This window comes from Pseudomonas sp. NUPR-002 (assembly GCF_056322725.1).
The window spans coordinates 846,478-904,148 of record NZ_CM150476.1; the positions used below are offsets into that span (position 1 = coordinate 846,478).

50 protein-coding genes and 2 tRNA genes (2 of these 52 only partly in view) are annotated in these 57,671 nt (G+C 59.4%); 31 read left to right on the forward strand and 21 right to left on the reverse strand.

Features of this window, described 5'->3' with window-relative positions:
• From dapB to ACVWSC_RS03980, 5 genes are all read left to right on the forward strand, one after another.
• On the forward strand, positions 1–223 hold the end of the coding sequence (gene dapB / locus ACVWSC_RS03960; RefSeq protein WP_442112143.1) for a 4-hydroxy-tetrahydrodipicolinate reductase. It extends 581 nt beyond the left edge of the window; 223 of the gene's 804 nt are visible here — the last part of the coding sequence; the start codon falls outside the window, past its left edge; the stop codon is at positions 221–223.
• Between the two features lie 297 nt (positions 224–520).
• Entirely contained in the window at positions 521–1,657 is a 1,137-nt protein-coding gene (carA, locus tag ACVWSC_RS03965) for a glutamine-hydrolyzing carbamoyl-phosphate synthase small subunit (RefSeq protein WP_442112144.1), read from the forward strand.
• Positions 1,658–1,761: 104 nt separating this feature from the next.
• On the forward strand, positions 1,762–4,983 hold the full coding sequence (gene carB, locus ACVWSC_RS03970; protein ID WP_442112145.1) for a carbamoyl-phosphate synthase large subunit: 3,222 nt from the start codon (positions 1,762–1,764) through the stop codon (positions 4,981–4,983).
• Positions 4,980–5,462 (forward strand): transcription elongation factor GreA, encoded by a 483-nt coding sequence (gene greA / locus ACVWSC_RS03975; RefSeq protein WP_442112146.1) that lies wholly within the window; start codon positions 4,980–4,982, stop codon positions 5,460–5,462. Before carB ends, greA begins: the two co-directional genes overlap by 4 nt.
• Positions 5,440–5,877, forward strand: a complete 438-nt coding sequence (locus ACVWSC_RS03980; RefSeq protein ID WP_442112147.1) for an MFS transporter — start codon at positions 5,440–5,442, stop codon at positions 5,875–5,877. Before greA ends, ACVWSC_RS03980 begins: the two co-directional genes overlap by 23 nt.
• Positions 5,878–5,901: 24 nt before the next feature.
• Here ACVWSC_RS03980 and yhbY read toward each other — a convergent pair whose 3' ends face one another.
• On the reverse strand, positions 5,902–6,210 hold the full coding sequence (gene yhbY, locus ACVWSC_RS03985) for a ribosome assembly RNA-binding protein YhbY (protein WP_442112148.1): 309 nt from the start codon (positions 6,208–6,210) through the stop codon (positions 5,902–5,904).
• Between the two features lie 100 nt (positions 6,211–6,310).
• Here yhbY and rlmE point away from each other — a divergent pair, with 100 nt between their 5' ends.
• The 16 genes from rlmE to ACVWSC_RS04065 all read left to right on the forward strand — a co-directional run bounded on the left by rlmE (position 6,311) and on the right by ACVWSC_RS04065 (position 22,257).
• A complete protein-coding gene (gene rlmE / locus ACVWSC_RS03990) occupies positions 6,311–6,934 on the forward strand; it encodes a 23S rRNA (uridine(2552)-2'-O)-methyltransferase RlmE (protein WP_133216223.1) in 624 nt (207 codons plus the stop codon).
• Between the two features lie 212 nt (positions 6,935–7,146).
• Positions 7,147–9,045, forward strand: a complete 1,899-nt coding sequence (gene ftsH / locus ACVWSC_RS03995; protein WP_442112149.1) for an ATP-dependent zinc metalloprotease FtsH — start codon at positions 7,147–7,149, stop codon at positions 9,043–9,045.
• 8 nt (positions 9,046–9,053) lie between these two features.
• Positions 9,054–9,905, forward strand: a complete 852-nt coding sequence (folP, locus tag ACVWSC_RS04000) for a dihydropteroate synthase (RefSeq protein WP_442112150.1) — start codon at positions 9,054–9,056, stop codon at positions 9,903–9,905.
• A 16-nt stretch (positions 9,906–9,921) separates the two neighbouring features.
• A complete protein-coding gene (gene glmM, locus ACVWSC_RS04005) occupies positions 9,922–11,262 on the forward strand; it encodes a phosphoglucosamine mutase (RefSeq protein ID WP_442112151.1) in 1,341 nt (446 codons plus the stop codon).
• 66 nt (positions 11,263–11,328) lie between these two features.
• A complete protein-coding gene (gene tpiA / locus ACVWSC_RS04010; RefSeq protein ID WP_442112152.1) occupies positions 11,329–12,084 on the forward strand; it encodes a triose-phosphate isomerase in 756 nt (251 codons plus the stop codon).
• Positions 12,085–12,087: 3 nt separating this feature from the next.
• Positions 12,088–12,474: a preprotein translocase subunit SecG gene (gene secG / locus ACVWSC_RS04015; RefSeq protein ID WP_442112153.1), complete on the forward strand. Its 387-nt coding sequence runs from the start codon at positions 12,088–12,090 to the stop codon at positions 12,472–12,474.
• A gap of 19 nt (positions 12,475–12,493) precedes the next feature.
• Positions 12,494–12,579: transfer RNA gene (locus ACVWSC_RS04020), tRNA-Leu, on the forward strand.
• Positions 12,580–12,676: 97 nt separating this feature from the next.
• Positions 12,677–12,753: transfer RNA gene (locus tag ACVWSC_RS04025), tRNA-Met, on the forward strand.
• A 129-nt stretch (positions 12,754–12,882) separates the two neighbouring features.
• Entirely contained in the window at positions 12,883–13,341 is a 459-nt protein-coding gene (gene rimP / locus ACVWSC_RS04030; protein WP_442114252.1) for a ribosome maturation factor RimP, read from the forward strand.
• Between the two features lie 59 nt (positions 13,342–13,400).
• Positions 13,401–14,882: a transcription termination factor NusA gene (gene nusA / locus ACVWSC_RS04035; protein WP_442112154.1), complete on the forward strand. Its 1,482-nt coding sequence runs from the start codon at positions 13,401–13,403 to the stop codon at positions 14,880–14,882.
• A 27-nt stretch (positions 14,883–14,909) separates the two neighbouring features.
• Positions 14,910–17,426: a translation initiation factor IF-2 gene (infB, locus tag ACVWSC_RS04040; RefSeq protein WP_442112155.1), complete on the forward strand. Its 2,517-nt coding sequence runs from the start codon at positions 14,910–14,912 to the stop codon at positions 17,424–17,426.
• Positions 17,427–17,547: 121 nt separating this feature from the next.
• Entirely contained in the window at positions 17,548–17,946 is a 399-nt protein-coding gene (gene rbfA / locus ACVWSC_RS04045; protein ID WP_442112156.1) for a 30S ribosome-binding factor RbfA, read from the forward strand.
• 3 nt (positions 17,947–17,949) lie between these two features.
• Positions 17,950–18,867 (forward strand): tRNA pseudouridine(55) synthase TruB, encoded by a 918-nt coding sequence (truB, locus tag ACVWSC_RS04050; protein ID WP_442112157.1) that lies wholly within the window; start codon positions 17,950–17,952, stop codon positions 18,865–18,867.
• Between the two features lie 153 nt (positions 18,868–19,020).
• Positions 19,021–19,290: a 30S ribosomal protein S15 gene (gene rpsO / locus ACVWSC_RS04055; RefSeq protein ID WP_009404303.1), complete on the forward strand. Its 270-nt coding sequence runs from the start codon at positions 19,021–19,023 to the stop codon at positions 19,288–19,290.
• Positions 19,291–19,539: 249 nt separating this feature from the next.
• Positions 19,540–21,645, forward strand: a complete 2,106-nt coding sequence (pnp, locus tag ACVWSC_RS04060; RefSeq protein ID WP_442112158.1) for a polyribonucleotide nucleotidyltransferase — start codon at positions 19,540–19,542, stop codon at positions 21,643–21,645.
• Positions 21,646–21,903: 258 nt separating this feature from the next.
• The gene (locus ACVWSC_RS04065; protein WP_442112159.1) at positions 21,904–22,257 is read left to right on the forward strand and encodes a BON domain-containing protein; all 354 of its coding nucleotides are present in this window, start codon (positions 21,904–21,906) and stop codon (positions 22,255–22,257) included.
• Positions 22,258–22,341: 84 nt separating this feature from the next.
• Here ACVWSC_RS04065 and ACVWSC_RS04070 read toward each other — a convergent pair whose 3' ends face one another.
• The 15 genes from ACVWSC_RS04070 to dksA all read right to left on the reverse strand — a co-directional run bounded on the left by ACVWSC_RS04070 (position 22,342) and on the right by dksA (position 43,275).
• Positions 22,342–25,326 (reverse strand): DUF748 domain-containing protein, encoded by a 2,985-nt coding sequence (locus ACVWSC_RS04070; protein ID WP_442112160.1) that lies wholly within the window; start codon positions 25,324–25,326, stop codon positions 22,342–22,344.
• A 46-nt stretch (positions 25,327–25,372) separates the two neighbouring features.
• A complete protein-coding gene (locus ACVWSC_RS04075; RefSeq protein WP_442112161.1) occupies positions 25,373–26,389 on the reverse strand; it encodes a class I SAM-dependent rRNA methyltransferase in 1,017 nt (338 codons plus the stop codon).
• 79 nt (positions 26,390–26,468) lie between these two features.
• Positions 26,469–27,647, reverse strand: coding sequence for an acetyl-CoA C-acetyltransferase (locus ACVWSC_RS04080; protein ID WP_442112162.1), 1,179 nt, complete (start codon positions 27,645–27,647; stop codon positions 26,469–26,471).
• Between the two features lie 233 nt (positions 27,648–27,880).
• On the reverse strand, positions 27,881–28,750 hold the full coding sequence (locus ACVWSC_RS04085; RefSeq protein WP_442112163.1) for an oxygenase MpaB family protein: 870 nt from the start codon (positions 28,748–28,750) through the stop codon (positions 27,881–27,883).
• Between the two features lie 39 nt (positions 28,751–28,789).
• Positions 28,790–30,724 (reverse strand): acetate--CoA ligase, encoded by a 1,935-nt coding sequence (gene acs, locus ACVWSC_RS04090; protein WP_442112164.1) that lies wholly within the window; start codon positions 30,722–30,724, stop codon positions 28,790–28,792.
• A gap of 88 nt (positions 30,725–30,812) precedes the next feature.
• Positions 30,813–32,477, reverse strand: coding sequence for a glucose-6-phosphate isomerase (gene pgi / locus ACVWSC_RS04095; RefSeq protein WP_442112165.1), 1,665 nt, complete (start codon positions 32,475–32,477; stop codon positions 30,813–30,815).
• A gap of 123 nt (positions 32,478–32,600) precedes the next feature.
• Positions 32,601–33,458, reverse strand: coding sequence for a pantoate--beta-alanine ligase (gene panC / locus ACVWSC_RS04100; RefSeq protein WP_442112166.1), 858 nt, complete (start codon positions 33,456–33,458; stop codon positions 32,601–32,603).
• Entirely contained in the window at positions 33,455–34,255 is an 801-nt protein-coding gene (gene panB, locus ACVWSC_RS04105; RefSeq protein WP_442112167.1) for a 3-methyl-2-oxobutanoate hydroxymethyltransferase, read from the reverse strand. Before panB ends, panC begins: the two co-directional genes overlap by 4 nt.
• A gap of 251 nt (positions 34,256–34,506) precedes the next feature.
• Entirely contained in the window at positions 34,507–34,983 is a 477-nt protein-coding gene (gene folK, locus ACVWSC_RS04110) for a 2-amino-4-hydroxy-6-hydroxymethyldihydropteridine diphosphokinase (RefSeq protein ID WP_442112168.1), read from the reverse strand.
• Positions 34,984–34,985: 2 nt separating this feature from the next.
• The gene (locus tag ACVWSC_RS04115) at positions 34,986–36,377 is read right to left on the reverse strand and encodes a polynucleotide adenylyltransferase PcnB (protein WP_442112169.1); all 1,392 of its coding nucleotides are present in this window, start codon (positions 36,375–36,377) and stop codon (positions 34,986–34,988) included.
• Between the two features lie 702 nt (positions 36,378–37,079).
• A complete protein-coding gene (locus tag ACVWSC_RS04120; protein WP_442112170.1) occupies positions 37,080–38,519 on the reverse strand; it encodes a sigma-54-dependent transcriptional regulator in 1,440 nt (479 codons plus the stop codon).
• Between the two features lie 22 nt (positions 38,520–38,541).
• Positions 38,542–41,496, reverse strand: coding sequence for a sensor histidine kinase (locus ACVWSC_RS04125; RefSeq protein WP_442112171.1), 2,955 nt, complete (start codon positions 41,494–41,496; stop codon positions 38,542–38,544).
• Positions 41,480–41,656 carry a hypothetical protein gene (locus tag ACVWSC_RS04130; RefSeq protein ID WP_003250005.1) on the reverse strand — a complete coding sequence of 59 codons (177 nt, stop codon included), beginning with the start codon at positions 41,654–41,656 and terminating at the stop codon, positions 41,480–41,482. Before ACVWSC_RS04130 ends, ACVWSC_RS04125 begins: the two co-directional genes overlap by 17 nt.
• Positions 41,657–41,867: 211 nt before the next feature.
• Complete coding sequence (gene gluQRS, locus ACVWSC_RS04135; protein ID WP_442112172.1) at positions 41,868–42,755, reverse strand: tRNA glutamyl-Q(34) synthetase GluQRS; 888 nt, start codon at positions 42,753–42,755, stop codon at positions 41,868–41,870.
• A gap of 73 nt (positions 42,756–42,828) precedes the next feature.
• Positions 42,829–43,275: an RNA polymerase-binding protein DksA gene (gene dksA, locus ACVWSC_RS04140; RefSeq protein ID WP_442112173.1), complete on the reverse strand. Its 447-nt coding sequence runs from the start codon at positions 43,273–43,275 to the stop codon at positions 42,829–42,831.
• A gap of 210 nt (positions 43,276–43,485) precedes the next feature.
• On the opposite strand from dksA, the gene ACVWSC_RS04145 reads away from it, so the two are divergent.
• The gene (locus ACVWSC_RS04145) at positions 43,486–44,658 is read left to right on the forward strand and encodes a pyridoxal phosphate-dependent aminotransferase (RefSeq protein ID WP_442112174.1); all 1,173 of its coding nucleotides are present in this window, start codon (positions 43,486–43,488) and stop codon (positions 44,656–44,658) included.
• Positions 44,658–45,371, forward strand: a complete 714-nt coding sequence (gene sfsA / locus ACVWSC_RS04150) for a DNA/RNA nuclease SfsA (protein WP_442112175.1) — start codon at positions 44,658–44,660, stop codon at positions 45,369–45,371. The genes ACVWSC_RS04145 and sfsA overlap by 1 nt, the downstream gene beginning before the upstream one ends.
• Here the strand turns inward: sfsA and ACVWSC_RS04155 are convergent.
• The 4 genes from ACVWSC_RS04155 to ACVWSC_RS04170 all read right to left on the reverse strand — a co-directional run bounded on the left by ACVWSC_RS04155 (position 45,361) and on the right by ACVWSC_RS04170 (position 48,412).
• Entirely contained in the window at positions 45,361–45,678 is a 318-nt protein-coding gene (locus ACVWSC_RS04155) for a Rieske (2Fe-2S) protein (protein ID WP_442112176.1), read from the reverse strand. The two genes, sfsA and ACVWSC_RS04155, sit on opposite strands and share 11 nt — an antisense overlap.
• Before the next feature lie 283 nt (positions 45,679–45,961).
• Positions 45,962–46,234, reverse strand: a complete 273-nt coding sequence (locus tag ACVWSC_RS04160) for a TfoX/Sxy family protein (RefSeq protein ID WP_442112177.1) — start codon at positions 46,232–46,234, stop codon at positions 45,962–45,964.
• A gap of 167 nt (positions 46,235–46,401) precedes the next feature.
• Entirely contained in the window at positions 46,402–46,746 is a 345-nt protein-coding gene (locus tag ACVWSC_RS04165; RefSeq protein ID WP_442112178.1) for a pentapeptide repeat-containing protein, read from the reverse strand.
• A gap of 103 nt (positions 46,747–46,849) precedes the next feature.
• Entirely contained in the window at positions 46,850–48,412 is a 1,563-nt protein-coding gene (locus ACVWSC_RS04170; protein WP_442112179.1) for a bifunctional aminoglycoside phosphotransferase/ATP-binding protein, read from the reverse strand.
• A 118-nt stretch (positions 48,413–48,530) separates the two neighbouring features.
• Here ACVWSC_RS04170 and mrcB point away from each other — a divergent pair, with 118 nt between their 5' ends.
• Genes mrcB through ACVWSC_RS04185 form a run of 3 tightly spaced genes read left to right on the forward strand, consistent with a single transcriptional unit; the run spans position 48,531 to position 51,958 of the window.
• The gene (gene mrcB / locus ACVWSC_RS04175; protein WP_442112180.1) at positions 48,531–50,852 is read left to right on the forward strand and encodes a penicillin-binding protein 1B; all 2,322 of its coding nucleotides are present in this window, start codon (positions 48,531–48,533) and stop codon (positions 50,850–50,852) included.
• Between the two features lie 21 nt (positions 50,853–50,873).
• Positions 50,874–51,629, forward strand: coding sequence for a tetratricopeptide repeat protein (locus ACVWSC_RS04180; RefSeq protein ID WP_442112181.1), 756 nt, complete (start codon positions 50,874–50,876; stop codon positions 51,627–51,629).
• A complete protein-coding gene (locus ACVWSC_RS04185; RefSeq protein WP_442112182.1) occupies positions 51,629–51,958 on the forward strand; it encodes a YqcC family protein in 330 nt (109 codons plus the stop codon). The genes ACVWSC_RS04180 and ACVWSC_RS04185 overlap by 1 nt, the downstream gene beginning before the upstream one ends.
• Here the strand turns inward: ACVWSC_RS04185 and ACVWSC_RS04190 are convergent.
• Positions 51,934–52,179 (reverse strand): hypothetical protein, encoded by a 246-nt coding sequence (locus ACVWSC_RS04190; protein ID WP_442112183.1) that lies wholly within the window; start codon positions 52,177–52,179, stop codon positions 51,934–51,936. The two genes, ACVWSC_RS04185 and ACVWSC_RS04190, sit on opposite strands and share 25 nt — an antisense overlap.
• A 201-nt stretch (positions 52,180–52,380) precedes the next feature.
• Here ACVWSC_RS04190 and ACVWSC_RS04195 point away from each other — a divergent pair, with 201 nt between their 5' ends.
• From ACVWSC_RS04195 to msrP, 5 genes are all read left to right on the forward strand, one after another.
• Complete coding sequence (locus ACVWSC_RS04195) at positions 52,381–54,105, forward strand: acetolactate synthase 3 large subunit (protein WP_442112184.1); 1,725 nt, start codon at positions 52,381–52,383, stop codon at positions 54,103–54,105.
• A 2-nt stretch (positions 54,106–54,107) separates the two neighbouring features.
• The gene (gene ilvN, locus ACVWSC_RS04200; RefSeq protein ID WP_010223016.1) at positions 54,108–54,599 is read left to right on the forward strand and encodes an acetolactate synthase small subunit; all 492 of its coding nucleotides are present in this window, start codon (positions 54,108–54,110) and stop codon (positions 54,597–54,599) included.
• Between the two features lie 51 nt (positions 54,600–54,650).
• The gene (gene ilvC / locus ACVWSC_RS04205; protein ID WP_038616234.1) at positions 54,651–55,667 is read left to right on the forward strand and encodes a ketol-acid reductoisomerase; all 1,017 of its coding nucleotides are present in this window, start codon (positions 54,651–54,653) and stop codon (positions 55,665–55,667) included.
• A 146-nt stretch (positions 55,668–55,813) separates the two neighbouring features.
• Positions 55,814–56,671, forward strand: coding sequence for a CDP-diacylglycerol--serine O-phosphatidyltransferase (gene pssA, locus ACVWSC_RS04210; protein ID WP_442112185.1), 858 nt, complete (start codon positions 55,814–55,816; stop codon positions 56,669–56,671).
• A gap of 63 nt (positions 56,672–56,734) precedes the next feature.
• Positions 56,735–57,671 carry the 5' portion of a protein-methionine-sulfoxide reductase catalytic subunit MsrP gene (gene msrP / locus ACVWSC_RS04215; RefSeq protein ID WP_442112186.1) on the forward strand. The gene runs 77 nt beyond the window's last position, so only the first 937 of its 1,014 coding nucleotides appear in the window; the start codon lies at positions 56,735–56,737; the stop codon falls past the right edge of the window.

Here is a 57,671-nt window from a genome sequence, read left to right on the forward strand (position 1 = left end):
CGGTGCTCGTGATCGCAAGACCATTGGCTTTGCCACGGTCCGTGCCGGTGACGTGGTGGGCGACCACACCGTGCTATTCGCCGCTGAAGGTGAACGCCTGGAAATCACCCACAAGGCTTCCAGTCGCATGACCTTTGCCAAGGGTGCCGTCCGTGCTGCCTTGTGGCTGGACGGGCGCGAGCCTGGCCTGTACGACATGCAGGACGTCCTCGACCTACGTTGATCTGCTGTCCCTAGTGGGAGCGGGCTTGCCCCGCGATTGCGGCTTTTCTGTTTCACCGTAATCGCGGGTCAAGCCCGCTCCTACAGTGCTCTTGCGCTCCTGCTGTCGCATTTCTGCGCCTTTCAGACACATCAGTGGTAGACCAAAAAAGCGTTTTTCTGTAAGCTACAGCTTTAGTGTGTCCACTAAAAGCGCGCAGATAATTCGACGAAGAAAGCGGGGTGACGTGTCTATACGTCATTCCGCTTTTTTGCAACCTGCGATCGCCCCTTCAGGCTTTATTTTTGGGAGGTCTTCTTGACTAAGCCAGCCATACTCGCCCTTGCCGATGGCAGCATTTTTCGCGGTGAGGCCATTGGAGCCGACGGTCAAACCGTTGGAGAGGTGGTGTTTAACACCGCAATGACCGGCTATCAGGAAATCCTGACTGACCCTTCTTATTCTCAGCAAATCGTTACCCTGACCTACCCGCACATCGGCAACACCGGCACCACGCCGGAAGACGCCGAGTCCGACCGCGTCTGGTCGGCCGGTCTGGTGATTCGCGATCTGCCATTGATCGCGAGCAACTGGCGCAACAAGCAGTCGCTGCCTGATTACCTCAAAGCCAACAATGTTGTAGCGATCGCCGGTATCGATACGCGTCGCCTGACGCGCATCCTGCGTGAGAAGGGCGCGCAGAATGGCTGCATTCTGGCTGGCGACAACATCACTGAAGAAGCCGCAATCGCTGCCGCTCGCGGTTTCCCGGGCCTGAAGGGCATGGACCTGGCGAAAGTCGTCAGCACCAAGTCCAGCTACGAATGGCGCTCCAGCGTCTGGGAGCTGAAAACCGACAGCCACGCGACGATCGATGCCGCCGAGCTGCCGTACCACGTGGTCGCTTACGATTTCGGCGTCAAGCTGAACATCCTGCGCATGCTGGTTGCCCGTGGTTGCCGCCTGACCGTGGTGCCTGCGCAAACCCCGGCCAGCGAAGTCCTGGCACTCAACCCTGATGGTGTGTTCCTGTCCAACGGCCCTGGCGATCCGGAGCCTTGCGACTACGCAATCCAGGCGATCAAGGACATCCTCGAAACAGAAATTCCGGTGTTCGGTATCTGCCTGGGTCACCAGCTGCTGGCCCTGGCCTCTGGTGCCAAGACCGTGAAAATGGGTCATGGTCACCATGGCGCTAACCACCCGGTCCAGGATCTGGACACCGGCGTGGTCATGATCACCAGCCAGAACCACGGTTTCGCGGTCGACGAGGCCACCTTGCCGAGCAACGTGCGCGCCATTCACAAGTCGCTGTTCGACGGTACCCTGCAAGGTATCGAGCGCACCGACAAGAGCGCGTTCAGCTTCCAGGGTCACCCTGAGGCAAGCCCAGGCCCGACTGACGTCGCGCCACTGTTCGACCGTTTCATCGATGCCATGGCCAAGCGCCGCTGAGCATCTGGCGAGAAGGCCCTGAACCGGTGCAAGCCGCGTTCAGGTGCTGTCCCAAGATTGTTCAAAGCGGCTTGCCGACTGACCTGCGGAATTGAGTGATACCCATGCCAAAACGTACAGACATTAAAAGCATCCTGATTCTTGGCGCTGGCCCGATCGTTATCGGCCAGGCCTGCGAATTCGACTACTCCGGCGCCCAGGCCTGTAAAGCCCTGCGCGAGGAAGGTTTCCGCGTCATCCTGGTGAACTCCAACCCAGCGACCATCATGACCGACCCGGCCATGGCCGACGCCACCTACATCGAGCCGATCAAATGGCAATCGGTGGCCAAGATCATCGAAAAAGAGCGTCCTGACGCACTGCTGCCAACCATGGGTGGCCAGACTGCTCTGAACTGCGCACTGGACCTGGAGCGCGAAGGCGTTCTGGAAAAGTTCGGCGTAGAAATGATCGGCGCCAACGCCGACACCATCGACAAGGCTGAAGACCGTTCGCGCTTCGACAAGGCCATGAAGGCCATTGGCCTTGAGTGCCCGCGCTCCGGTATCGCCCACAGCATGGAAGAGGCCAACGCGGTCCTCGAGAAGCTGGGCTTCCCGTGCATCATTCGCCCGTCCTTCACCATGGGCGGCACTGGTGGCGGTATCGCTTACAACCGTGAAGAGTTCGAAGAAATCTGCGCCCGTGGTCTGGACCTGTCGCCAACCAAGGAACTGCTGATCGACGAATCGCTGATCGGCTGGAAAGAGTACGAGATGGAAGTGGTCCGCGACAAAAAGGACAACTGCATCATCGTCTGCTCGATCGAAAACTTCGATCCGATGGGCGTGCACACCGGTGACTCGATCACCGTTGCTCCGGCACAGACCCTGACCGACAAGGAATACCAGATCATGCGCAACGCCTCGCTGGCGGTGCTGCGTGAGATTGGCGTTGAAACCGGTGGTTCCAACGTTCAGTTCGGTATCTGCCCGAACACCGGCCGCATGGTCGTGATCGAGATGAACCCGCGCGTATCGCGTTCCTCGGCACTGGCTTCCAAGGCTACCGGCTTCCCGATCGCCAAGATCGCCGCCAAGCTGGCTGTTGGCTACACCCTCGACGAACTGCAGAACGACATCACTGGCGGCCGTACCCCAGCGTCCTTCGAGCCGTCGATCGACTACGTCGTGACCAAGCTGCCGCGCTTCGCCTTCGAAAAATTCCCGAAAGCCGACGCCCGCCTGACCACCCAGATGAAATCTGTGGGTGAAGTCATGGCCATCGGCCGTACTTTCCAGGAGTCGCTGCAAAAAGCGCTGCGCGGTCTGGAAGTCGGTGTCTGTGGTCTGGACCCGAAAGTCGACCTGGCCAGCCCTGAAGCTGCCAGCATCCTCAAGCGCGAGCTGACCGTGCCTGGCGCTGAGCGTATCTGGTACGTGGCTGACGCCATGCGCTCGGGCATGACCTGTGACGAAATCTTCGCCCTGACCGGCATCGATCACTGGTTCCTGGTGCAGATGGAAGACCTGATCAAAGAAGAAGAGAAGGTCAAGACCCTGGCGCTGTCGGCCATCGACAAAGACCTGATGCTGCGCCTGAAGCGTAAAGGCTTCTCCGACCAGCGTCTGGCCAAACTGTTGGGTATCACCGACAAGAACCTGCGCCGTCACCGCCACAAACTGGAAGTTTTCCCGGTTTACAAGCGCGTCGACACCTGCGCGGCCGAGTTCGCCACCGACACCGCTTACCTGTACTCGACCTACGAGGAAGAGTGCGAGTCCAACCCGTCGACCCGCGACAAGATCATGATTCTGGGTGGCGGTCCTAACCGTATCGGCCAGGGCATCGAGTTCGACTACTGCTGCGTACACGCGGCACTGGCCCTGCGCGAAGACGGTTACGAGACCATCATGGTCAACTGCAACCCGGAAACCGTCTCCACCGACTACGACACCTCCGACCGTCTGTACTTCGAGCCGCTGACGCTGGAAGACGTGCTGGAAGTGGTGCGGGTCGAGAAGCCAAAAGGCGTGATCGTCCACTACGGTGGCCAGACCCCGCTGAAACTGGCTCGCGCCCTGGAAGAAGCTGGCGTACCGATCATCGGCACCAGCCCTGACGCCATCGACCGCGCCGAAGACCGTGAGCGCTTCCAGCAGATGGTTCAGCGCCTGAACCTGCTGCAGCCGCCAAACGCCACCGTGCGCAGCGAAGACGAAGCCATTCGTGCCGCTGGCCAGATCGGTTACCCGCTGGTTGTGCGCCCGTCCTACGTACTGGGCGGCCGTGCCATGGAAATCGTCTACGAGCTGGACGAGCTCAAGCGCTACCTGCGTGAAGCGGTACAAGTGTCCAACGACAGCCCGGTGCTGCTTGACCACTTCCTCAACTGCGCCATCGAAATGGACGTGGATGCGGTGTGCGACGGTACCGACGTGGTGATCGGCGCAATCATGCAGCACATTGAACAAGCAGGTGTTCACTCCGGTGACTCGGCCTGTTCGCTGCCGCCGTACTCGCTGCCAGTTCATGTTCAGGACGAAGTCCGTGTTCAGGTCAAGAAAATGGCCCTGGAGCTGGGCGTTGTCGGCCTGATGAACGTGCAGCTGGCGCTGCAGGGTGACAAGATCTACGTGATTGAAGTCAACCCGCGTGCTTCGCGTACTGTACCTTTCGTGTCCAAGTGCATCGGCACCTCGCTGGCGATGATCGCTGCCCGCGTCATGGCTGGTAAATCGCTGAAAGAGCTGGGCTTCACCAAGGAAATCATTCCTAACTTCTACAGCGTCAAGGAAGCGGTGTTCCCGTTCGCCAAGTTCCCAGGGGTTGACCCGATCCTCGGCCCTGAGATGAAATCCACCGGTGAAGTCATGGGTGTTGGCGACAGCTTCGGTGAGGCCTTCGCAAAAGCCCAGATGGGCGCCAGCGAAGTGCTGCCGACCGGCGGTACTGCCTTCATCAGCGTGCGTGATGACGACAAGCCGCAGGTAGCAGGTGTTGCCCGTGACCTGATCGCGCTGGGCTTTGAAGTGGTTGCCACTGTTGGTACCGCCAAAGTTATCGAAGCGGCTGGCCTGAAAGTGCGTCGCGTGAACAAGGTGACCGAAGGTCGTCCGCACGTGGTCGACATGATCAAGAACGACGAAGTGTCGCTGATCATCAACACCACCGAAGGCCGCCAGTCGATCGCTGACTCCTACTCGATTCGTCGCAATGCGTTGCAGCACAAGATCTACTGCACCACTACCATTGCGGCCGGTGAAGCCATCTGTGAAGCGTTGAAGTTTGGTCCTGAGAAGACCGTTCGCCGCTTGCAGGATCTGCATGCAGGACTCAAAGCATGAGCATTACCAAATACCCGATGACCGTCCAGGGCGCTCGCGCCCTGGAGGAAGAGCACCTGTTCCTGAGCAAGACCGAGCGTCCGCGCTTGAGTCAGGCAATCGGTGAGGCGCGCGAGCTGGGCGACCTCAAGGAAAACGCCGAATACCATGCTGCCCGTGAAGAGCAGGGCATGGTCGAAGCGCGCATTCGCGATATCGAAGGCCGTCTGCAGAACTCGGTCGTGATCGACGTGACCACCATTGCCCACACCGGCAAGGTCATCTTCGGCACCACCGTAGATCTGGAAAACACCGAAACCGGCGATCAGGTGACTTACCAGATCGTTGGTGAAGACGAAGCTGACATCAAGAAAGGCAAGCTCTCGGCTGGTGCACCAATCGCCCGCGCCATCATCGGCAAGGAAGAAGGTGACATCGTCGTCGTCAAGACGCCAAGTGGCTCGGTCGAGTACGAGATTGTCGAAGTCAAGCACATCTGACCGGCGCCTGCGGGCGCCGACCCTCGAGGGTATCCTCTGGCAGCTGGCCCAGGTTTTCTGGGTTGGCGGCCTGTGGGTGTTCCACGTAGGGCTGGTGCCCGCGCTCAAAGTCAGTGGCCTGGCGCCGCTACTGGTGCAGGATGTTGCCGTGCAGATCGACCGTTGGTTGATCGGCGTAGCGGCAGTCGGCCTGCTGACTCAGTTGGCGGTGTTGGTGAGGTTGAGAGGGGTGGCAGCCTGGTGGCAAACATTCAGCGGCCAGATGCTGCTGGTGGGTTTTGCCGCCTGCGTCGGCTACTACACCTTGCGCTACGGTATTTCTGCCGGGGAGCGTTGGCAGATGTTCTGCTTCGTGATCCTTGGGATCAGCGGTATCGTGCTGGCAGCCCAGCCAGTCCCGACCAGGGCGCGCTAGCCGCGCCACTGATCGGAGCCACCATCATTTGTAACGGTGGATGTTGGACAGTTGCTTGTTCGGTTGCGGGTTTTTGCGGTACAGCAGCACCATCTTGCCGATGATCTGCACTTGTTCTGCGCGACTGACCTTGCTCAGCTCGTCCATTACGGCCTTGCGCTCTTCGCGATCTTCGAGCTTGACCTGGACCTTGATCAGTTCGTGATCAGTCAGGGCGCGCTCCAGTTCGGCGAGGACACCTTCGGTCAAACCATTGCCCGCCACGATCAGAACCGGCTTCAGGTCGTGACCAATGGATTTGTACTGTTTCTTCTGCTCGTTATTGAGCGGCATAATCTGACCCTTTGTCTGATTCTGTAAAAATGGCGGCCATTTTACCCGAGGGCCCGTGGATCCGCCCAACAAATCACGACCCTTATCATCGAGGCACCCCATGGCGCGTTCCAAGACAAGCAAAAAGTGGCTGGAAAGGCATGTCAGCGATCCCTATGTGAAACAGGCACAGAAGGATGGTTACCGCTCGCGTGCGAGCTACAAGCTTCTGGAAGTCCAGGAAAAATACAAGCTGATCCGTCCAGGCATGAGCGTCGTTGACCTCGGCGCGGCCCCAGGTGGCTGGTCGCAGGTGACCAGTCGTCTGATCGGCGGCCAGGGTCGCCTGATCGCCTCGGACATCCTGGAAATGGACAGCATTCCCGACGTTACCTTCATCCAGGGTGACTTTACCCAGGACGAAGTGCTGGCGCAGATCCTTGAGGCGGTAGGTAATTCGCACGTAGACCTTGTGATTTCCGATATGGCCCCCAATATGAGTGGAACGCCTGCTGTGGATATCCCCAAGGCCATGTTCCTGTGCGAACTGGCGCTCGATCTGGCCACCCGGGTACTCAAGCCGGGCGGTGATTTCCTGATCAAGATCTTCCAGGGCGAAGGGTTTGATGTTTACCTGAAGGACGCTCGTCAGAAATTCGATAAGGTCCAGATGTTCAAACCTGACTCTTCACGGGACAGTTCCCGCGAGCAGTACTTGCTGGCGCGGGGTTATCGCGGCGAGTAAGGCTTCAGGCCGGTGGCTTTCAGAGTATCCGATAGTTTTTTCCAATCGGCTGTTCTGCCTGACCTGGATGAACATCGTGTAGTCTAGGTTTCACAAAGGGTTACAGACGGCGCCTGCAGATGTGTAGGTTATGTAGTAAGTTAGGCCGGTGAATATCATGCGAGGCACGGCTGCGCCGTCAGCCGGCTTCAGAGGGTAGCTAATTGAACGATATGGCAAAGAACTTGATCCTGTGGTTGATCATCGCGGCTGTCCTGGTGACAGTGATGAACAACTTCTCCAGCCCGAATGAACCACAGACCCTCAACTATTCCGACTTCATTCAGCAGGTCAAGGATGGCAAGGTCGAGCGCGTAGCGGTCGACGGCTACGTCATCACCGGCAAACGTACCGATGGCGACAGCTTCAAGACCATCCGTCCGGCCATCCAGGACAACGGCCTGATCGGCGATCTGGTCGACAACCACGTCGTGGTCGAAGGCAAGCAGCCTGAGCAGCAGTCCATCTGGACCCAGTTGCTGGTAGCCAGCTTCCCGATCCTGGTGATCATTGCCGTGTTCATGTTCTTCATGCGCCAGATGCAAGGTGGTGCAGGGGGCAAGGGCGGGCCGATGAGCTTTGGTAAAAGCAAGGCGCGGCTGCTCTCCGAAGACCAGGTGAAAACCACGTTGGCCGACGTTGCAGGTTGCGACGAAGCCAAGGAAGAAGTGGGTGAGCTGGTCGAGTTCCTGCGCGATCCGGGCAAATTCCAGCGCCTGGGCGGTCGTATTCCGCGTGGCGTGTTGATGGTTGGCCCACCAGGTACCGGTAAAACCCTGCTGGCCAAGGCCATCGCGGGCGAAGCCAAGGTACCGTTCTTCACCATCTCCGGTTCCGACTTCGTCGAAATGTTCGTGGGTGTGGGTGCCAGTCGTGTCCGTGACATGTTCGAACAGGCCAAGAAGCACGCACCGTGCATCATTTTCATCGACGAGATCGATGCCGTTGGTCGCCACCGTGGCGCCGGCATGGGCGGCGGTCACGACGAGCGCGAGCAAACCCTCAACCAGTTGCTGGTAGAGATGGACGGCTTCGAAATGAATGACGGCATCATCGTCATTGCCGCCACCAACCGTCCTGACGTGCTTGACCCGGCGTTGCTGCGTCCTGGCCGTTTTGACCGTCAGGTTGTAGTTGGTCTGCCGGACATCCGCGGTCGTGAACAGATTCTCAAGGTCCACATGCGTAAAGTGCCGGTTGGCGAAAACGTCAACCCTGCGGTTATCGCGCGTGGCACTCCAGGCTTCTCCGGTGCCGACCTGGCCAACCTGGTCAACGAGGCTTCGCTGTTCGCTGCTCGTTCGAGCAAGCGCATCGTCGAAATGAAAGAGTTCGAACTGGCCAAAGACAAGATCATGATGGGCGCCGAGCGCAAAACCATGGTCATGTCCGAGAAAGAGAAGCGCAACACCGCTTACCACGAGGCCGGTCACGCCATTGTTGGTCGCGTGGTGCCTGAGCACGATCCGGTCTACAAGGTCTCGATCATTCCTCGTGGCCGTGCCCTGGGTGTCACCATGTTCCTCCCTGAAGAGGACCGTTACAGTCTGTCCAAGCGTGCGCTGATCAGCCAGATCTGCTCGCTGTACGGCGGCCGTATCGCCGAGGAAATGACCCTGGGCTTCGACGGCGTGACCACCGGCGCTTCCAACGACATCATGCGGGCCAGTCAGATCGCCCGGAACATGGTGACCAAGTGGGGGTTGTCGGAGAAGCTCGGGCCGCTGATGTATGCCGAAGAAGAGGGCGAGGTGTTCCTCGGTCGCAGCGCCGGCTCCCAGCACGCCAGTGTTTCCGGTGAAACTGCCAAACTGATCGACTCAGAAGTTCGCAGCATCATTGATCAGTGCTATGCCACTGCCAAGCAGATCCTCACGGACAATCGCGACAAGCTTGATGCGATGGCCGATGCGCTGATGAAGTACGAAACCATCGATGCCGAGCAGATCGACGACATCATGGCCGGTCGTACGCCACGCGAACCGCGTGACTGGGAAGATGGTTCGGGCACCCCTGCACCGCAGAGTGACCGTCCAGAATCGCCGATCGGCGGCCCAGCGGCGCAAATCTAAGGGCTCTTATGACGTCACAGCAGTACCCAACCCGGTTGCCTTGCGGCAACCGGGTTCTTGATTTGTCCCGTACCCATGTCATGGGTATTCTCAATATCACCCCCGATTCCTTCTCCGACGGCGGACGCTTCAATCAGCGTGATGCTGCCTTGCGTCATGCCGAAGCGATGGTCGCAGCGGGCGCAACCCTGATCGACATCGGTGGCGAGTCCACGCGCCCTGGTGCCCGGGCGGTTTCCGCGCTCGAGGAGTTGGAGCGTGTAGCGCCGATGGTTGAGGCGATCAATCGCGAGCTGGATGTGATCATCTCGGTCGATACCTCCACTCCGGCGGTCATTCGCGAGTCTGCCAGGCTCGGTGCCGGGCTGATCAACGATGTTCGCTCGCTCAGTCGCGACGGCGCCCTGGACGCGGCAGCTGCCACTGGCTTGCCGGTGTGCTTGATGCACATGCGTGGCGAGCCGGGCAACATGCAGGACAGCCCTCATTACGAAGATGTCACCGCTGAAGTAGCGAGCTATCTTGAACAACGGATGGCAGCGTGCGCAGCGGTGGGTATCGATGCTGAACGGATCATCCTCGATCCGGGATTTGGCTTTGCCAAGACCCTTGCGCACAACCTCAGTCTGTTCAAGCACATGGAGTCGCTGTATCGATTGGGGCGTCCATTGTTGGTGGGCGTTTCGCGCAAGAGCATGATCGGGCAGGCGCTGGATCGTCCGGTCGAACAACGACTCTACGGCAGCCTGGCCTTGGCTGCGTTGGCGATGACCAAAGGAGCGAGCATCCTGCGCGTTCATGATGTCGCCGAAACCGCCGATGTAGTGCGGATGATTGCCGCGGTTCAAGCCGCCGAATAAGTGTGATGGAGCATCTATGAGCAGAAAATACTTTGGTACCGACGGCATCCGTGGCCGTGTCGGCGAATACCCGATCACTCCTGACTTCATGCTCAAGCTCGGTTGGGCTGCTGGCATGGCCTTTCGAAAGCAGGGTGCCTGCCGGGTTCTGGTCGGTAAAGACACGCGAATCTCCGGTTACATGTTCGAGTCCGCCCTGGAGGCCGGCCTTTCCGCCGCAGGCGCGGATGTGATGCTGCTCGGGCCGATGCCGACCCCGGCCATTGCCTACCTGACGCGCACCTTTCACGCCGAAGCCGGCATCGTCATCAGTGCCTCGCACAATCCGCATGATGATAACGGCATCAAGTTCTTCTCCGGCCAGGGCACCAAGCTGCCTGACGAAGTCGAAAAAATGATCGAAGAGCTGCTCGATCAGCCGATGACCGTGGTCGAGTCGAGCAAGCTCGGCAAGGTCTCGCGTATCAACGATGCCGCTGGTCGCTATATCGAATTCTGCAAAAGCAGCGTGCCGACCAGCACCGATTTCGCCGGCCTCAAGCTGGTGGTCGATTGTGCCCATGGCGCTACGTACAAAGTGGCACCTAGCGTGTTCCGCGAGCTGGGCGCCAGCGTCACCGTGCTGTCGGCGCAGCCAGACGGTCTGAACATCAATGAAAATTGTGGTTCGACCCACATCGAGTCGCTGCAGGCAGCGGTACTGGTTGGTCATGCCGACCTGGGTATTGCCTTTGATGGTGACGGCGACCGGGTGCTGATGGTCGACCATACCGGTGCAATCGTCGATGGCGACGAGCTTCTTTACATCATTGCCCGCGACCTGCAAGAGCGCGGCAAGCTGCAGGGTGGGGTAGTTGGCACCCTGATGAGTAACCTGGGCCTGGAGCTGGCGCTCAAGGAGCTCGACATCCCGTTCGTTCGTGCCAAGGTCGGTGACCGCTACGTAATGGCCGAGCTGCTGGAGCGCGAGTGGGTGCTCGGTGGTGAGAACTCCGGGCATGTGGTGTGCTTCAACCATACCACCACTGGTGATGCGATCATTGCCGCGCTGCAGGTGCTGATGGCGCTCAAGCGACGCGAAGAGACCCTCGCGCATGCGCGTCAGGGGCTGCGCAAGTGTCCGCAAGTGCTGATCAATGTGCGCTTTGGTGCAAGCAAGGTCGATCCACTGGAGCATCCGGCTGTGAAAGAAGCCAGTGCCCGTGTCACCGAGGAAATGGCCGGGCGTGGCCGCGTGTTGTTGCGCAAGTCCGGAACAGAGCCTTTGGTGCGCGTTATGGTCGAGGGTGACGACGAAACTCAGGTTCGCGCCCACGCAGAAGCGCTGGCAAAACTGGTAAGTGAAGTTTGCGTTTGAAATACGCTTGCCAGCAGTGATCGGGTTGGGTAACATCTGCGCCCACTTTGACCGACGAGGTAAAGCATGCGTCGCCCTATGGTAGCTGGTAACTGGAAGATGCACGGTACCCGCGCCAGCGTCGCTGAGCTGATCAAGGATTTGAGTAATCAAGCCTTGCCTCGCGGTGTTGAGGTCGCGGTGTTTCCTCCCTTGCTGTACATCAACCAAGTGGTTGAAGGGTTGCAAGGAGAGTCGATCGCTGTTGGCGCTCAGAATTCTGCGGTACAGCCTGAGCAAGGCGCATTGACCGGTGAAGTTGCACCGAGTCAGTTGGTCGAGTCAGGTTGCGAGCTGGTACTGATTGGGCACTCGGAACGCCGCCAGATCATTGGCGAGAGTGATGAAGTGCTTAATCGCAAGTTCGCTGCGGCACAGGCTTGTGGTTTGAAGCCGGTGCTCTGTGTAGGGGAAACCCTCGAAGAGCGCGAAGCGGGTAAGACGCTAGAGATTGTCGGGCGTCAGCTGGACAGCATCATCGAAGCATTCGGTGTTGATGTCTTCGCCAATGCGGTGATTGCCTATGAGCCTGTATGGGCCATCGGTACAGGGCTGACAGCCACGCCACAGCAGGCTCAGGATGTGCACAAAGCCATTCGCGAGCAGCTGGCGGCAAAGAATCCTGAAGTCGCTCAAAATGTGCGGCTTCTATACGGCGGCAGCGTGAAGGCGGCCAATGCGGCTGAACTGTTCGGCATGCCGGATATCGATGGGGGCCTGATTGGTGGGGCTTCCCTGAACGCAGACGAATTCGGTGCAATTTGTCGCGCCGCAGGAAACTGAAAAATGCTGGAAACAGTGATCGTTGTGTTTCATCTGTTGGGCGCACTGGGTTTGGTAGTGCTGGTGTTGCTGCAACAGGGTAAAGGTGCGGAAGCGGGTGCATCTTTCGGCGCAGGTGCTTCAAATACTGTGTTCGGAAGCCAAGGTTCTGCTACCTTTCTGAGTAAGTTTACTGCTATACTAGCTGCCTCTTTCTTCTTAACTGCTCTTGGGTTAGGATACTTTGCTAAAGAGAAAGCTCATGAGCTGACTCAAGTAGGGTTGCCAGATCCAGCAGTATTGGAAGTGAAGCAGCAAAAACCGGCAACAGATGATGTACCGGTGCTCCAGGAGCAGAAGAGCGAAGCCACTAACACTGGCGATGTTCCTCCCGCTCAAGAGCAGAAGTAACGGGTTTCAAAGTAGTATTGCCGAGGTGGTGGAATTGGTAGACACGCAACCTTGAGGTGGTTGTGCCCATAGGGTGTAGGGGTTCGAGTCCCCTTCTCGGTACCAATTGAAACAAGACAGCCCGCTACAGCGGGCTTTCTTGTAGGTGGAGGTTAGATTGACCCTTATAGGGTTCGGTCGTATACTTTCGCCCCAGCTTTGTCGCGGGGTGGAGCAGTCTGGTAGCTCGTCGGGCTCATAACCCGAAGGTCGTTGGTTCAAATCCAGCCCCCGCAACCAGTTTCAGCGGAGCCCCTTTTTCAGGGGCTTTTTCTTGGCTGAACAGTCATAACGCCGGTATTCAACGGCGTATCAGGGATGGGCGCTTTGCCCATTTTTTATTTGCATAGCATGCACGAGGGGGTTCAGGTGTCGAGCAAGCTAGAACAGTTGCAGGCCTTGTTGGCCCCGGTGGTCGAGGCTCTTGGCTATCAATGCTGGGGGATCGAATTCATCTCTCAAGGCAAACATTCGGTCCTGCGTATCTATATCGATAAAGAGGAAGGCATTCTGGTTGATGACTGCGCAATCGTCAGTCACCAGGCCAGCGCTATCCTTGATGTAGAAGATCCAATTTCTTCCGAATATACCCTTGAAGTGTCCTCTCCTGGCATGGATCGCCCACTGTTCACTCTGGAACAGTACGCTTCGCATGCCGGCGAACAAGTGAAGATCAAGCTGCGCACGCCCTTTGAAGGTCGTCGTAACTTTCAGGGCCTTCTCCGCGGTGTGGAGGACCAGGATGTGGTTGTTCAGGTAGACAACCAAGAGTTCCTGTTGCCGATCGATTCGATCGACAAGGCCAACATTATTCCCAGTTTTGACTGAGACGTGCCGGATCTCGCGGACCGCGCGGATCCAATGGCTTGCGAAAGGCGAGGCGTACGATGAGCAAAGAAGTACTGCTGGTTGTTGAGTCGGTATCCAACGAAAAGGGCGTACCGGCCGGCGTAATTTTTGAAGCGCTGGAAGTGGCTCTGGCCACTGCAACCAAAAAACGTTTTGACGACGAAGTCGACCTGCGTGTGGAAATCAACCGCCACACCGGTAGCTATGAGACCTTCCGTCGCTGGACAGTCGTCGAAGAGAAAGACCTGGACGATCCAGCCATCGAAGTATGGCCGGCCAAAATCCAGGAGTCTCACCCTGAGGCGAAAGTCGGCGACGTGATCGAAGAGAAGATCGAGTCGATCGAGTTCGGTCGTATTGCCGCCCAGACCGCCAAGCAAGTCATTGTCCAGAAGGTCCGTGAAGCCGAGCGCGCTCAAGTGGTAGATGCCTACCGCGAGCGTCTGGGCGAGATCATCTCCGGTACCGTCAAGAAGGTCACGCGTGACAACGTCATCGTTGACCTGGGCAACAACGCCGAGGCGCTGCTTGCCCGTGAAGACATCATCTCTCGCGAAACCTTCCGGGTTGGTGTGCGTGTGCGCGCCCTGCTCAAGGAAATTCGCACCGAGAACCGTGGCCCGCAACTGATCCTGTCGCGTACCGCACCACAGATGCTGATCGAACTGTTCCGCATCGAAGTGCCGGAAATCGCCGAGGGCCTGATCGAAGTTATGGCCGCGTCCCGTGATCCGGGTTCGCGTGCCAAAATCGCCGTACGCTCCAAAGACAAGCGCATTGACCCGCAAGGTGCCTGCATTGGCATGCGCGGCTCGCGCGTCCAGGCAGTGTCCGGTGAACTGGGCGGCGAACGTGTGGATATCGTCCTGTGGGACGACAACCCGGCACAGTTCGTCATCAACGCAATGTCGCCGGCAGAAGTCGCGGCGATCATCGTCGATGAAGATGCCCACGCCATGGACATCGCTGTGGGAGCAGACAACCTGGCCCAGGCGATCGGTCGTGGTGGCCAGAACGTGCGTCTTGCCAGCCAGTTGACTGGCTGGACCCTGAACGTGATGACCGAATCGGACATCCAGGCCAAGCAGCAAGCTGAAACCGGTGACATCCTGCGCAACTTCATCGACGAGCTGGAAGTCGACGAAGAGCTGGCACAGGTGCTGGTCGATGAAGGCTTCACCAGCCTGGAAGAGATTGCCTACGTACCGTTGGAAGAAATGCTCAACATCGACGGCTTTGACGAAGAAATCGTCAATGAGCTTCGTGCTCGCGCCAAGGATCGCTTGTTGACCAAAGCCATCGCTACTGAGGAAAAGCTGGCAGACGCCCATCCGGCCGAAGACCTGCTCTCGCTTGAGGGTATGGACAAGGATCTGGCGGCGGAACTGGCGGTGCGCGGCGTAGTTACCCGCGAAGACCTGGCCGAGCAGTCGATTGATGACCTGCTCGACATCGACGGCATCGACGAAGAGCGTGCCGGCAAGTTGATCATGGCCGCCCGAGCCCACTGGTTCGAGTAATTAGGCGCGGCCTGAGGAGAGAAGTGCATGACGCAAGTCACGGTGAAAGAATTGGCCCAAGAGGTCGCTGCACCGGTAGAGCGCCTGCTGCAGCAGATGCGTGAGGCAGGTCTGCCGCACACCGACGCCGGTCAGGTAGTGACCGACAATGAGAAGCAAGCTCTGCTGGCTCATTTGAAGAGCAGCCACAAGGCGAAGGTGGAAGAACCGCGCAAGATTACCTTGCAGCGCAAAACCACCAGCACCCTGCGTGTCGCCGGTAGCAAAAGCATCAGCGTAGAAGTACGCAAGAAGAAAGTATTCGTTCAGCGCAGCCCGGAAGAAATCCAGGCCGAGCAGAAGCGCGAGCTGGAAGAACGCCGTGCAGCCGAAAACGCTGTACGTGAAAAAGCCGACGCTGAAGCACGTCAACGTGCCGATGAAGAGGCTCGTCGTCAGGCTGCGGCCGCGCCTGCAGCCCCGGCTGCACCTGCTGCCGCTGCTCCGGTTGCCCCGGCTCCTGCCCCGGTGATCGAGCCTGCTGACGTCGCTCCGGCGCCGGTTGCCGATCGCAAGAAAGACGACGTGCGCCGCAACGACAAGTCGCGTGACGACGATCGTCGTGGTGGTGAGCGCCGCAACGAAGCGCCGCGCGTGTCGGTCAAGGTCAAGGAAAAGGAAAAGGCGCCGACTCCGCGCGCCGCTCCGCGTACCACCGACGAAGAAAGCGATGGCTTCCGTCGTGGCGGTCGTGGCAAGGGCAAGCCGAAGAAGCGTAATGCTCACGGCTTCCAGAGCCCGACCGGTCCGGTTATTCGTGACGTACAGATCGGCGAGACCATCACGGTTTCCGATCTGGCGAACCAGATGTCCGTCAAGGGCGCTGAAGTCGTCAAGTTCATGTTCAAGCTGGGCACTCCGGTCACCATCAACCAGGTGCTCGATCAGGAGACCGCACAGCTGGTCGCCGAAGAGCTGGGCCACAAGGTCACCCTGATCAGCGACACCGCCCTGGAAGACTCCCTGGCTGAATCGCTGAAGTTTGAAGGTGAGACCGAGACCCGTGCACCGGTTGTGACCGTAATGGGTCACGTTGACCACGGTAAGACCTCGCTGCTCGACTACATCCGTCGTGCCAAGGTAGCTGCTGGCGAAGCCGGTGGTATCACCCAGCACATCGGTGCCTACCACGTAGAAACCGACCGCGGTATGGTCACGTTCCTCGACACTCCGGGCCACGCCGCGTTTACCGCGATGCGTGCACGTGGTGCCAAGGCCACCGACATCGTGATCCTCGTGGTCGCGGCGGACGATGGTGTGATGCCGCAAACCCGTGAAGCTGTTCAGCACGCCAAGGCGGCTGGTGTTCCACTGGTTGTTGCAGTGAACAAGATCGACAAGCCGGGTGCTGACCTCGATCGCATCCGCAACGAGCTGGCTGTCGAAGGCGTAACCTCCGAGGACTGGGGTGGAGACACGCCGTTCGTCAAGGTTTCGGCGAAGATGGGTACCGGTGTCGACGAACTGCTCGAAGCCGTTCTGTTGCAAGCCGAGATCCTCGAGCTCAAGGCCACGCCATCGGCTCCAGGTCGTGGTGTTGTCGTTGAATCGCGTCTGGACAAAGGCCGCGGCCCAGTGGCCACCGTGCTGGTTCAAGACGGTACCCTGCGTCAGGGCGACATGGTTCTGTGCGGTTCGAACTACGGCCGTGTACGTGCCATGCTCGACGAAAACGGCAAGCCTGTTAAAGAAGCCGGTCCAGCCATTCCAGTCGAAATCCTCGGCCTGGATGGTACGCCGGACGCTGGTGACGAGCTGTCGGTGGTTGCTGACGAGAAGAAGGCCCGTGAAGTCGCGCTGTTCCGTCAAGGCAAGTTCCGCGAAGTCAAACTGGCTCGTGCACACGCTGGCAAGCTCGAGAACATCTTCGAGAGCATGGGCCAGGAAGAGAAGAAGACCCTCAACATCGTTCTCAAGACCGATGTGCGCGGTACTCTCGAAGCCCTGCAGGGCTCCCTGGGCGGCCTGGGTAACGACGAAGTACAGGTTCGGGTGATTGGCGGCGGCGTCGGTGGTATCACCGAAAGCGACGCTAACCTGGCACTGGCTTCCAATGCAGTACTGTTCGGCTTCAACGTGCGTGCCGATGCCGGCGCCCGCAAGATCGTCGAGCAGGAAGGTCTGGATATGCGTTACTACAACGTGATCTACGACATCATTGAAGACGTCAAGAAGGCCCTGACCGGTATGCTCGGCAGCGATGTTCGCGAGAACATCCTCGGCGTTGCCGAAGTGCGTGACGTGTTCCGTTCGCCGAAGTTCGGCGCCATCGCTGGCTGTATGGTCATCGAGGGTACCGTGTACCGCAACCGTCCGATCCGCGTACTGCGCGAAGACGTGGTTATCTTCGAAGGCGAGCTGGAGTCGCTGCGTCGCTTCAAAGACGATGCCTCCGAAGTACGTGCCGGCATGGAATGCGGTATCGGCGTGAAGAGCTACAACGACGTCAAAGTCGGCGACAAGATCGAAGTCTTCGAGAAAGTCCAAGTGGCTCGTACGCTCTAAGCATCGAGCATGGGAAGTGCGAAACGCCCGTCACACGGCGGTCGTCAGCGCCTCTGAACGCAACGCCCGATCAGGCTTCTGCCTGGTCGGGCGTTTGCCGCTTTAGTTACAGGTAGCAAAAATGGCAAAAGAATATAGCCGTACCCAACGCATTGGCGACCAGATGCAGCGTGAGCTGGCACAACTGATTCGTCGTGAAGTGAAAGATCCACGCGTCGGCCTGGTGACGATCACCGCCGTCGACGTTAGTCGCGATGTTGGTCACGCCAAGGTGTACATCACCGTGATGGGCCAGGATAGCGCTGAAGACATCAAGCAAAGCCTCAAAGTGCTGAACTCCGCCGCCGGTTTCCTGCGTATGCAGTTGGGCAAGGAAATGAAATTGCGCAGCGTGCCGCAACTGCATTTCCACTACGACGAAAGCGTGAGCCGCGGTGCCCACCTGTCGGCCCTGATCGAGCGTGCAGTGGCCGAAGACAGCCAGCACCAGGACGCTGACACCCCGGACACCAAGGAGTAAGCGGTGGCCCAGGTCAAACGTATCCGTCGTAACGTCAGCGGTATCATTCTGCTCGACAAGCCATTGGGGTTTACCTCCAATGCCGCCTTGCAGAAGGTGCGCTGGCTTCTCAATGCCGAGAAGGCCGGTCACACCGGCAGTCTCGACCCGTTGGCCAGTGGCGTGCTGCCACTGTGCTTCGGTGAGGCCACCAAGTTCTCCCAGTACCTGCTCGATTCCGACAAGGGCTACGAGACGGTCATGCAGTTGGGTGAGACCACCACCACCGGCGACGCCGAAGGTGAAGTGCTGAAAACCCGTGACGTGACCGTTGGTCGCGCCGATATTGAAGCTGTTCTGCCACAATTTCGTGGTGAAATCAGTCAGATACCGCCGATGTACTCGGCCCTCAAGCGCGATGGCCAGCCGTTGTACAAACTGGCGCGTGCAGGGGAAGTAGTGGAGCGGGAAGCGCGTTCTGTTACTATTAACCGCTTGGAGCTGCTCGAGTGCGATGGCACCCGGGTTCGTCTCTCGGTCGGTTGCAGCAAAGGTACCTACATCCGCACCCTGGTCGAAGACATCGGCGAGGTTTTGGGCTGTGGCGCCTATGTTGCCGAACTGCGTCGCACGCACGCCGGGCCATTCGAGCTGGCACAGACAGTGACCCTCGAAGAACTCGAAGCGGTCCACGCCGAAGGCGGCAACGAAGCGGTCGATCGCTTCCTGATGCCTTCCGACAGCGGTCTGCAAGACTGGCCGTTGCTGCAGTTCTCCGAGCACAGCGCTTTCTACTGGCTGCATGGTCAGCCGGTCAGAGCTCCCGACGCGCCGAAATTCGGTATGGTACGGGTGCAAGATCACAACGGTCGCTTCATCGGTATCGGTGAAGTGAGCGAAGACGGACGCATTGCGCCACGTCGTTTGATTCGGTCGGAATGATCGAAACCTTCAGTACCAGGCTTCGGCCTGGCGCTGGTGGCAAAGAGGATGGCTGTTAATAGGCATGGTCATGCCTCACTTTATGAATACAGGGATTTGTCCCTGGCCTATTGGAAACCGTTTGTTCGGTTTCCCTTGATTTGGAGAAGCCAGATGGCACTCAGCGTTGAAGAAAAAGCTCAGATCGTTGCCGACTACCAGCAAGCTGCCGGTGACACCGGTAGCCCAGAAGTGCAAGTTGCACTGCTGACCGCCAACATCAACAAGCTGCAAGGCCACTTCAAGGCCAACGGCAAAGACCACCACTCCCGTCGTGGTCTGATCCGTATGGTTAACCAGCGTCGTAAGCTGCTGGACTACCTGAAGGGCAAAGACACCACTCGTTACAGCGCCCTGATCGGTCGTCTGGGTCTGCGTCGCTAATAGCGGCCTGGCCAGTGGTGTGCACGGCGTGCTGCATTCATCGCTTCCGGTGCCTGGCATCGGGAGCGATGAGCACGCCGCGCGTATCTATGAGGTTGGCTGTCTGTCTCGCCTGAGCGTTTTTCGCAAGGGCAGGGCAGGCTCCCAACCTCTAGTTTTATCTGGACTGCTGACAGGGCCGATTCCCTGGGCTGCCCAAGAATTCGCAAGAACCAGTTCCCCCAGAGCCACTGAAGAAGGTAGGAAACCGTGAACCCGGTAATCAAGAAATTCCAGTTCGGTCAATCGACCGTTACCCTCGAGACGGGCCGTATTGCTCGTCAAGCGTCCGGCGCCGTATTGGTCACCGTCGACAACGATGTCACCGTACTGGTGACCGTGGTCGGTGCCAAACAGGCCGATCCAGGCAAAGGCTTCTTCCCCCTGTCTGTTCACTACCAGGAAAAGACCTACGCTGCCGGCAAGATCCCTGGTGGTTTCTTCAAGCGTGAAGGCCGTCCTTCCGAGAAAGAAACCCTGACCTCGCGTCTGATCGACCGTCCGATCCGTCCGCTGTTCCCTGAAGGCTTCATGAACGAAGTGCAGGTTGTCTGCACCGTCGTTTCCACCAGCAAGAAGACCGATCCGGACATCGCTGCGATGATCGGTACCTCGGCTGCCCTGGCCATCTCCGGCATTCCGTTCGAAGGCCCGATCGGTGCCGCGCGCGTTGCTTTCCATGAAAGCACTGGCTACCTGCTGAACCCGACTTACGAGCAACTGGCCGCTTCGAGCCTGGACATGGTCGTTGCCGGTACTTCCGACGCCGTACTGATGGTTGAATCGGAAGCCAAAGAGCTGACCGAAGACCAGATGCTGGGCGCCGTACTGTTCGCCCACGATGAATTCCAGGCGGTGATCCAGGCAGTCAAAGAGCTGGCTGCTGAAGCTGCCAAGCCTACCTGGGACTGGAAACCTGCTGTTGCCAACACCGAACTGTTCAACGCCATCCGCGCTGAATTCGGCGAAGCCGTTTCCCAGGGTTACACCATCACCGTCAAGGCCGACCGCTACGCGCGTCTGGGCGAGCTGCGTGATCAGGCCATTGCCAAGTTCTCCGGCGAAGAAGGTCAGCCATCGGCTGGCGAAGTCAAAGAGATCTTCGGCGAAATCGAATACCGCACCGTTCGCGAAAACATCGTTAACGGCAAGCCACGTATCGACGGTCGCGACACCAAGACCGTTCGTCCGCTGAACATCGAAGTCGGCGTTCTGCCGAAGACTCACGGTTCGGCCCTGTTCACCCGTGGCGAAACCCAGGCCCTGGTCGTTGCGACCCTGGGTACTGCCCGTGACGCACAGCTGCTGGACACCCTCGAAGGCGAGAAAAAAGACCCCTTCATGCTGCACTACAACTTCCCGCCGTTCTCGGTGGGCGAGTGTGGTCGCATGGGCGGTGCTGGCCGTCGCGAAATCGGTCACGGCCGTCTGGCCCGCCGTTCGGTTCAGGCAATGCTGCCTGCTGCTGACGTGTTCCCGTACACCATCCGTGTGGTATCGGAAATCACCGAGTCCAACGGCTCCAGCTCCATGGCTTCGGTCTGTGGTGCTTCCCTGGCCCTGATGGACGCCGGTGTACCAATGAAAGCCCCGGTTGCCGGTATCGCCATGGGTCTGGTTAAAGAAGGCGAGAAGTTTGCCGTTCTGACCGACATCCTCGGTGACGAAGACCACCTGGGCGACATGGACTTCAAAGTAGCCGGTACCGCCAAAGGTGTTACCGCGCTGCAGATGGACATCAAGATCAACGGCATCACCGAAGAAATCATGGAAATCGCTCTGGGCCAAGCCCTGGAAGCGCGCCTGAACATCCTCGGCCAGATGAACCAGATCATCGGTCAGTCGCGTAGCGAGCTGTCGGAAAATGCTCCGACCATGATCGCCATGAAGATCGACACCGACAAGATCCGTGATGTTATCGGTAAAGGCGGCGCGACCATTCGTGCCATCTGCGAAGAAACCAAGGCTTCGATCGATATCGAAGACGACGGTTCGATCAAGATCTTCGGTGAAACCAAAGACGCCGCTGAAGCTGCTCGTCAGCGCGTTCTGAGCATCACTGCAGAAGCCGAAATCGGTAAGATCTACGTCGGTAAAGTCGAGCGCATCGTTGACTTCGGTGCCTTCGTCAACATCCTGCCGGGCAAAGATGGCCTGGTTCACATCTCCATGCTGAGCGATGCTCGCGTTGAGAAAGTGACCGACATTCTCAAAGAAGGTCAGGAAGTCGAAGTACTGGTACTGGACGTGGACAACCGCGGCCGTATCAAGCTGTCGATCAAAGACGTTGCTGCTGCCAAGGCATCGGGCGTCTAAGCTGACGCGGTAAAGAAAAGGACCCTTCGGGGTCCTTTTTTTATGTCCGCTACACTGGCTGGGTGGACTTGCATGTTGCATGCAAGATTTTCCCAAGGCTTGCAAAATGCACGATCACGGTTTTTTCGCTTATCTGTAAGCTATTGATTTAAAACGATTTAATTTAATTCAAAAGCTGGCACAGGCCCTGCAATGGTACTTGTACCCCTGCTGCCAGGACTTACGGCGCAGACTTTTCGAAAAACAGGAGTGTCTCGTATGAAGAAGTTCGCTATTGCTGCCGCTACTGCCACCGCCCTGACGCTGACGCTGGCCAATGCGGCATTCGCCCAACAGTCTGCCGCGCAGGCTCCGATGACCGTTGCCGCTGGTGAGATGGACAAAGCAACAGACGCGACCAAAGACACCTGGATCACGACCAAAGTCAAAGCTGACCTGATGACTGAAAAAGGCATTCCAGGCAGCGATATCACTGTCGAGACCAACAAAGGCGTGGTGTCCCTGTCTTCGGATGTCGCCTTGAGTTCTTCGCAGAAAGAAACTGCGATCACAATCACCAAGAAAATTGATGGTGTGAAGGCGGTATCGGCTGACGGTCTGAAAACCAACTAAACACGCGTATCAGATCGCGGGGCAAGCCCGCTCCCACCAGTAGAGATTCGGTGGGAGTGGGCTTGCCCCGCGATCGCTTTTACCTCACTCAGCATCCAGATGCAGCGGGGTAATCACCCGCCCATCGGCCTCGGCCTGTCCAAGGCTGGCATCAATGAAGTACACCCGATCGTCCTCAAGCTTGCCCTTGTCGACCAGGTAATCCTTGATACTGCTAGCCCGGGCCTGACCCAACTGGCGCAGCAGCAATGCACTTTCTCCCCACGACTTGAGCACCGCATCGCGCAATTGGTTGGTGCGTTGTTCGCGGTCCAGTTGCTCCCATTCTGCCGGTGGCTGCTTCTTCATGCGCGTGCGGTAGATGCCTTCAAGCATTGCCGGCTTATCGCCATCTGGTACCTGTAGGTCCGATGCCTGGGCAGGGACTTTGTCGCCACGGCGCTGGAGCATTTTGTAGTAAGTGCTCTGGTATTCACGCTCCAGACGCTGTTGGGCAATCAACGGCCCGTCGCTGCTCTGGGCGCTGGTGCCTTCGATTTCCAGGCGCAGGGCAGGGCGCTCCTTAAGCGCGGCTGCCAGTTTGTCGAGGGCGCTCTGGGCATCGGGTGCCAGATCGCTGGAACCGGCGGCAAAGGCAACGCTACCCAGGTCCTGGGCATCGCCACCGCTGATCAAACCACCGATGAACTTGAACGGCGCCTGTGCCGCCCGCAGCACCAGGTTACGCAGGGTTTGCCAGACGATCGGCATGACGCTGAACTGTGGGTCGTTCAAGTCACCGGTCACCGGCAGTTCGATGGAGATCTTGCCTTCAGTGTCCTTGAGCAAGGCCACTGCCAGGCGAATAGGCAGGTCCACGGCATCGGGGCTATCGACTTTCTCACCCAGTTGCAGTTGTTCGACCACTACTTTGTTGTCGGCTTTGAGCTTGCCCTGGGTAATGATGTAGTGCAGGTCGATGTTCAACCGGCCTTTGCGGATACGAAAGCCCGCGAATTTGCCCGAATAGGGTGTCAGGGTCGTCAGCTCGACGCGTTTGAAACTGGTAGCGATGTCGAGGCTGGCCATCGGGTCGAACGGGTTGAGCGCGCCTTTGATAGTCACAGGCGCATAGCGATCGACCTTGCCCTTGATATCGACTTTGGCCGGTTTCGGCTGACGGTTGTCGATCGTGCCAATCTGGCCATTGAGCTGCTGGATAGCCGTGGCGAAGTTGGGCGTCAGGCTGAAATCGGCGAAATTCGCCGAGCCATCGTTGATGTCGATTGCGCCGATACGAATACCCAGCGGCTTGTCGCTGCTGGCCGGGGCTTTGGCCTTGGCCGGGCTGCTGGCTGGCGCGCTGGTTGGCTGCGGGATCAGCAGGTCATCGACGTTGGTGGTGCGATCTTCGTTGATCATGAAGCGTGCATAGGGCTGCTTCAGGCTGACTTTGCCAATGCTCAGCGCATCACCATGACGGTAAGACACGCCATCCAGGTTCAACTGCTGCCATTTGACGAAGTCACGGTCCTTGATGGTGTCCAGGGTGTGCAGCTGGTTGACCTGCGCCTTGCCATCGATGGTGAAGGCCAGCGGCTCGGTGCTTTTCAGGTCGACCTTAAGGTCGCTGCCCAGCATGCCGCTACGCAGCTCCAGGCGGATGAACGGGGTGATGTAGGCCTGGGCGATGCGCAGGTCGATGTCCTGGGTGCTGACATTGAGTTTGGCAGTAACCGGGGCCAGATTGACCTCACCGGCAGCTTGCAGCTTGCCCTGTTTGCCCACACCGGTGTCGAGCTTGAGGGTGAACGGCGACTGGTTGAGGCTATCGAAGTTCTGCAGGTCGAGGTTCAGCGGCCCGACATCCAGGGCGACCGGCTCTTTCTGCGAGCGGTCGGCCAGATGCACCTGGTAATTGCGCAGCTGTACGTCCTTGAGCAACACCTGCCAGGGTTTGTCCGGTTCGGCAGCTTTTGCTTGGGCTTTGTCAGGTTCGGCTGCCGCAGGCTCGGCTTTCTCCTTGGGTGTGGCTTTGGCTGGTTGGCTGGCGAACAGCTTCTGCCAGTCGAGTTGGCCGTCGGCTTCCAGCGCTGCCCAGGTTTCGAGCTCCTCGCTGCGGATCTTGCCTACCGTAACCAGCTGTTTGGCCAGATCCACCGAGGTTTCACTGACATCCAGCTTGGCCAGACGCACCAACGGACGGCCATCAGGCGCCTTGATGGCGAACGGCGCAATGCTCACCGACGTCTTGTCGAGCAGCAGCTCGGTTTCTTTCGACAGGTTCAGCTTGTAGTGGGTATCGAGGCTGACCACGCCTTCCTCCAGCACCAGCGGCACGGCATCGCGCACATAGGGCCAGAAGGCTTTCATCTTGCCGTCAGTGACCTTCAAGGTGCCTTCAGAGGCAATCGGCACCAGGCTGAAGGTACCGCTCCAGTCGATACGGCCACCGTGTGGCCCGATGGCCACCAGGGTCATGTCGGAGCTGTCGTCGGGCAGAGTACTGAGGTTCTTCAGTTCCAGGTTCATCGAGTCGTAGAGGAACTCAATCGGCTCGCTAGGGCGTAGATCCTGAAAGTGCAGGTAGCCTTCGTTGAGCTTGATACTGCCGATACGGACCGGGAACGGGTCGCTGGGCGGCTCGTCCGGCTTCGGCTCGCTGGGCGGCAGCTTGAACAACTGGCTGAGGTTGAGGCTGCCGTCCTTGGCGAACAGCAGCTCGGTACGTGGCTTGTCCAGCTCGACGCCCACCAGGTGCACGGCGTCTGTCCACAGGCTGTCGAGCTCCAGGTTGGCATACAGCCGTTCGAAGCCGACTTGCTCCTTGCCCGGCTCGCCGATCTGCAGCCCCCACAGGGTCAGCTCGAGGCTGAACGGGTTGAGCTCGATCCGGTTCAAATGCGCAGGCACTGTGGCGTAGTTAGCCAATTGCTGGTTGGCGATACGCAGTGCCACACCTGGGAGAATCAGAAAACCAAGCAGGCTATACAGGGCCAAAGCGGCCAACATGGCGCCGAGGGCGCGTTTCAATCCTTTGTACATGTGCGGCGTCGTCTGTCTGGAACGGGAGTGCTTGGAGTATGGCACGTAAAAACGGTTCCGAAGATCGCTCGGAAATTAGCCGATTTTTGCTTTAGAGCTGCAGAATCAAGGTCTTCAGGGGCGGCTGGCCATCCTGCGACGGAAAGTCGCTGGCAGGTTTCAGGGCTTGCCAGTCGCGCACCGGCCGCCCGGCTTTCTCGGCGCAGCGCAGCACTTGTTCACGCCAATCATCGAAGTTGACCTTGGCCAGATTGTTACAGCAGATCAGCACACCGCCCTCGGCGGTACTGAGCAGTGCCGGTTTGAGCAGGCTCTGGTAGTCGCGCAGCAGATCGACAGTGCCAAAGGCGCTCTTGGCCCAGGCCGGCGGATCGAGAAACACCAGATCAAACTGACGCTGTTCCAAGCGCGGATAGGGCGGCAGTTTATGGCCGCGGCGCTGGCTGATCGGCAAACCGGCAAACTGGCGGATCGCCGGGAAGTAGTCGGACTGGATAAAGCTCATCGCCGGAATTTGCGGGTTGAGCGCGCCGTTCTCCTTGCCCACGGCCAAATTGCCTTCGGCGAAGTCCAGATTGCACACCTCCCGGGCGCCGCCTGCTGCCGCGCTGAGACCAACGCCACAGGTATAGGCAAACAGGTTAAGCACGCGTTTACCGGCACTGTGCTGTTTGACCCAGCCGCGGGCATTGCGCAGGTCGAGAAACAGTAAAGGGTCCTGCCCGGCATGACGGCCACGCACGCGGTAGTTCAGGCCCCATTCATGGCCGACGTGATCCGCCAAGGCGGCTTCGCTGGCCTGGAATATCGGGTCACGACGATCGATGCGGCTGTTACCTTGCGAGCGATCGTTGTAGACCAGCAATAGCTCAAGGCCCAGATGCGCTTCAACTTGAGCATGCAGCTCAAGCAGTGCACTGGTCTCTAGCGTCTGGTGAAAGCTCTGAACCAGCAACTGTGGGCCGTAGCGATCGACGGTCAGACCACTGGCGCCTTCCTGACTGCCATGAAACAGGCGATAGCAGTCGGTACCCTGGGTGTGGAGTTCGGCGATAAGGCCCTGGCGGGCATCGAGGGCGGCGCGCAGCGCCTGATTCAAGAGGGACATGCACGTGGCCTTGGTTTGCGGACGTGCAGTTTATCAGTTCGAGCCAGGGGAGGGGCCGTTGCAGCCCCTCCCGCTACCATTAGCGCTCGATAGCCAGGGCGACGCCTTGACCGCCGCCAATGCACAGTGTGGCCAGGCCTTTGCTGGCGTCACGCTTGATCATTTCGTGCAGCAGGGTCACCAGCACCCGGCAACCCGAGGCGCCGATCGGGTGGCCCAGGGCGATGGCGCCACCGTTGACGTTGACCTTGCTGGCGTCCCAGCCCAGCTCTTTGCCTACCGACAGGGCCTGGGCGGCGAAGGCTTCGTTGGCTTCGATCAGGTCGAGGTCGGCCAGCTCCCAGCCGGCCTTTTCCAGGCAGCGGCGGGTGGCGCTAACTGGGCCGATGCCCATGATTGCCGGGTCGACACCGGCATTGGCATAGGCTTTGATGCGTGCCAGTACTGGCAGGCCCAACTGCTGGGCCTTGGCCGCGCTCATCAGCATGACCGCAGCAGCGCCGTCGTTGAGCGACGAGGCGTTACCGGCGGTGACGGTGCCGTCTTTTTTGAAGGCGGGTTTGAGTTTGCTCAGCGATTCGGCAGTGGTGCCGGCGCGCGGTTGTTCGTCGGTGGCGAAGGCAATCGGCTCACCTTTGCGCTGGGGAATCAGGATTGGGGTGATTTCGTCGACGAAGCGCCGGGCTTCAATCGCGGCAGCGGCTTTTTGCTGGGAAGCGGCAGCGAAGGCATCCTGCTCTTCACGGCTGATTGCGTACTTTTCCACCAGGTTCTCGGCGGTGATGCCCATGTGGTAGTCGTTGAAGGCATCCCACAGGCCATCACTGATCATGCTGTCGATCAGGGTGCTGTGGCCCATGCGCAGACCGGTACGGGCGCCTGGCATCACGTAGTTGGCCAGGCTCATGTTCTCCTGACCACCGGCGATGATCACTTCGGCGTCACCGCAACGGATGGCCTGGGTCGCCAGGTGCAGGGCCTTCAGGCCGGAGCCACAGACTTTGTTCAACGTCATGGCAGGCACGGCGTGGGGCAGTCCGGCCTTGATCGCGGCCTGGCGCGCCGGGTTCTGTCCGGCGCCGGCGGTCAGCACCTGGCCAAGGATCACTTCATCGACCAACTCGGCATCGATGCCGGTCTGGGTCAATAGTTGGCGGATCACTGCAGCACCGAGGTCGACTGCGGGAATAGCGGCCAGCGCTCCTTGATAACTACCGACAGCGGTCCGGGTGGCGGCAACGATAACGACATCTTGCATGGCGCGGGTCCTCACTCTTATTCGATTTGGCGTCAGAACAGCACAAGCCCCAGCGGGGCCATGAGTAGAGGGCAATGGTGGCATAGATGTACTGACAACTTCCAACCCAACAACCTGCAGGTACAACTGCCTTGCTTCTCCTGTGGGAGCGGGCTTGCCCCGCGATACGGTGTGACAGCTAGACCGCAATCGCGGGGCAAGCCCGCTCCCACAGGACAGATGCTTGGTCGCGTTCAGTGAACGCCCATGCGCCGCCGCGCGCGATGTGCCGAGCCGTCGCGCATGGCCCAACGCAGCACAGGGGCCGTGGTGTGGATACCCAGACGGATCAGCCGCCGCTGTAACGCAGGCTGCTGCAGCGCCAGCATGTCGCTGGCCCACGTCGGCAGCAGATCGATACCCGCATGCAGCATCAGGCTCGCCACCGGTTTAGCCAGACGGCTAGGCGCAGGTGCCGCCAGCAGCACCTGCACAACCTCATGACTGCGCGCATCGCACTGCAGCGCCGGGCGCATCGCCTGCAGGTAATCGCTGACCTGCTGGCGCGAGCGGGGCACATCACGGGCGCCCAGGCGTTCAGCTATCAGCGCGATCTCGGCGTAGTAGGCGTCTTGCTCGGCGAGCGGCAGGTTCGGGTTACGGTAGCGCAGGTGGGCGGCGAGAAAGCTGCTGACCTCGGCGACATGCACCCAGGTCAACAGGTCGGGGTCGCTGGCGGCATAGGGACGCCCGTCAGCGGCAGTACCGACCACTTGCAGGTGAATGGTGCGGACCTTTTCGATCAGCCAGTTGGCATCGCCGGTGGCGCCGAAGGTGGTGCCAGAGATGAACTGACTGGTGCGGCGCAAGCGTCCGAGCAGGTCCTGGCGAAAGTTGGAGTGATCCCAGACGCCCGCCAGCGCCAACGGATGCAGCAATTGCAGGAGCAAGGCACTGATGCCACCGATCAGCATGCTCGGAAAGTCGCCGTGTACCTGCCAGCTGGCGCTGTCCGGGCCGAACAGCCCTGGGTCGCCCTTGGGGTTTTCCAGATCAAGCTGCCCCAGGGACAAGCCGGTCAGGCTCATCACCTGGGTTTCGATGCGGCGGCGAATCGCTTCCATGGTTACCTTGCGTGCGAGGCAGCCACAGAGCACTGCCGTTTAGGTGTTGAATCGGTTGTCGATCAGGCCCTGAACCACGCTGGGGTCGGCCAGGGTCGAGGTGTCGCCGAGGCTGTCGATCTCATTGCAGGCGATCTTGCGCAGTATGCGGCGCATGATCTTGCCGGAGCGGGTCTTGGGCAGCGCTGGTGCCCACTGGATCAGTTCCGGCTTGGCGAAACTGCCAATCTCCTTGCTGACCAGCGCCAACAGTTCCTGCTTGAGCGCGTCATCCGCGGTGACACCATTCATCGGTGTGACAAAGGCATAAATGCCTTGCCCCTTAAGATCGTGAGGGTACCCGACTACGGCGGCTTCGGCGATGCTGTCATGCAGTACCAGCGCACTTTCCACCTCGGCAGTGCCGATACGGTGGCCGGAGACGTTGATCACATCGTCGATGCGCCCGGTTATCCACAGGTCGCCATCGGCATCGCGGCGCGCGCCGTCGCCGGTGAAGTAGTAGCCGGGAAGGGGTTTGAAATAGGTGTCGATCATCCGTTGCGGGTCGCCATACACGCTGCGGATCTGCCCGGGCCAACTGGCCTTGATCGCCAGCATACCGCTACCGGGGCCCTCGATGAGTTTGCCCTTGTCATCGAGCAACACCGGCTGCACGCCAAACATCGGTTGCGTCGCACAGCCGGGCTTGATCCGACGGGTACCGACCAGCGGGCTGATCATGATGCCGCCGGTTTCGGTTTGCCACCAGGTATCGACGATAGGGCAGCGCTCTTCGCCCACGGCTTTGAAATACCACTCCCAGGCTTCCGGGTTGATCGGCTCGCCGACGCTGCCGAGCACGCGCAAGCTCTTGCGCGAGGTGTTCTTCAGCGGCCCTTCACCTTCGCGCATCAAGGCACGCAAGGCAGTGGGCGCGGTGTAGAAAATGTTCACCTGGTGTTTGTCGACCACTTGCCAGAATCGCGAGGCATCGGGGTAGTTGGGCACGCCTTCGAACATCAGGGTGATTGCCCCATTGGCCAGTGGGCCGTAGACGATGTAACTGTGCCCGGTGACCCAGCCGACATCGGCGGTGCACCAGAACACTTCGCCTTCACGGTAATCGAACACGGTCTTGAAGGTCAGCGCGGCTTGCAGCAGGTAGCCGGCGGTGGTGTGCAGCACGCCTTTGGGTTTGCCGGTGCTGCCGGAGGTGTAGAGGATGAACAGCGGGTCTTCGGCGTCCATCGGTTCGGGTGGACAGTCATCACTCACCAGGGTGATTGCCTCGTGGTACCAGAGGTCGCGATCCTTGAGCCAGTCGATCGAGCCGCCGGTACGTTTGATGACCACCACCGTGCTGACATTCGGGCAGTTGAGCAAGGCCTTGTCGACATTGTTTTTCAGGGCAACGGTTTTGCCGCCGCGCGTGCCTTCGTCGGCGGTGATCACGGTGCGGCAGTCGGCATCGAGGATGCGATCACGCAACGCATCGGGAGAAAAGCCACCGAACACCACCGAGTGAATCGCACCGATACGGCTACAGGCCAGCATGGCGTAGGCGGCTTCCGGGACCATGGGCATGTAAATGCACACCCGATCACCTTTCTTCACCCCGCGTTGTTTCAGCACATTGGCCAGGTGGCAGACATGGCTGTGCAGTTCACGGTAGGTGATGACGCTGGAGTCGTCAGGCTTGTCGCCTTCACGAATGATCGCTGGCTGGTCTCCCCGTGTGGCCAAGTGACGGTCGATGCAGTTGTAGCTGACGTTGAGCTGTGCGCCGGTGAACCAACTGGCCTGGCCGGTTTTCATGTCACTGCGCTGAACACTGCTCCAAGGCTTGATCCAGTCCAGGGCTTTGGCCTGCTCGCTCCAGAACGCATCAGGTGTTTCAATCGACTGGCGGTATAGACGCTGGTATTCAGCTTGGGTCAGTTGCGCCGATTTGCTTACGGCATCGGCGAGAGGGTGGGCGCTGAGATCGAACATGGTGGGGGGCCTGTCCTGACTGTTTTTGTCAGGACAGTGTAGCCGCTACCCCTGGCCGCGTTCGTTCAGCCAGGGGTAACGCGGGCGATCAACCGCGGTGACGGCTGCGGAAGAAGTTGATCAGGCCCTGGGTCGAGGCGTCTTCGGCAGCGTCTTCGATGCCGCCGATCAGGCGTTGGTACACACCCTTGCCAAGTTCTTTGCCCAGCTCCACGCCCCATTGGTCGAAGGCGTTGATACCCCAGATCACGCTTTGCACGAACACCTTGTGCTCATACATCGCCACCAGTGCGCCAAGACGGCGTGGACTGATGCGCTCGACCACCAAGGTGTTGCTCGGGCGGTTACCCGGGATCACTTTGTGCGGCGCCAGCTTGTTGATCTCGGCTTCGCTCAGGCCCTTGTCGCGCAGTTCAGCTTCCGCCTCGGCGCGGGTCTTGCCGAGCATCAGCGCCTGGCTCTGCGACAGGCAGTTGGCGTAGAGCCATTGATGGTGATCGGCAACCGGGTTGAAGCTGACCACCGGAACAATGAAGTCTGCCGGAATCAGTTGGGTGCCTTGGTGCAGCAACTGGTGGTACGCATGCTGACCGTTACAGCCGACCCCACCCCAGATCACCGGACCGGTGTCATGGTTGACCGGGGTGCCGTCCTGGCGAACGCTCTTGCCGTTGGATTCCATGTCCAGCTGTTGCAGGTGTTTGGTGATGTTACGCAGGTAGTGGTCGTACGGCAGGATGGCGTGGCTTTGCGCGCCCCAGAAGTTCCCGTACCAGACACCCAGCAGGGCCAGCAGCACTGGCATGTTCTGCTCGAACGGTGCGTTCTGGAAGTGCTGGTCCATGGTGTAGGCGCCCGACAGCAGCTCCTTGAAGTTGGCGGTGCCAATGGCCAGGGCAATCGGCAAACCAATCGCCGACCACAGCGAGTAACGACCGCCGACCCAGTCCCACATCGGGAAGATGTTTTCTTCGCGGATGCCAAAGGCCACTGCGGCGGCCTTGTTGCTCGACACGGCAATGAAGTGCTTGTACAGCTCGGCTTCCGAACCACCCTGGGCCAAGTACCAGCCACGGGCTGCCTGGGCGTTCTTCAAGGTTTCCAGGGTGTTGAACGACTTGGAGGAAACGATGAACAGGGTGGTTTCGGCGCGCAGATTGGCCGACAACTCATGGAATTCGCTGCCGTCGATATTGGCCAGGTAGTGGCAGCGTACGCCACGCTGGGCGTAGGGCAGCAGCGCCTCGGATACCAGCTCAGGGCCTAGGAACGAGCCGCCAATACCAATGTTGACCACGTCGGTGATTGGCTTTTCGCTGTAGCCGCGCCACAGGCCGTCATGTATGCGGCCAACCAGCTCAGTGACCTGATTGAGAACTTTGTGCACTTCGGGCATCACGTTGACGCCATTGACGCTCAACTTGTCGCCCACTGGCCGGCGCAATGCTGTGTGCAGGGCCGGACGGCCTTCGGAGGCGTTAAGAATCTCGCCCGCGAACAACGATTTGACCGCTTCTTGCAGGCCTACTTCATTGGCCAGGTTGACCAGCAGATCGCGCGTCTGGCCATTGATAAGGTTCTTCGAATAATCGAGAAACAGTCCGCAAGTGCTCAGAGAAAACTGCTCGAAGCGTTTTGGCTCGGCATTGAATGCGTCGCGCATGCTGAAGTCCTGCATGGCTTCACGGTGCTGCTGGAGCGCCTTCCACGCGGGCAAAGCGGTGACATCATGAGGGGTGCGGTAGTAAGCCATCGCTGCAGGTTTCCTTATTGCGTGAACTGCCTTGGACACTGAAAACAGCGCCCTGTTTGCAGGCTGATGCCAATTATAGGCACGCGGTCTGCAAACAGGGAGTGGGCTCGGCTGGCGACCTTGTTACAGGGTGCCAAGATCCAGATGCAGGTTGTCGATCAGGCGGGTAGCACCGAGGAAGGCGGCGACGAGGATGACCAGGTCGCGGTCGTCGGCGGTTGCCGGGCGCAGGCTCAGGGCCTGGCGAATTTCCAGATAGTCGCGGCGAAAGCCCGCGCTTTCCAACTGTTGCTGACCATTGGCGATCAAGGCCGGGTAGTCCCGATCACCCTGTTCGATCGCATCGGCCATTTGCCGCAGCACCCGATACAGCGTCGGTGCAATGGCACGTTGTTCATCGTTCAGGTAGCCATTGCGTGACGACAGGGCCAGGCCGTCTTCAGCGCGCACGGTCGGCTCGCCAATGATCTGAATCGGCATGTTCAGGTCACGCACCAGCGCACGGATCACCGCCAGTTGCTGGAAGTCTTTTTGACCGAACACGGCCAGATCTGGCTGGACCATGTTGAACAGTTTGCTGACCACCGTCGCCACACCTTCGAAATGCCCAGGTCGGCTGGCGCCGCACAGGCCTTCGGACAGTTGCGCAACGCTGACGCGGGTCTGGCCGTCCATGCCGTCGGGGTACATTTCTTCGACGCTGGGGGCGAAGAGCAGATGGCAGCCGGCCTCAAGCAGTTTCTCCTGGTCGGCGGCGAGCGTGCGTGGGTACTTGTCGAGGTCTTCGTTAGGGCCAAACTGCAGCGGGTTGACGAAGATGCTGGCAACCACGAAATCGACGCGTTGGGCGGCCTTGGTCACCAGCGCGGCGTGGCCGCTGTGCAGGTTACCCATGGTCGGCACGAAACCGATGCGTTTGCCTTCGCTGCGTGCACGCGCCACGGCGGCACGCAGCTCGCGTACGGTTTTAACTGTATTCATGCACTGAACCCGTGTTCGCTGGCAGGGAAGCTGACGTCCTTGACGGCGGCTACATAAGCCTTGAGCGCACCTTGAATATCGCTCTGGCCGACCATGAAGTTTTTCACGAACTTGGGTACGCGTCCGCTCAGCGACAAGCCCAGCATGTCGTGCAGCACCAGCACCTGGCCATCGGGGGCGCTACCGGCACCGATACCGATCACCGGGATGCTCACTGCTTGAGTGATTTCAGCGGCAAGTTCGCTGGGTACGCATTCGAGCAACAGCATTGCGGCGCCCGCTTGCTCCAGGGCAATGGCATCGGCGCGCATTTGCCGCGCCTGGTTTTCCTGGCGACCCTGGACTTTGTAGCCGCCGAGGATATTGACGGTTTGCGGGGTCAGGCCCATGTGGGCGCACACTGGAACGCCGCGCTCGGCCAGCAGGCGGATGGTTTCCGCCAGCCAGGCGGCGCCTTCGACCTTGACCATATGCGCACCGGCCTGCATCAAGGCGCCACTGTTGGCGAACGCTTGTTCAGTGGTGGCACAGGCCATGAACGGCAGGTCGGCGAGGATCAGCGCACCTTCGTTACCGCGTTTGACGCAGGCAGTGTGGTAGGCCATCTCGGCGTTGGTCACCGGCAAAGTGCTGTCATGGCCCTGCAGGACCATGCCCAGGGAGTCACCCACCAGCAATATTTCCACGCCGGCTCGGCTGGCGGCCTGGGCAAAGGTCGCGTCGTAGCAGGTCAGCATGGCTATTTTCTCACCCTTGGCCTTGAGGCTTTGCAGGGTGGTCAGGGTTACATCTGGCATGAAAAGGAATCCTCATTCAGGCGCTGTGAAAAACGACTGCGTACAACGCATGTATTCATCTTCTGGAACAGCACATCATCGATTGTGGTGTTTTAGTTACGACCTGTTCCAGGCCTATATACGCCTTTTTGCGGCGCGCACGCGCCACCGGACGCCTATAGTCGTGAGGGAGGGGGCTGAAGTCAATTACCCTGTTACCGCATTGTTACTAATGCGCTGTTACGGGCGTTACCGCGTGGGGGAACGCCCGGTTACAGGCGTTCCAGGCCGACGAACGGGCAATCTGCCAGCAACTGGGCGAGGCTGCGCTGGTCGGCCAGGCGAAAGTCCTGCGGGACCAGTTCAGCCAGTGGGTAGAGGACGAACGGTCGCGCATGCATGTGGTAATGCGGGACTTTCAGGCGCGGGATGTCGATGGTGTGATCGCCATACAGCAAGATATCCAGATCGAGCGTACGCGGCCCCCAGCGCTCTTTGCGCTCGCGGCCTTGCGCGGCTTCGATGGCTTGCAGCTGATCGAGCAGGTCGAGGGGCGCCAGCGCGCTGTCCAGCTCGGCCACGGCATTGGTGTAGCGCGGTTGGCCGGGAGACAGCGATTCACTGCTGTAGAACGCAGAAATGCCTGTCACGGTGGTGTCGGGCAGCTCGCGCAGCGCGTTGATGGCGCTGCGCAGTTGCTCCTGCGGTTCGTCCAGATTGCTGCCCAGGCCGATGTACACGCGCTCCATGCTTATTCGCCTGCGCCGCCGTCGGCACGCTTACGCTTGCTCGGGCTACGTTTGCGCTTGCGCGGGCCGGCACTGGTACCGTCTTCACGACTGCCCAGGTCGCGGATCATGTCGCGCCGCTCACTGTCGTTGCTGTCCTGGTAGTCGGTCCACCATTGGCCCAGGCCGTCGGTTTCCTCGCCAGCGCTCTCGCGCAGCAAGAGGAAATCATAACCGGCACGGAAGCGCGGGTTGTCGAGCAAGACCTCGGCACGCTTGCCGCTACGGCGCGGCAGGCGCTCCTGCATGTCCCAGATTTCGCGAATCGGCAAGGTGAAGCGTTTCGGAATGGCGATGCGCTGGCACTGCTCACTGATCAGCTCATGGGCTGCTTCGTTCATTGCCGGAATCGGCGGCATGCCACGGCTTTGCAGGCGCAGTGCGCGGCCTGGCAAGGCTGGCCACAACAGTGCGGCAAACAGGAACGCCGGTGTGACCGGTTTGCCCTGCTTGATGCGCAGGTCAGTATTGATCAGCGCCTGGCTGATCAGGGTATGCGTGTACGTCGGATGCTCTTCCAGCGCTTCGGCGCTGGCAGGGAACAGCGGATCGAACAACTGCAGGTCGACCAGCATTTCGAAGGTGTCAGCTGCGTTTCCGGAGAGGAACAGCTTGAGGGTTTCTTCGAACAGACGGGCGGCCGGGATCTCGCGCAGCATCGGTGCCAGTTGGCGGATTGGCTGTACGGTGTGTTTTTCGATACCGAAGTTCAGCTTGGCGGCGAAACGCACGGCGCGCAGCATGCGCACCGGGTCTTCCTGGTAACGCTGGGTCGGGTCACCGATCAGGCGGATCAAACGATTGCGGATGTCGTGAACGCCATTGGCGTAATCGAGAATGCGCTCGCTGACCGGATCGTAGTACAGGGCGTTGATGGTGAAGTCGCGGCGTTGCGCGTCTTCTTCCAGGGTGCCGTAGACATTGTCACGCAGAATCCGCCCGCTCTCGTTACGCGAGGAGGTGTGGCTGTCTTCTGCGGCTTCGTTTTCCGGGTGGTTGGCACGGAAGGTCGCGACTTCGATGATTTCACGACCGAAGTGAATGTGGACCAGCTTGAAACGGCGGCCGATGATGCGCGCATTGCGAAATTCGGCACGGACTTGCTCGGGGGTGGCGCTGGTGGCGACGTCGAAGTCCTTGGGGGTGATGCCCAGGAGTTGGTCGCGGACACAGCCGCCCACCAGGTAGGCCTGGTAGCCAGCATTTTGCAGGCGCTCAACGATACTCACCGCATGACGACTGAATTGGCCACGTTGCAGCGAGTGTTGACCGCTATTGATCACTTCAGGCGTGGTGCGTTTGTGGTGCGCGCCACGTACGGGAGGACGGAACGACTGGAACAGCTTCTTCAGCATGGGATGCACTGTTTGAAGGAATGTTCGGCCAAAAACGAAGAATGGCCGCATGATGGGCGGGGATTCTAGCATTTACTCGGGGGATGGTGTAGGCGCTAGCAAAGCGGGGTGATGCAGGAGGGGAGAAACTACAAGGGGAGCCGAAGCTCCCCAAGAAGTAGTTGCGTGCTCTTATTGTTTTTTTGCCGGGCTTCTTGTTTTTGTTGAGCGCCCTATCCACAAAACGCAAAGCTTGTGGACGATCTCCCTAACCGGGATTCAAGAGCAAACGGATTGCTTTGGTCGCTGATGTTGTAATGATCGTGTGATCCAACCAGTTCAGGCTCTGCTTTAGTGCAGTTTTTGTTGTTCTCTGCCTGGTTGTGGGGCAAGCCCCAAAAACAACCCCTCTCCAAAAGAATCAGTTAGCTGCGCCTCCGCCGTCTTGTTCTTATTGTGCGTGAGCCGATTCGTCTTATTTTTATTGTCTTTTGCAGTGCTTGTTATTGTTCTTGTACCAAACATATAGCAGGTGCCGTGCCAACTTTTGCAAACCCCAGTAAAACAAGGGCTTGGAGCGATTTTGGGGGCCCGGGAGGGCGAAAAAAAACCGGGGCTTCGTTACCGTAAGCCCCGGTTTTTGTTACGAGATTGCGGTGGGGTAACAGTTTTTTCACATTTGCCCGTGTTACCGCTTTGCACCCCACATTGTGCTGAAATGAATCAGCTGTCGCTGGTGGCACCGCTCTTGCGCCGTGGGATACCCAGGCGCTGGCGACGTTCCCACAGGCACTTGCGACTGACCCCGAGTTTGCGCGCCAGCTCGGTTTCGGTCATGTGGTCCTGATGCTCAAGGACGAAGTGCTGGAAGTAATCTTCCAGTGACAGGTCTTCGGTGGGCTCGTGGCTGGTGTTGTTGCCGGTACTGCCGTTACCGGACAGCCCGGCAAACGGCTCGTCGTCATCCAGATCGCTCAGCTCAATGTCGATACCCAGCAGGTCCGCGGAAATTTCCGGGCTCTCGCACAGAATCACCGCACGCTCGACCGCGTTTTCCAGCTCGCGGACGTTACCCGGCCAGGAGTAATGACGAATGGCTTGTTCGGCATCGTGACCAAAACGCAGATCGTTACGGCCGATGCGCGCGCTTTGGCGGGCGAGGAAGGCGTTGGCGATCTCGTTGACGTCAGCACCACGCTCACGCAAGGCAGGCAGTTTGAGGGCAATCACGTGCAGACGGTAATAAAGGTCTTCACGGAACTGACCGACCTTTGCCAGGTTTTTCAGGTCGCGGTGAGTAGCGGCAATCAGGCGTACATCGACTTTTTGCGATTGCACCGAGCCGACCCGGCGAATTTCGCCTTCCTGCAGCACCCGCAGCAGGCGAGCCTGTGCTTCCAGAGGCAGTTCACCGATTTCATCGAGGAACAGGGTGCCACCGTCGGCGGCCTCGACCAGGCCTGCGCGGCCAGCGCTGGCACCGGTGAAGGCGCCTTTTTCATGGCCGAAGAGTTCCGACTCGATCAGGGTTTCCGGAATGGCGGCGCAGTTCACCGAAATCATCGGCGCCTTGGCGCGCCGTGAGAGGTTGTGCAGGGCACGGGCAACCAACTCTTTACCGGTGCCTGACTCACCCTGAATCAACACATTCGAATCAGTCGGCGCGACTTTGCGGATTTTTCCGTACAGGTCTTGCATCGGTGGGCAGGAACCGATGATGCCGATTTCGCCATTGGCGGCATTGCTGCTGCCTTTGTCGGCAAGGCCGGCCTTGTTGCCACCCCGAGCTTCGGCGGGCGCCGCAGGTGCGTTTTGCCGATCACGCAGGATGCGCGCCACGGCTTGCAGCATTTCGTCATGGTCAAACGGCTTGGCGATGTAGTCCACCGCGCCCATTTTCATCGAGTCGACGGCTGAGCGCAGGCTGGCGTAGCTGGTCATGATCAGCACGGGCGTGCCTTGGCCGAGCTTGATCAATTCAGTGCCCGGAGCGCCAGGCAGGCGCAGGTCACTGACGATCAGGTCGAAGGTGGCAATACTGAAGCGTTCCTGGGCTTCCTGTACCGAGCCGGCTTCGCTGACTTGGTACTGGTTCCGCTCCAGCAGGCGACGCAGCGCCGAGCGGATGATGGTTTCGTCTTCGACGATCAGAATATGAGGCATTGATTCAATTCTCTCGACGGTCTCAGTTCACAGCGGACGTCGCTACGACATGACGCGGCAGGGTCACTCGAATCCGAGTGCCACGTTGACTCTGGATGTCAGCCGGGCTGTCGATGGTGATTTGTCCATAATGCTCTTCCACGATGGAATAGACCAGAGCAAGCCCCAGTCCGGTACCTTCGCCCGGGTCCTTGGTAGTGAAGAAGGGTTCGAACAGACGATCCATGATGTTTTTCGGAATACCGCTGCCTTCGTCCTCGACGATCAGGTCAACGGTATGCTCGCTCGCTTCGCTTTTGACGCGCACGGCACTGCCGGGCGGTGAGGCGTCGCGGGCATTGGACAGTAAGTTGATCAAGACCTGGGCCAGACGCTGCGGGTCGCCATCGACCCAGTGCTCGGGGTCGCACAGGTTGAAGAACTGTACTTCGAAATTGCGCCGGTTCAAGGCCAGCAGACCGATGGCGTCTTGCGCCACTTCGGCCAGGCACACCGGCTCGTCGCTGTGCTGGTGGCTGCCGGCGTGGGCAAAGCTCATCAGCGACTGGACGATGCGTGAAATACGCTTGGTCTGCTCGAGAATCTGGCTGCTCAGTTCGGTGATCTCACCGTCATCTTCACGCTCTTCACGCAGGTTTTGCGCAAGGCAGGCGATGCCGGTGACCGGGTTGCCGATCTCGTGGGCCACCCCGGCAGCCAGGCGGCCAATACTGGCCAGGCGTTCGGAATGCACCAGCTTGTCTTCCAGGGCCTGGGTTTCGGTGAGGTCTTCGACCAGTACCACCAGGCCGCTGTTACCCGGCGCCAGGGGCTCGTCGATGGCGGCCTTGTGCAAGTTGAGCCAGCGGGTTTGACCGTCCAGGCCCAGGCGCTGCTTGTGCAGGTGCTCATCAGGAATGTTGGTGAAGCCCAGCAGCAGGCCGCGCCAGGGTTCGCTGATCGTCGTCAGGCGCGAGCCAACCACGCGCTTGGCCGGAATGCCGGTAAGTTCTTCCATGGCCTTGTTCCACATCAGGATCTCCTGATCCTTGGCCAGCGAGCAGACGCCCATCGGCAGTTCCTGCAAGGTCTGGCGGTGGTAGCGGCGCAGGGCGTCAAGCTCGGCGGCCAGTCCGGTCAGGCGCGAGTGATAGTCTTCCAGGCGACTCTCGATGAAGTGAATGTCTTCGGTAACGTAATTTTCGTTACCCGACTTATAGGGCAGGAAGGTTTCCACCATGTCCTGGGCCACACTGGGGCCCATCAGGCCCGACAGGTTCGCCTCAATGCGATCGCGCAGGCGCCGCAAGGCGTAGGGGCGGCGCTCGTCAAACGGTAAATAAAGGTCACGCAGGGCCTGTTCCACTTCTTTTTGTGCGGCCTTGGCGCCCAGGGGTTTGGCCAGTTGCGTGGCGAATTCCTGAGGTGAGGCAGCATGCAGTTCGCGGCGTTGCGGGCGGCGCACGTTATCTACTGCGCAGGCTTCGGCAGCGCTGATTTCTTCGGTGCTGGCATTGGTGAACAGCGAAATCAGGGTGAACAACAAGACGTTTGCCGCCAGCGACGCAATGGCCGCCATGTGCCAACTGGTGTCGTCGAGCACGTAGATCATGTTCAGCAGCGGAATGTAGAAGCCCTGCAGGTTGCCGATCAAAGGCAACAGCATGGTGACCATCCACACCAGAATCCCGGCCAGCAAACCGGCAATGAAGCCGCGACGGTTAGCGGTCGGCCAGTACAGCACCGAAAGAACACCCGGCAAGAACTGCAAGGTAGCAACGAAGGCGACGATACCGAGGTTGGCCAGATCCTGTTGGCTTTCCAGGGTCAGGTAGAAACCAAAACCGGCAGCGATGATGGCGACGATCAGTGCCCGGCGGGTCCATTTCAACCAGCGATAGATATTGCCCTCGGCGGGCGGTTGGTACAGCGGCAGCACCAGGTGGTTCAGGGCCATGCCCGACAGGGCCAGGGTGGTGACGATGATCAGCCCGCTGGACGCCGATAACCCGCCGACATAAGCGAGCAAGGCCAGCGCCTGGTTGTTGGCGGCGATTCCCAGGCCCAGGGTGAAGTATTCCGGGCTGGTGCTGGCGCCCATTTTCAGGCCGGCCCAGAGGATCAGCGGCACCGCGAGGCTCATCAGCAACAGGAACAGTGGCAGGCCCCAGCTGGCGCTGACCAGCGAACGTGGGTTGAGGTTCTCGGTAAAGGCCATGTGATACATGTGCGGCATGACGATGGCCGAGGCGAAGAACACCAGCAACAGGGTTCGCCACGGGCCTTCCTGCAATGGCGTATGCAAGGCGGCCAGCGCGGTCTGGTTCTGCAGCAGCCACACTTCCAACTGATGCGGCCCGCCGAACACGCCGTACAGGGCGTACAGGCCAATGCCACCGAGGGCCAACAGCTTGATCACCGATTCGAAGGCGATGGCAAACACCAGCCCTTCATGTTTTTCCCGGGTGGCGATATGGCGCGAGCCGAAAAAGATGGTGAACAAGGTAATCAAGGCACAGAAGGCCAGGGCAACCCGAGCCTTGACCGGCTCGCCGGTGAGGATACTGATCGAGTCGGCCACCGCCTGAATCTGCAGGGCCAATAACGGCAGCACACCGATCAGCATGAACACCGTGGTCAGCGCACCGGCCCAGGTGCTGCGAAAGCGAAAAGCGATCAGGTCAGCCAGCGACGACAGCTGATAGGTGCGGGTAATTTTAAGAATCGGGTACAGCAGCACCGGCGCTAGCAGAAACGCCCCGGAAACACCCAGGTAACAGGCCAGAAAACCGTAACCATATTGATACGCCAGCCCGACCGAGCCGTAGAAGGCCCAGGCGCTGGCATAGACGCCCAGTGACAGGGTGTAGGTCAGCGGGTGGCGAATGATCGAGCGCGGGATCATCCCACGTTCGCTGACCCAGGCCACGCCGAACAGCACCAGCAGGTAGGCGGCGCTGATCAGGATCATCTGGGTCAGACTAAAGCTCATCGGCATCACGTTGGCTCTGCAGGATAAAGGTCACGACGATCAGGATCAGCCAGAGCAGGTAAGGGCGATACCAGGCACCGGTTGGCTCGATCCACCAGTCCATGATGGCCGGAGAGAACAGATAGATCCCCACGACCAGAAGCAGGACCAAACGATAGATATACATGCTGGCCTCAAAGGTTAGGGCGCTATGGCTTGGACTTATTATTGGCGCAAATGGCTGTGGCGATGGTAACGGATGGGCTGACGACTGCAAGCGGCCTTGCGCAAATTAGCCAAAGATTTGAATTTATTAGAGTTTGTGCTGCTCGGTAGGAGCGGGCTTGCCCCGCGATTCGATGAACCTGGGACACCGCTATCGCGGGGCAAGCCCGCTCCTACAGGAGGTCTGCTTCTGGCACGGTGAGGCGCCGGGGGATGGCGCCGGGGTTCCAGTGTGTGGCGGCGTGTGCCAGTACTTCGGCCGGTGAGCCTTGTTCCATGCCTGCATCGGTGGCTTGGCCCAGTGCACGCAGGGCCCGCAGAATCAGCGGTGTGGCCTGTTCAGCAGGCAGGGGCGCGGAGCGGTAGCTTTTACCCAGCTTATGGCCGTCGGGCTGGGTAATCAGCGGTACATGCAGATAGCGCGGTTGCGAAAAGCCCAGCAGTTCCTGCAGGTAAAGCTGGCGGGGAGTGTTATCCAGCAAGTCGGCACCGCGAACGATGTCGGTCACGCCTTGCCAGGCGTCATCCAGCACCACGGCCAACTGGTAGGCATAGAGTCCGTCGCGGCGGCGAATGACGAAGTCACCCACCTCACGGCCCAGATGCTGCTCGAAAGTACCCTGCACCCGGTCTTCAAAGCGGTAAGTCAGCTCCGGGACGCGCAGGCGAATGGCAGCCTCTTCTTGGGCATGGCAGCAGTTACGGCACAGACCGGGGTATATGCCGTTGTAACCTTCAAGCTGTTTGCGCGAACACGTGCAGGCGTAAGCCAGGCCCTGACGGAACAAGCGCTCGACCACCTCGGCGTAGGCCGCATGGCGTTGACTCTGGTAGACCACCTCGCCATCCCATTCCAGGCCATAGCTTTCCAGGGTACGCAGGATAGCTGCCTGGGCACCGGGCGCTTCGCGAGGCGGGTCAATGTCTTCCATACGCAACAGCCACTGGCCACCTACGGCGCGGGCATCGAGCCAGGAGGCGAGGGCGGCGACCAGCGAGCCGAAATGCAGAAAGCCGCTGGGGGTGGGGGCGAAACGCCCGACATAGGAAGTCTGGTTCATGGCAACGCTGGAAGTATAAGAGGGCACAAATGAAACGGGGCGCTCGTGGCGCCCCGTTCTGGTCGGTTGGCTATCAGCCTTTGCCGACGGTCTTTTCTTTCTTCTCCGCCAGTTCCTTGCAGTCGAAGCACAAGTCGGCGGTTGGGCGGGCTTCAAGACGGCGCAGGCCGATCTCTACACCACAGGCTTCACACCAGCCGTAATCTTCGTCCTGGATTTTCTGCAGGGTCTTGTCGATCTTCTTGATCAACTTGCGCTCGCGATCGCGGTTACGCAGTTCCAGGGCGAATTCTTCTTCCTGGCTGGCGCGGTCGGCGGGGTCTGGGAAGTTGGCCGCCTCATCCTTCATGTGGTCCACGGTGCGATCGACGCTGGTCATCAGCTCATGTTTCCATGCGCCGAGCAGCTTGATGAAGTGCTTGCGCATGGGCTCGCCCATGTACTCCTCACCCTTTGTTTCCTTATAGGGTTCGACGCCGTACATGGTCTGACTAGCTTTTTGCTTTTCTAGGGTGGACATGAATAGACCGCCTCTCACTTTTCTAATCCATTGCGCAGGCTGCTCCATCTCCGGCGCCCGCCGGCCCTGCGACTGCGAGCCGCCGAACTTACCAGATCGAATCGGGGCGCGCTACTCCCGTTGTCTTCGTGGTTGACCACAGGTTTAGCCACACGTTCGCTTCAGGACACGGGTAGAATCATTATTCTAGACTCATTTGAGAGAAGGTTGATGGCCCAGTCCTACAGTGCGCGCAGCCGCGCCATAGAACCCTTCCACGTCATGGCGCTGCTGGCCCGTGCCAATGAGCTGCAGGCCAGCGGCAATGATGTGATTCACCTGGAGATCGGCGAGCCAGACTTCACCACGGCCGCGCCTATCGTCGAAGCCGGGCAGGCGGCACTGGCTGCCGGGCATACCCGTTACACGGCTGCGCGCGGCCTGCCAGCGCTGCGCGAGGCCATTTCCAGCTTCTATCAGCAACGCTATGGCCTGGGCATCGACCCTGAACGAATCCTCATTACCCCCGGCGGTTCCGGTGCCTTGTTGCTGGCCAGCAGCCTGCTGGTGGACCCGGGAAAACACTGGCTGTTGGCTGACCCGGGTTACCCGTGCAATCGGCATTTTTTGCGTTTGGTCGAAGGCGGGGCGCAACTGGTACCGGTAGGGCCAGAGGTCAACTATCAACTGACTGCTGACCTGGTAGAGCGTTACTGGGATCAGGACACTGTCGGTGCACTGGTGGCATCCCCTGCCAACCCAACCGGTACAGTGCTCGACCGCACCGAGCTGGCTAGCCTGTCGGCAGCGACGCGGGCGCACAATGGCCATCTGGTGGTGGATGAGATTTACCATGGGCTGACTTACGGCATGGACGCAGCCAGTGTGCTGGAAGTCGATGACAGCGCCTTTGTCTTGAATAGTTTTTCCAAGTATTTCGGCATGACCGGCTGGCGCCTTGGCTGGCTGGTGGCCCCTCCGGCAGCGGTGGGTGAGCTGGAGAAGCTGGCACAGAATCTCTACATCAGTGCCCCGAGCATGGCGCAACATGCCGCCCTGGCCTGCTTCCAGCCACAGACCCTGGCCATCCTTGAAGAGCGACGTGCCGAGTTTGCCCGGCGCCGCGACTTCCTCTTGCCAGCCCTGCGCGAACTGGGCTTCAAGATCGCCGTCGAGCCTCAGGGCGCGTTTTACCTGTACGCCGATATCAGTGCTTTCGGTGGTGATGCGTTCGCCTTCTGCCAGCACTTTCTGGAAACCGAACATGTCGCCTTTACCCCAGGCCTGGACTTCGGTCGTCACCAGGCCGGACACCACGTGCGCTTTGCCTATACCCAGAGCCTGCCGCGCTTGCAGGAGGCAGTGGAGCGTATCGCCCGTGGTCTGCGGAGTTGGCAAGGCTGATGCGTTTTTCTCCAACACTTGAATCCGGGCGGTTGCTGCGACGTTACAAACGCTTTCTCGCGGATATCGAACTGGCCAGCGGTGAGCAGATCACCATCCACTGTCCCAATACCGGCTCGATGCTCAATTGCATGGTTGAGGGTGGGCAGGTCTGGTTCAGCCGCTCCAATGACCCCAAGCGCAAACTGCCGGGGACCTGGGAAATCAGTGAAACCCCTCAGGGACGCCTGGCCTGCGTGAATACCGGGCGAGCCAATGCGCTGGTCGAGGAAGCCTTGCTTGCCGGGCGCATCAACGAGCTGGCCGGGTTTACCACGCTGAAGCGTGAGGTGCCTTACGGCGAAGAGCGCAGCCGGATCGACTTTCGCCTGGAGTTTGCTCAAGGGCCGGCCTATGTCGAGGTCAAGAGCGTCACCCTGGGCTACGCCGACTCAAGCGTGGCGGCCTTTCCGGATGCCGTGACGCAGCGCGGTGCCAAGCACTTGCGTGAGTTGGCAGCGCTGGCCCGTCAGGGTATTCGGGCGGTGCAACTGTACTGCGTCAACCTCAGTGGTATCGAGGCGGTGCGGCCTGCTGAAGAAATCGACGCTGCCTACGCGCAAGCGCTGCGGGCTGCAGTGGCGGATGGCGTTGAAGTACTTGCTTATGGCAGCTACGTCGATGGCGAGCAGATTTACATCGACCGTGCCTTGCCGGTGCTGCTCAATCGATGAGCCAGATGCCCTGAGGGTCTTCCAGGCAATTCAGGGAGGTGAGTTGTTCGCCTTCACAAGGTCCGGCCACGCATTCGCCAGATTCGATCAGAAACAGCGCGCCATGCCGAGAGCAAGTGATCAGGCTGGCGCTGCTGTCGAGAAATTGGTCGGGCTCCCAGTCCAAAGGGATGCCGCGGTGCGGGCAGCGATTGCGGTAGAGATACACGCGACCAGCACGGCGCACGGCGAACACGCTGGTGTCGTCGACGGTAAAGCCGCGGCTGTGGCCTTCGCCCAGATCGTTGGGTAAACAGAGAAAGTGCATAGCGTCGCTTTATACCGCGTGGTGCTGGGTTTATCTACCCAGGTGCGGAGGTGGTACGCCACAATCGCGGGGCAAGCCCGCTCCCACAGGTGGTACAAGACAGTTCCCACAGCGCAAAAAAAAGACCCGGCAAAAAGCCGGGTCAATAACCGTGATTAGCCTGATGAGGAGATAATCTGAGAGTCCGAACCAAGGGCTTTCAGTTTATCCAACCAGTCTCGCGACCAGTTGTGGTAATCATAACGATTCTCATTACGCTGTCAACTACCACACCGCAATATTCTCAACTATTTTTCTGAATGCATTTGCCATCGAGTTGCTGGTTCAGGGCTTCCTTGCGTTCGGCCGGAATGTCGTTCCAATGCACGTCAAGCAAGGCGCCTTCAATCGCGTAGAGCAGCACCTTGGAGGCCCGGAAGCCACGGGTACGCACGGCCTTGTAGGCATTCACCGCCCCTAGGCGGCGCAAATCCGAGGCGCTGTGGATACCGACCGCATGCAGCCACTGCGCAGAAGTCTTGCCAAGGTTTTTCAGATGCTGCAGTTCATCGTTCATCAAGCCTCCTTGCGACGGCTGAACGGGTCTTTATAGGGAATCGTAAGCAGGTCAAAGAGGAGTGTAGCGGCACTTGGGAAATACGCGGCGTTTTGCCATCCTTGTACCGACGGGTAGCCCAAAGACGCCCGCTGAGCTTTAGCTGGCGGGCGCTTTAGCCTGTGCAATCAACGGGTTCGGTAGCGTAAGCGGGTGCCGAAATTAACCGACATCAAAATCTCGTCGGCGCTCAGTTCGCTGGGGAAGTAAGTGCCGGAAATCTGTGCATGGGAAAGGCTGGCGCCCTCCAGGCCATTGTGGCGCAGGTCCAGACCGCGCAGGTCAGCGGCGCGAAAGTAAGCATCGGTGAAGTCGATACCGGTGGTGTCCAACTCACGCAGGTCGAGGCCGCGGAAATCGCCGCCGCGAAAGTCGATGCTGGCATCCTTGGGCTTTTCGCGGTTGAAGCTGGCGATCTGTTCGTCATGCACCAGCGCATACAGTGCGCTGTCCAGTTGCCGTGGCTGATTCATGCGAGCGCCTCCCTGTTGGACTCATGATGGCACTATAGTGCCATCATGTGAGGAGCGCCCGGATTCAGGCGTGAAGTGTCGACTGCTTCACGTCCTTAAGTTGTCAGAGCCCTGGCAGGCGCTGACGAATCTGCTTGACCAACTCGTCGAGGCTGCCACTTTCGTTGGTTTCGACACGCTTGCTTTGCAGCAGCTCTTCACTGCTCAGCGGCTCGCGATTGGCCAGTTGCGCTTCAACTACTTCCAAGGTGGCGTCGGAAGGATCGTTTTTGTCGGCCTGACGCTGTGCCAGCCAACTGCTGATCACGGCCAACGGTGCATTGCAGTCGAGGATCAGGAAGGGCACCCCGGTCTCGTTGGCAACGCCTGCTGCCGCCTGGCGTTGGGCCTGCTTGAGGTAAGTGGCATCAATCACCACCGGGAAGCCGGCGCGCAGAACGGTTTGCGCCAACTGGTGCAAACGCTCATAGGTGGCCTGGCTGGCATCATCGCTATAAATGCCGGCTTGCAACTGGCCAGCGCTGCTGCTTGCTTGCTCACCGAACAGGCGCTTGCGCTCTACGTCCGAGCGCAGGCGGATGGCACCCAGGGCGTCGACCATGCGCATGGCGACATGGCTTTTACCTACGGCAGAAACACCCTGGGTGATAGCCAGGAAGCGCGAAGGAATGGCGCTGTAGCTTTCGGCCAGGTTGGCGTAGTTGCGGTAGGTGCGCAGGGTAGTGGCGCGCTGCACGGCGTCGGCATTGCCCGGCATGCTGAACAGGGCGACCTTGGCCCGTACCAGGGCGCGGTAAGCCTTATAGAAGTTCAGCAGCTCCAGGCCGGCGTAGTCACCGGTCAATTCCAGGTACTGGCTGATGAAGCGCCGCGACAGCGATTTCAGGCCACGGTCTTCAAGGTCCATGGCCAGGAAGGCGGCATCGGCATACACGTCAGTCAGGCGGAAGGGCTCGTTGAACTCGATGCAGTCGAAGATCACCACGTTGCCGTCGATCAGAGTGGCGTTACCCAGGTGGATGTCGCCGTGGCACTCGCGAATGAAGCCTTCAGCTTTACGTGCCTCGAGCAGGCTGTGCAGACGCTTGAAGCTGTCCCGAGCCCAGGCTTGCAAGGCGTCGAGCTGTTGCAGGTCGGCTTTTTCGGTGAGGAACGGGCGAATCTGTTCGAAGTTCTGCTCAACCGGCGCCATGACGCTGTCCGGGGTGCCCAGCGGATGCTCCACCGAGACTTTCGGGGCCTGCAGATGGAACTCGGCGATTTGCCGGGCCATCTGGTCAATATGCTCGGCGGTCAGTTCACCATTGGCCTGTAGGGTGCTGAGCATCTGATTCTGTGGGAATTGGCGCATTTTCAGCGCGTATTCGATGGCGCTGCCTTCGCCGCCCAGTTGTGGTGCTTCGGCACTGCCGGTAATCGGCAACACTTCCAGGTACAGGCCTTCAGTCAGGCGCTGGTTCAGGCGTAGCTCTTCGTTACAGAAATGCTCGCGCTTGGACAGCTCGGTAAAGTCGAGGAAACCGAAGTTCATCGGCTTTTTGATCTTGTAGGCGTAGTCGCCGGTCAGCAGTACCCAGGAGATATGGGTCTCAATGAGCTGAAACTCCTTCACCGGGTGAGGGAACAGGGCGGGGTTCTGCAGCGCGGTGATCAAGGCTTGGCTCACGGGCGATCCTTCTGGGTCTTGGTGATTTCGAGTCGGCCATTATGGCGGCAAGCGTGGCTGGTGCAAACCGCCGGAGGGCGCCTGTCGATGATCGATAAAGTGCGTATAATCCGCCGCCATGACTCGTACCCGATCCCCCCGTACCCCGAAAAAACGCCCGTCTGGCCGCTCTCGCGCCTGGCTGGGCTGGGCCATCAAGCTCAGCCTGGTTGGCCTTGTGGTGCTGGCAGGCTTCGCCATTTACCTCGACGCTGTGGTCCAGGAGAAGTTCTCCGGCAAGCGCTGGACCATCCCGGCCAAGGTCTATGCCCGGCCGCTGGAGCTGTTCGTCGGACAGAAACTGAGCAAGAGCGACTTCCTCATCGAGCTCGATGCCTTGGGCTATCGCCGTGAGAGCGTTGCCAACGGCCCGGGCGCGGCTGCCGTCAATGGCAACACCGTCGAGCTCAACACCCGTGGCTTCCAGTTCTATGAGGGCATGGAGCAGGCGCAAGCGGTGCGTGTGCGTTTCTCTGGCGACTATGTAGCGGGCTTGAGTGGCCTCAATGGTTCCAAGCTCGACGTGGTTCGCCTGGAGCCGCTGTTGATCGGTGGTTTGTACCCGAAAAACCTTGAAGACCGCATCCTGATCAAGCTCGATCAGGTGCCGCCGTATTTGCTGGAAACCCTGGTCGCTGTGGAAGACCGCGACTTCTATAGCCACTTCGGGGTGTCACCGAAGTCGATTGCCCGTGCTGTCTGGGTCAATACCTCTTCGGGGGCGATGCGCCAGGGCGGCAGTACCCTGACGCAGCAGTTGGTGAAGAACTTCTACCTGACCAACGAGCGCAGCCTCAGCCGCAAGCTGACCGAAGCGATGATGGCGTTGCTGCTGGAACTGCACTACGACAAGCGCGAGATCCTCGAAGCGTACCTGAACGAAGTGTTCGTCGGTCAGGACGGCCAGCGTGCGGTGCACGGCTTTGGCCTGGCCAGCCAGTTCTTCTTCAGTCAGCCGCTGTCTGAATTGAAACTGCATCAAGTGGCGCTGCTGGTGGGGATGGTCAAGGGGCCTTCTTACTACAACCCGCGCCGTTACCCAGAGCGCGCCACCGTGCGGCGTAACCTGGTGCTGGATCTGCTGGCTGAGCAGGGTGTAGCCACTCCCGAAGCGGTTGCCGCAGCGAAGAAAATGCCGTTGGGTGTAACCAAGCGCGGCAGCTTGGCCGACAGCTCCTTCCCCGGTTTCCTTGATCTGGTCAAACGCCAGCTGCGCCAAGACTACCGCGACGAAGACTTGACTGAAGAAGGCCTGCGAATTTTCACCAGCTTCGATCCGATTTTGCAGATGAAGTCTGAGTCTGCAATGTCCGAGACTTTCAAGCGTCTGGCCGGTCGCAAAGGTGCGGACGAAGTCGAAGCGGCGATGGTCGTGACCAACCCTGAAACCGGTGAGGTTCAGGCGTTGATCGGCAGCCGCCAGGCGGGCTTTGCCGGGTTCAACCGGGCGATTGATGCCGTACGGCCGATTGGCTCGCTGGTTAAACCTGCTGTCTACCTGACCGCCTTGGAAAAGCCGAGCCAGTACACCCTGACCAGTTGGGTGCAAGATGAGCCGTTCTCGGTCAAAGGTGGCGACGGCCAGGTCTGGCGGCCGCAGAACTATGACCGTCGTTCCCACGGCACGATCTACCTGTACCAGGGCTTGGCAAACTCCTACAACCTGTCGACGGCCAAGCTAGGCCTGGAACTGGGGGTGCCAAATGTGCTCAAAACCATTGGGCGTCTGGGCGTGAATGTTGAATGGCCAGCGTTCCCGTCGATGCTGCTGGGCGCTGGTGGTATGTCGCCGATGCAGGTCGCAACCATGTACCAGACCCTGGCCAATGGTGGTTTCAACACGCCGATGCGCGGTATCCGCAGCGTGCTGACTGCAGAGGGTGAACCGCTCAAGCGTTACCCGTTCCAGATCCAGCAAACCTTCGACCCGGGGGCGATCTACCTGGTGCAGAACGCTATGCAGCGCGTCATGCGCGAGGGTACCGGCCGCTCGGTCTACAGTGTGTTGCCAAGTTCGTTGAACCTGGCAGGCAAGACCGGTACCAGTAACGATTCGCGTGACAGCTGGTTTGCAGGCTTCAGTCAGGATCTGCTGGCGGTGGTCTGGCTGGGGCGTGATGACAACGGCAAAACACCGTTCACCGGTGCCACCGGCGCCCTGCAGGTCTGGACCAGTTTCATGCGCAAGGCCGACCCGTTGCCGCTGGACATGCCGCTACCCGATAACGTGGTGCAGGCATGGATTGACCCGCACTCCGGGCAGGGCTCTGACAGCAGTTGCCCGGGGGCAGTACAGATGCCGTATATTCGCGGCAGTGAGCCGCCTGCCGGTGCTGCCTGTGGCGGTACGCAGGACCCGGCCGAATCCGTTATGGATTGGGTCAAGGGCTGGATGAATTAAGCATTAAGCGAGAGGTGTGAAGTGAACAAGTGGTGGATTCCTGCCTTGACGGCTCTAGCTTTGCTCAACGGTTGTGCCAGCGTGCAGCGCGGCTCGATTCCGGTGGTCGACTCGGGCACGCGTGTATCCAACAGCGAGCGGGTCACCGCCAACCGTGGCGCGCAGCAGGTCAATAGCGGTACTCGTCAGGCTCAAGCAGTGCCTCAGGACTCCGGTGTCACTGTGATGGTGCCGCAAGGGGCAGGCGCTTCGCCGATTCAAACCTTCCCGGCTTCGACCGCGCCAGCGCCGATCAGCACCAGCCCGATCACGCCGGGCCCAAGCAGTTCGCTGCCGTTCGAGAGCAGTTCGACCAACGCTGGCAGCTACACCATGCCAAGCAGCACTACGCCGAGCGCACCTAGCGGCATTCCGCGCAGTGCAGCCAGCGGCGTCTTGTCGGCGGATGAACAGCTCGACGGTCCAGTGCTTGCGCTGTTGACCACGGCCCAGCAACAGCAGGGCAGCGGTGATTACAACGGTGCGTCGTCGAGCCTGGAACGTGCCCAGCGTATCGCCCCGCGCGAACCGCAAGTGCTTTACCGCCTGGCCCAGGTGCGTCTGGCTCAGGGTGATGCCGCGCAATCCGAGCAGTTGGCCCGCCGCGCCCTGACTTACGCCAACGGCCGCCCAGACCTGCAAGCAGGCCTGTGGGGGATCATTGCCCAGGCCCGTGACAAGCAGGGCGACTCCGCCGGTGCAGCGCTGGCGCGGCAGAAAGCGCAGGTCAACCTGTAATGGACCCGCGCATTCTGGAAATTGCCGATCACCTGCTGCTGATTGAGCACGAGTTACACGCCCAGGGCTGGTGGAGCGACGCAGCCCCTAGCGCGCAAGCGCTGGCGAGCACCGTGCCGTTTGCGGTCGATAGCATGAACTTCGACCAGTGGCTGCAGTGGATTTTTCTGCCGAAAATGAAAGAGATTCTCGAAAAGGGGCTGGCGCTGCCGAATGCTTCCGGCATCCTGGTCATGGCTGAAACGGTTTATGCCGATCGTCCGGAGCAAAGCCGCGAGCTACGCAGGCTACTAGCAGAATTTGATCAATTGATCAGTCCATCTGCCTGAATTTCCCTCTTTTCACCCTTGGAGCCACAGATTGTGGCTCTTTTTGTATGGAATGTTTGTTTTTCTGCTGCTGTCGTTGGTAATAGTGGTGGCTGTTGTTCGTCCTTGCGCGAAATTGGCAATAATTTTTCTTGACTTGCGCGCGCCGAAAAAGAAGAATCCAGATTCCGCTGTAGAGGGACTGCCAGAAGCAGACCCGCTAAGCAGATCATGAGGCGCACACCCGCGCCGACCTGTTACACCCCGCAACGCGTTACCTCGCGCTGGGTGGGAAAACCCCGCAACACTTTGGGGTGCTCCCAATACTTGCTCAGTCAGTGCTGACGTAGTCGGCGATTCCGTCGCTCATGCTCTGCTTGGCAGTAAACCTATTAAGACCCGTCCACCGTGGGCGGTATTCTGGCGTTTTAGAGGTGAACAACGTGGAGCTTTTATCTGGCGCTGAGATGGTCGTCCGCTTTTTGCGTGACGAAGGCGTTAAGCACATCTACGGGTACCCTGGTGGTGCTCTCCTTCATGTTTACGATGCCCTGTTCAAAGAACCGGAAGTGCACCACATCCTGGTTCGTCACGAGCAGGCTGCTACTCATATGGCGGACGGTTACGCCCGTGCCACCGGCAAAGCCGGCGTGGTACTGGTAACTTCCGGTCCGGGCGCAACCAATGCCATTACCGGTATTGCCACTGCGTACATGGACTCCATCCCGATGGTCATTCTTTCCGGTCAGGTGCCTAGCACCATGGTCGGCACCGATGCCTTCCAGGAAACCGACATGATCGGTATTTCCCGGCCGATCGTGAAACACAGCTTCATGATCAAACATGCGTCGGAAATTCCGGAAGTGCTGAAAAAAGCCTTCTATCTGGCGCAGTCGGGCCGTCCAGGTCCGGTCGTTGTCGATATCCCGAAAGACATGACCAACCCGGCGGAAAAGTTCGAATACGTCTACCCGAAAAAGGTCAAGCTGCGCTCTTACAGCCCGGCTGTCCGTGGTCACTCGGGGCAGATCCGCAAGGCTGCAGAAATGCTCCTGGCGGCCAAGCGTCCGGTGGTTTATGCCGGCGGTGGCGTGATCCTCGGTGGCGGCTCTGCTGCGCTGACCGAAATCGCCCAGATGCTCAACCTGCCAGTTACCAATACCTTGATGGGCCTGGGTGGCTATCCGGGTACCGACCGCCAGTTCCTCGGCATGCTCGGTATGCACGGCAGCTACACCGCCAACCTGGCGATGCACCACGCCGACGTGATTTTCGCGGTCGGTGCACGCTTTGACGACCGCGTGGTCAACGGCCCGGCCAAGTTCTGCCCGAACGCCAAAGTTATCCACATCGATATCGACCCGGCGTCGATCTCCAAGACCATCAAGGCCGATGTGCCGATTGTCGGCCCAGTCGACAGCGTCCTGACCGAAATGGTTGCGACCTTGCGCGAAATCGGCGAGCAGCCAGAAAAGGCCGCGATGGACGCCTGGTGGAAGCAGATCGAAGAGTGGCGTGGTGATCGCGACATGTTCCCTTACGACAAGGGCGACGGTAACGTCATCAAGCCGCAAACCGTAATCGAAACCCTCTGCGAAGTGACCAAAGGCGATGCCTTCGTGACCTCCGACGTGGGTCAGCATCAGATGTTCGCGGCGCAGTACTACCGCTTCAACAAGCCGAACCGCTGGATCAACTCCGGTGGTCTGGGCACCATGGGCTTCGGTTTCCCGGCGGCCATGGGCGTCAAGTTGAACTTCCCGGACCAGGACGTTGCCTGTGTTACCGGCGAGGGCAGCATCCAGATGAACATTCAGGAGCTGTCGACCTGCCTGCAGTACGACCTGCCGGTCAAGATCGTCAACCTGAACAACGGCGTATTGGGCATGGTTCGCCAGTGGCAGGACATGTCTTACAACAGCCGTCACTCGCACTCCTATATGGAATCGCTGCCTGACTTCGTCAAGCTGGCTGAAGCCTATGGTCACGTGGGCATTCGCATCACCAGCCTGAAGGACCTCAAGCCCAAGCTCGAAGAAGCGTTCGCCATGAAAGACCGCCTGGTGTTCATCGACATCCAGGTCGACAACAGCGAACACGTCTACCCGATGCAGATCAAAGACGGCTCTATGCGCGACATGTGGCTGAGCAAGACGGAGCGTACCTAATCATGCGGCACATTATTTCCCTGCTGTTGGAAAACGAACCCGGTGCCTTGTCTCGCGTGGTGGGTCTGTTCTCGCAGCGTAACTACAACATCGAAAGCCTGACCGTAGCGCCGACCGAAGACCCGACCCTGTCGCGTCTGACGTTGACCACGGTCGGTCATGATGAGGTGATCGAGCAGATCACCAAAAACCTGAACAAGCTGGTTGAAGTCGTCAAGCTGGTCGACCTCTCGGAAAGCGCGCACATCGAACGTGAACTGATGCTGGTCAAGATCAAGGCCACGGGCGCACAGCGTGCCGAGATCAAACGCACCACCGATATCTATCGTGGGCAGATCGTCGATGTCAGCAGCAGCGTCTACACCGTGCAGCTGACTGGCGCCAGCGACAAGCTTGATAGCTTCATTCAGGCCATCGGTACCGCGTCCATTCTCGAAACAGTGCGCAGTGGCGTCACCGGCATTGCCCGTGGCGACAAAGTGCTCAGCATCTAACTCAAAAAATTAGCGATGGCCCTATCGGGCCGAGATAACAGGGGTATGTTCATGAAAGTTTTCTACGACAAAGACTGCGACCTTTCGATCATCCAGGGCAAAAAAGTTGCCATCATCGGTTACGGCTCCCAGGGCCACGCTCAAGCGTGCAACCTGAAAGACTCCGGTGTGGATGTCACTGTCGGTCTGCGTAAAGGTTCGGCCACTGTTGCCAAAGCCGAAGCTCACGGCCTGAAAGTTGCCGACGTAGCTTCCGCTGTTGCTGCTGCCGACCTGGTCATGATCCTGACCCCGGACGAGTTCCAAGGCCAGCTGTACAAGAACGAAATCGAGCCGAACATCAAGAAGGGCGCTACCCTGGCCTTCTCCCACGGCTTCGCGATTCACTACAACCAGGTTGTGCCACGCGCTGACCTGGACGTGATCATGATCGCGCCAAAAGCGCCAGGTCACACTGTACGTTCCGAGTTCGTCAAAGGCGGCGGTATTCCTGACCTGATCGCGATCTACCAGGACGCTTCGGGCAACGCCAAGAACGTTGCGCTGTCCTACGCTGCAGGCGTTGGTGGCGGCCGTACCGGTATCATCGAAACCACGTTCAAAGACGAAACCGAAACCGACCTGTTCGGCGAGCAAGCCGTTCTGTGTGGCGGTACTGTTGAGCTGGTCAAAGCGGGCTTCGAAACCCTGGTTGAAGCTGGCTACGCGCCTGAAATGGCCTACTTTGAGTGCTTGCACGAACTGAAGCTGATCGTTGACCTCATGTACGAAGGCGGTATCGCCAACATGAACTACTCGATCTCCAACAACGCCGAATACGGCGAGTACGTGACCGGCCCAGAAGTTATCAACGCCGAATCCCGTCAGGCTATGCGCAACGCTCTGAAGCGTATTCAGGACGGCGAATACGCCAAGATGTTCATCAGCGAAGGTGCTACCGGCTACCCATCGATGACCGCCAAGCGTCGTAACAACGCCGCTCACGGTATCGAAGTAATCGGCGAGCAACTGCGCTCGATGATGCCTTGGATCGCAGCGAACAAAATCGTCGACAAAGCCAAGAACTAATCTTGTTTTGATGCGATGAAAACGCGGCTTCGGCCGCGTTTTTTCGTTTAGGCGGTCAGCTTCTGGTATAAAGCTTCATCGTCTGTCGGCGAACCCTCGTCGCAGACATCTGTCGAAATTTTCCACTCCGTTGCAAGGTAATCTCAATGAGCGAACGTCCCGAAGAGCCGAACAAGGCCTCTGACGCCGAAAGCCTGCTACCGATCGATGAGCATGTTGAAGAAGGGCATGACGCCGAAGGACGCAAGGTACGTCATCGCGGCATCTATTTGCTGCCTAACCTGTTCACCACCGCGAACCTGTTCGCCGGTTTCTATTCCATCATCAACTCCATGAGTGCCCAGGCGGCACTGAGCGCTGGTGACCCGCGCGAGGCGAGCAAGTATTTCGCCTTTGCTGCAATCGCGATTTTTGTTGCCATGGTGCTCGACGGTCTCGATGGCCGTGTGGCGCGTATGACCAACACGCAAAGTGCCTTTGGTGCCGAGTACGACTCGCTGTCGGACATGGTTGCCTTCGGTGTGGCGCCGGCATTGCTGGCGTTTGGCTGGGCCTTGGGTGACATGGGTAAAGTCGGCTGGATGGTCGCCTTCATTTATGTTGCAGGCGCAGCGTTGCGTTTGGCGCGCTTCAACACCCAGGTCGGCAAGGCTGACAAACGCTACTTCATCGGCCTGGCCAGCCCGGCTGCGGCGGGTGTGGTGGCCGGTACCGTGTGGGCGTTCAGTGACTACGGTATCCAGGGCTCGAAGCTTTCGTTCCTGGTGGCGTTGCTGGTGGCTGCGGCGGGTATGCTGATGGTCAGCAACATCAAGTACAACAGCTTCAAAGAGCTGGATCTCAAGGGCCGCGTACCCTTCGTAGCAATTCTGGCAGTGGTGCTGGTATTCGCAGTAGTCTTTAGTGATCCACCGCGCATTCTGCTGTTGGTGTTCCTCGGCTATGCGGCTTCCGGCCCGGTGCAGTACCTGCTGCGCATCCGTCGACGGAAAACTATCGAGTGATGTAATTTCACTTGGGCTCCGTAGTCTACTGGTGCATCAGTCTTCCAGTTCTACGGAGCCACTATGCTAATCAAGCTGCCCAAAGCGTCCGATTGCAAAGAGTCGGAAATTACCCCCGAATCCCTTTACGTATCACGCCGTGCCGTCCTCGGCGGGTCACTGGCTGCCTTGGCCGCTACAGCATTGCCGCGTCTGGTGGGGGCGGCAGAAGTATCACGGTATGCCAATGTCGAGGCGGGCAGGGCGCCTGGCTGGTTCAGCGAAAAGCTCGGCGCTACGCAGTGGCAGGCCGTCACTGCACCGGGGGAGGCGATTACCCCGTTCAAAGATGCCACTCACTACAACAACTTCTACGAGTTCGGAACCGACAAGGGTGATCCGGCCGCCAATGCCGGTAGCCTAAAGACCGAGCCGTGGACGGTTGTTATTGATGGTGAGGTGGGCAAACCCGGGCGTTATGCGCTGGAAGACTTCATGAAACCCTACCAGCTGGAGGAACGAATCTACCGACTGCGTTGTGTTGAGGCGTGGTCGATGGTCATTCCCTGGCTTGGTTTTCCGATTTCGGCGTTGCTCAAGCAGGTAGAGCCCACAGCCAAAGCGCGTTTTATCCGCTTCGAAACGCTGCAAGATCCGAAATCCATGCCGGGGCAGCGCTCCAATTTCGCGCTGATCGACTGGCCTTATATAGAAGGCTTGCGCATGGATGAGGCGATGAACCCCTTGGCGATCCTCGCGGTGGGCATGTATGGGCGAGAGCTACCGAATCAGAACGGTGCGCCGTTACGCCTGGTGGTGCCATGGAAGTACGGCTTCAAGAGCATCAAGTCGATTGTCCGTATCAGCCTGGTTGAACAGCAGCCTCGCACCACCTGGCAGGCAATAGCGCCGGAAGAGTACGGCTTCTATGCAAACGTCAATCCCGAGGTTGATCACCCGCGCTGGACCCAGGCGCGAGAGCGTCGATTGCCGAGTGGCTTGTTCAGTCCGAACGTGCGCC

What these genes read in the sequence shown, in the direction of transcription:
- carB (WP_442112145.1), top strand. Translation starts at nt 1,762, where the DNA reads ATGCCAAAACGTACAGACATTAAAAGCATCCTGATTCTTGGCGCTGGC.
- greA (WP_442112146.1), top strand. Translation starts at nt 4,980, where the DNA reads ATGAGCATTACCAAATACCCGATGACCGTCCAGGGCGCTCGCGCCCTG.
- yhbY (WP_442112148.1), bottom strand. Translation starts at nt 6,210, where the DNA reads ATGCCGCTCAATAACGAGCAGAAGAAACAGTACAAATCCATTGGTCAC.
- rlmE (WP_133216223.1), top strand. Translation starts at nt 6,311, where the DNA reads ATGGCGCGTTCCAAGACAAGCAAAAAGTGGCTGGAAAGGCATGTCAGC.
- ftsH (WP_442112149.1), top strand. Translation starts at nt 7,147, where the DNA reads ATGGCAAAGAACTTGATCCTGTGGTTGATCATCGCGGCTGTCCTGGTG.
- folP (WP_442112150.1), top strand. Translation starts at nt 9,054, where the DNA reads ATGACGTCACAGCAGTACCCAACCCGGTTGCCTTGCGGCAACCGGGTT.
- glmM (WP_442112151.1), top strand. Translation starts at nt 9,922, where the DNA reads ATGAGCAGAAAATACTTTGGTACCGACGGCATCCGTGGCCGTGTCGGC.
- tpiA (WP_442112152.1), top strand. Translation starts at nt 11,329, where the DNA reads ATGCGTCGCCCTATGGTAGCTGGTAACTGGAAGATGCACGGTACCCGC.
- secG (WP_442112153.1), top strand. Translation starts at nt 12,088, where the DNA reads ATGCTGGAAACAGTGATCGTTGTGTTTCATCTGTTGGGCGCACTGGGT.
- nusA (WP_442112154.1), top strand. Translation starts at nt 13,401, where the DNA reads ATGAGCAAAGAAGTACTGCTGGTTGTTGAGTCGGTATCCAACGAAAAG.
- infB (WP_442112155.1), top strand. Translation starts at nt 14,910, where the DNA reads ATGACGCAAGTCACGGTGAAAGAATTGGCCCAAGAGGTCGCTGCACCG.
- rbfA (WP_442112156.1), top strand. Translation starts at nt 17,548, where the DNA reads ATGGCAAAAGAATATAGCCGTACCCAACGCATTGGCGACCAGATGCAG.
- rpsO (WP_009404303.1), top strand. Translation starts at nt 19,021, where the DNA reads ATGGCACTCAGCGTTGAAGAAAAAGCTCAGATCGTTGCCGACTACCAG.
- ACVWSC_RS04065 (WP_442112159.1), top strand. Translation starts at nt 21,904, where the DNA reads ATGAAGAAGTTCGCTATTGCTGCCGCTACTGCCACCGCCCTGACGCTG.
- ACVWSC_RS04075 (WP_442112161.1), bottom strand. Translation starts at nt 26,389, where the DNA reads ATGTCCCTCTTGAATCAGGCGCTGCGCGCCGCCCTCGATGCCCGCCAG.
- ACVWSC_RS04080 (WP_442112162.1), bottom strand. Translation starts at nt 27,647, where the DNA reads ATGCAAGATGTCGTTATCGTTGCCGCCACCCGGACCGCTGTCGGTAGT.
- ACVWSC_RS04085 (WP_442112163.1), bottom strand. Translation starts at nt 28,750, where the DNA reads ATGGAAGCGATTCGCCGCCGCATCGAAACCCAGGTGATGAGCCTGACC.
- acs (WP_442112164.1), bottom strand. Translation starts at nt 30,724, where the DNA reads ATGTTCGATCTCAGCGCCCACCCTCTCGCCGATGCCGTAAGCAAATCG.
- pgi (WP_442112165.1), bottom strand. Translation starts at nt 32,477, where the DNA reads ATGGCTTACTACCGCACCCCTCATGATGTCACCGCTTTGCCCGCGTGG.
- panC (WP_442112166.1), bottom strand. Translation starts at nt 33,458, where the DNA reads ATGAATACAGTTAAAACCGTACGCGAGCTGCGTGCCGCCGTGGCGCGT.
- panB (WP_442112167.1), bottom strand. Translation starts at nt 34,255, where the DNA reads ATGCCAGATGTAACCCTGACCACCCTGCAAAGCCTCAAGGCCAAGGGT.
- folK (WP_442112168.1), bottom strand. Translation starts at nt 34,983, where the DNA reads ATGGAGCGCGTGTACATCGGCCTGGGCAGCAATCTGGACGAACCGCAG.
- ACVWSC_RS04115 (WP_442112169.1), bottom strand. Translation starts at nt 36,377, where the DNA reads ATGCTGAAGAAGCTGTTCCAGTCGTTCCGTCCTCCCGTACGTGGCGCG.
- ACVWSC_RS04120 (WP_442112170.1), bottom strand. Translation starts at nt 38,519, where the DNA reads ATGCCTCATATTCTGATCGTCGAAGACGAAACCATCATCCGCTCGGCG.
- ACVWSC_RS04125 (WP_442112171.1), bottom strand. Translation starts at nt 41,496, where the DNA reads ATGCCGATGAGCTTTAGTCTGACCCAGATGATCCTGATCAGCGCCGCC.
- ACVWSC_RS04130 (WP_003250005.1), bottom strand. Translation starts at nt 41,656, where the DNA reads ATGTATATCTATCGTTTGGTCCTGCTTCTGGTCGTGGGGATCTATCTG.
- gluQRS (WP_442112172.1), bottom strand. Translation starts at nt 42,755, where the DNA reads ATGAACCAGACTTCCTATGTCGGGCGTTTCGCCCCCACCCCCAGCGGC.
- dksA (WP_442112173.1), bottom strand. Translation starts at nt 43,275, where the DNA reads ATGTCCACCCTAGAAAAGCAAAAAGCTAGTCAGACCATGTACGGCGTC.
- ACVWSC_RS04145 (WP_442112174.1), top strand. Translation starts at nt 43,486, where the DNA reads ATGGCCCAGTCCTACAGTGCGCGCAGCCGCGCCATAGAACCCTTCCAC.
- sfsA (WP_442112175.1), top strand. Translation starts at nt 44,658, where the DNA reads ATGCGTTTTTCTCCAACACTTGAATCCGGGCGGTTGCTGCGACGTTAC.
- ACVWSC_RS04155 (WP_442112176.1), bottom strand. Translation starts at nt 45,678, where the DNA reads ATGCACTTTCTCTGTTTACCCAACGATCTGGGCGAAGGCCACAGCCGC.
- ACVWSC_RS04160 (WP_442112177.1), bottom strand. Translation starts at nt 46,234, where the DNA reads ATGAACGATGAACTGCAGCATCTGAAAAACCTTGGCAAGACTTCTGCG.
- ACVWSC_RS04165 (WP_442112178.1), bottom strand. Translation starts at nt 46,746, where the DNA reads ATGAATCAGCCACGGCAACTGGACAGCGCACTGTATGCGCTGGTGCAT.
- mrcB (WP_442112180.1), top strand. Translation starts at nt 48,531, where the DNA reads ATGACTCGTACCCGATCCCCCCGTACCCCGAAAAAACGCCCGTCTGGC.
- ACVWSC_RS04185 (WP_442112182.1), top strand. Translation starts at nt 51,629, where the DNA reads ATGGACCCGCGCATTCTGGAAATTGCCGATCACCTGCTGCTGATTGAG.
- ilvN (WP_010223016.1), top strand. Translation starts at nt 54,108, where the DNA reads ATGCGGCACATTATTTCCCTGCTGTTGGAAAACGAACCCGGTGCCTTG.
- ilvC (WP_038616234.1), top strand. Translation starts at nt 54,651, where the DNA reads ATGAAAGTTTTCTACGACAAAGACTGCGACCTTTCGATCATCCAGGGC.
- pssA (WP_442112185.1), top strand. Translation starts at nt 55,814, where the DNA reads ATGAGCGAACGTCCCGAAGAGCCGAACAAGGCCTCTGACGCCGAAAGC.